50 protein-coding genes, 2 tRNA genes and 2 pseudogenes (1 of these 54 running past the window's edge) are annotated in these 57671 nt (G+C 66.6%); 28 read left to right on the forward strand and 26 right to left on the reverse strand.

The window, feature by feature from the left end:
* Positions 1 to 137: 137 nt before the first annotated feature.
* The 5 genes from G1H10_RS30320 to G1H10_RS30340 all read right to left on the reverse strand — a co-directional run bounded on the left by G1H10_RS30320 (position 138) and on the right by G1H10_RS30340 (position 6584).
* Positions 138 to 1670 (reverse strand): AMIN-like domain-containing (lipo)protein, encoded by a 1533-nt coding sequence (locus tag G1H10_RS30320; RefSeq protein ID WP_163745023.1) that lies wholly within the window; start codon positions 1668 to 1670, stop codon positions 138 to 140.
* A 99-nt stretch (positions 1671 to 1769) separates the two neighbouring features.
* A complete protein-coding gene (locus G1H10_RS30325) occupies positions 1770 to 3272 on the reverse strand; it encodes an amidohydrolase (protein WP_163745024.1) in 1503 nt (500 codons plus the stop codon).
* A gap of 77 nt (positions 3273 to 3349) precedes the next feature.
* Positions 3350 to 3553: a hypothetical protein gene (locus G1H10_RS30330; protein WP_163745025.1), complete on the reverse strand. Its 204-nt coding sequence runs from the start codon at positions 3551 to 3553 to the stop codon at positions 3350 to 3352.
* Positions 3554 to 3583: 30 nt separating this feature from the next.
* The gene (locus G1H10_RS30335; RefSeq protein WP_163745026.1) at positions 3584 to 4180 is read right to left on the reverse strand and encodes a hypothetical protein; all 597 of its coding nucleotides are present in this window, start codon (positions 4178 to 4180) and stop codon (positions 3584 to 3586) included.
* Positions 4181 to 4256: 76 nt separating this feature from the next.
* Positions 4257 to 6584 (reverse strand): rhamnogalacturonan lyase family protein, encoded by a 2328-nt coding sequence (locus G1H10_RS30340; RefSeq protein WP_163745027.1) that lies wholly within the window; start codon positions 6582 to 6584, stop codon positions 4257 to 4259.
* 250 nt (positions 6585 to 6834) lie between these two features.
* On the opposite strand from G1H10_RS30340, the gene G1H10_RS30345 reads away from it, so the two are divergent.
* Both G1H10_RS30345 and G1H10_RS30350 read left to right on the forward strand, forming a co-directional pair.
* Positions 6835 to 7353, forward strand: a complete 519-nt coding sequence (locus tag G1H10_RS30345; RefSeq protein ID WP_163745028.1) for a sigma-70 family RNA polymerase sigma factor — start codon at positions 6835 to 6837, stop codon at positions 7351 to 7353.
* Complete coding sequence (locus G1H10_RS30350) at positions 7350 to 8456, forward strand: hypothetical protein (RefSeq protein ID WP_163745029.1); 1107 nt, start codon at positions 7350 to 7352, stop codon at positions 8454 to 8456. Before G1H10_RS30345 ends, G1H10_RS30350 begins: the two co-directional genes overlap by 4 nt.
* Before the next feature lie 66 nt (positions 8457 to 8522).
* Here G1H10_RS30350 and G1H10_RS30355 read toward each other — a convergent pair whose 3' ends face one another.
* The 6 genes from G1H10_RS30355 to G1H10_RS30380 form a co-directional block, all read right to left on the reverse strand.
* A complete protein-coding gene (locus tag G1H10_RS30355) occupies positions 8523 to 10907 on the reverse strand; it encodes an ATP-binding cassette domain-containing protein (RefSeq protein ID WP_163745030.1) in 2385 nt (794 codons plus the stop codon).
* Positions 10908 to 11080: 173 nt separating this feature from the next.
* On the reverse strand, positions 11081 to 11491 hold the full coding sequence (locus G1H10_RS30360) for a VOC family protein (protein WP_163745031.1): 411 nt from the start codon (positions 11489 to 11491) through the stop codon (positions 11081 to 11083).
* A gap of 5 nt (positions 11492 to 11496) precedes the next feature.
* On the reverse strand, positions 11497 to 11946 hold the full coding sequence (locus G1H10_RS30365) for a helix-turn-helix transcriptional regulator (protein ID WP_163745032.1): 450 nt from the start codon (positions 11944 to 11946) through the stop codon (positions 11497 to 11499).
* Between the two features lie 92 nt (positions 11947 to 12038).
* Positions 12039 to 12581, reverse strand: coding sequence for a CGNR zinc finger domain-containing protein (locus G1H10_RS34855; protein ID WP_163745033.1), 543 nt, complete (start codon positions 12579 to 12581; stop codon positions 12039 to 12041).
* Positions 12582 to 12857: 276 nt separating this feature from the next.
* Positions 12858 to 13685, reverse strand: a complete 828-nt coding sequence (locus tag G1H10_RS30375) for an LLM class F420-dependent oxidoreductase (protein ID WP_163745034.1) — start codon at positions 13683 to 13685, stop codon at positions 12858 to 12860.
* Positions 13686 to 13774: 89 nt separating this feature from the next.
* Complete coding sequence (locus G1H10_RS30380; RefSeq protein WP_163745035.1) at positions 13775 to 14218, reverse strand: YdeI/OmpD-associated family protein; 444 nt, start codon at positions 14216 to 14218, stop codon at positions 13775 to 13777.
* Positions 14219 to 14359: 141 nt separating this feature from the next.
* On the opposite strand from G1H10_RS30380, the gene G1H10_RS30385 reads away from it, so the two are divergent.
* The gene (locus G1H10_RS30385; RefSeq protein ID WP_163745036.1) at positions 14360 to 15238 is read left to right on the forward strand and encodes a hypothetical protein; all 879 of its coding nucleotides are present in this window, start codon (positions 14360 to 14362) and stop codon (positions 15236 to 15238) included.
* 175 nt (positions 15239 to 15413) lie between these two features.
* On the opposite strand, the gene G1H10_RS30390 is transcribed toward G1H10_RS30385, so the two are convergent.
* The 3 genes from G1H10_RS30390 to G1H10_RS30400 all read right to left on the reverse strand — a co-directional run bounded on the left by G1H10_RS30390 (position 15414) and on the right by G1H10_RS30400 (position 16900).
* Positions 15414 to 15929: a pyridoxamine 5'-phosphate oxidase family protein gene (locus tag G1H10_RS30390; RefSeq protein ID WP_163745037.1), complete on the reverse strand. Its 516-nt coding sequence runs from the start codon at positions 15927 to 15929 to the stop codon at positions 15414 to 15416.
* Positions 15930 to 16121: 192 nt separating this feature from the next.
* Complete coding sequence (locus G1H10_RS30395) at positions 16122 to 16493, reverse strand: hypothetical protein (protein WP_163745038.1); 372 nt, start codon at positions 16491 to 16493, stop codon at positions 16122 to 16124.
* 38 nt (positions 16494 to 16531) lie between these two features.
* Positions 16532 to 16900: a hypothetical protein gene (locus G1H10_RS30400; protein ID WP_163745039.1), complete on the reverse strand. Its 369-nt coding sequence runs from the start codon at positions 16898 to 16900 to the stop codon at positions 16532 to 16534.
* Positions 16901 to 16955: 55 nt separating this feature from the next.
* On the opposite strand from G1H10_RS30400, the gene G1H10_RS30405 reads away from it, so the two are divergent.
* The 7 genes from G1H10_RS30405 to G1H10_RS30435 all read left to right on the forward strand — a co-directional run bounded on the left by G1H10_RS30405 (position 16956) and on the right by G1H10_RS30435 (position 23685).
* A complete protein-coding gene (locus G1H10_RS30405; RefSeq protein ID WP_163745040.1) occupies positions 16956 to 17387 on the forward strand; it encodes a GNAT family N-acetyltransferase in 432 nt (143 codons plus the stop codon).
* Positions 17388 to 17777: 390 nt separating this feature from the next.
* Positions 17778 to 18137, forward strand: a complete 360-nt coding sequence (locus G1H10_RS30410; RefSeq protein WP_163745041.1) for an MmcQ/YjbR family DNA-binding protein — start codon at positions 17778 to 17780, stop codon at positions 18135 to 18137.
* Between the two features lie 490 nt (positions 18138 to 18627).
* A complete protein-coding gene (locus tag G1H10_RS30415) occupies positions 18628 to 18978 on the forward strand; it encodes a YciI family protein (protein ID WP_163745042.1) in 351 nt (116 codons plus the stop codon).
* Positions 18962 to 20191, forward strand: a complete 1230-nt coding sequence (locus G1H10_RS30420) for an RNA polymerase sigma factor (RefSeq protein WP_163745043.1) — start codon at positions 18962 to 18964, stop codon at positions 20189 to 20191. Before G1H10_RS30415 ends, G1H10_RS30420 begins: the two co-directional genes overlap by 17 nt.
* Positions 20192 to 20270: 79 nt before the next feature.
* Positions 20271 to 21668, forward strand: coding sequence for an MFS transporter (locus tag G1H10_RS30425; protein ID WP_163745044.1), 1398 nt, complete (start codon positions 20271 to 20273; stop codon positions 21666 to 21668).
* 48 nt (positions 21669 to 21716) lie between these two features.
* Positions 21717 to 22436, forward strand: coding sequence for a DUF899 family protein (locus tag G1H10_RS30430; protein ID WP_163745045.1), 720 nt, complete (start codon positions 21717 to 21719; stop codon positions 22434 to 22436).
* Positions 22437 to 22782: 346 nt separating this feature from the next.
* The gene (locus tag G1H10_RS30435) at positions 22783 to 23685 is read left to right on the forward strand and encodes an arginase family protein (RefSeq protein ID WP_163745068.1); all 903 of its coding nucleotides are present in this window, start codon (positions 22783 to 22785) and stop codon (positions 23683 to 23685) included.
* Between the two features lie 78 nt (positions 23686 to 23763).
* Here G1H10_RS30435 and G1H10_RS30440 read toward each other — a convergent pair whose 3' ends face one another.
* Both G1H10_RS30440 and G1H10_RS30445 read right to left on the reverse strand, forming a co-directional pair.
* The gene (locus tag G1H10_RS30440) at positions 23764 to 27588 is read right to left on the reverse strand and encodes a ricin-type beta-trefoil lectin domain protein (RefSeq protein ID WP_163745046.1); all 3825 of its coding nucleotides are present in this window, start codon (positions 27586 to 27588) and stop codon (positions 23764 to 23766) included.
* 455 nt (positions 27589 to 28043) lie between these two features.
* A complete protein-coding gene (locus G1H10_RS30445) occupies positions 28044 to 28721 on the reverse strand; it encodes a FadR/GntR family transcriptional regulator (RefSeq protein ID WP_376778679.1) in 678 nt (225 codons plus the stop codon).
* A 242-nt stretch (positions 28722 to 28963) separates the two neighbouring features.
* Between G1H10_RS30445 and G1H10_RS30450 the strand changes: the two genes are divergently transcribed.
* The 6 genes and pseudogenes from G1H10_RS30450 to G1H10_RS35210 all read left to right on the forward strand — a co-directional run.
* A complete protein-coding gene (locus G1H10_RS30450; protein WP_163745048.1) occupies positions 28964 to 30247 on the forward strand; it encodes an ABC transporter substrate-binding protein in 1284 nt (427 codons plus the stop codon).
* A gap of 4 nt (positions 30248 to 30251) precedes the next feature.
* Complete coding sequence (locus G1H10_RS30455; protein ID WP_216853815.1) at positions 30252 to 31187, forward strand: carbohydrate ABC transporter permease; 936 nt, start codon at positions 30252 to 30254, stop codon at positions 31185 to 31187.
* Positions 31187 to 32014 (forward strand): carbohydrate ABC transporter permease, encoded by an 828-nt coding sequence (locus G1H10_RS30460; protein WP_163745049.1) that lies wholly within the window; start codon positions 31187 to 31189, stop codon positions 32012 to 32014. The genes G1H10_RS30455 and G1H10_RS30460 overlap by 1 nt, the downstream gene beginning before the upstream one ends.
* A gap of 1 nt (position 32015) precedes the next feature.
* Positions 32016 to 33251, forward strand: coding sequence for a mandelate racemase/muconate lactonizing enzyme family protein (locus G1H10_RS30465; RefSeq protein WP_163745050.1), 1236 nt, complete (start codon positions 32016 to 32018; stop codon positions 33249 to 33251).
* Between the two features lie 89 nt (positions 33252 to 33340).
* On the forward strand, positions 33341 to 34339 hold the full coding sequence (locus tag G1H10_RS30470) for a transglutaminase domain-containing protein (RefSeq protein ID WP_216853816.1): 999 nt from the start codon (positions 33341 to 33343) through the stop codon (positions 34337 to 34339).
* A gap of 206 nt (positions 34340 to 34545) precedes the next feature.
* A pseudogene (locus G1H10_RS35210) lies at positions 34546 to 34900 on the forward strand (SCO6880 family protein); the annotation flags it as partial.
* 77 nt (positions 34901 to 34977) lie between these two features.
* Here G1H10_RS35210 and G1H10_RS30475 read toward each other — a convergent pair.
* Positions 34978 to 35508, reverse strand: a complete 531-nt coding sequence (locus G1H10_RS30475) for a hypothetical protein (RefSeq protein WP_163745051.1) — start codon at positions 35506 to 35508, stop codon at positions 34978 to 34980.
* Positions 35509 to 35883: 375 nt separating this feature from the next.
* Between G1H10_RS30475 and G1H10_RS30480 the strand changes: the two genes are divergently transcribed.
* Positions 35884 to 36147, forward strand: coding sequence for a site-specific integrase (locus G1H10_RS30480; RefSeq protein ID WP_216853817.1), 264 nt, complete (start codon positions 35884 to 35886; stop codon positions 36145 to 36147).
* 117 nt (positions 36148 to 36264) lie between these two features.
* Here G1H10_RS30480 and G1H10_RS30485 read toward each other — a convergent pair.
* The 5 genes from G1H10_RS30485 to G1H10_RS30505 form a co-directional block, all read right to left on the reverse strand.
* Positions 36265 to 36340, reverse strand: a tRNA-Glu gene (locus G1H10_RS30485).
* A 98-nt stretch (positions 36341 to 36438) separates the two neighbouring features.
* Positions 36439 to 36510: transfer RNA gene (locus G1H10_RS30490), tRNA-Gln, on the reverse strand.
* Positions 36511 to 36619: 109 nt separating this feature from the next.
* A complete protein-coding gene (gene gltX, locus G1H10_RS30495) occupies positions 36620 to 38203 on the reverse strand; it encodes a glutamate--tRNA ligase (RefSeq protein WP_312856665.1) in 1584 nt (527 codons plus the stop codon).
* 233 nt (positions 38204 to 38436) lie between these two features.
* Positions 38437 to 39219, reverse strand: coding sequence for a fumarylacetoacetate hydrolase family protein (locus tag G1H10_RS30500; RefSeq protein ID WP_163745052.1), 783 nt, complete (start codon positions 39217 to 39219; stop codon positions 38437 to 38439).
* A 21-nt stretch (positions 39220 to 39240) separates the two neighbouring features.
* Complete coding sequence (locus tag G1H10_RS30505) at positions 39241 to 39762, reverse strand: hypothetical protein (protein ID WP_163745053.1); 522 nt, start codon at positions 39760 to 39762, stop codon at positions 39241 to 39243.
* Between the two features lie 41 nt (positions 39763 to 39803).
* Here G1H10_RS30505 and G1H10_RS30510 point away from each other — a divergent pair, with 41 nt between their 5' ends.
* From G1H10_RS30510 to G1H10_RS35220, 3 genes and pseudogenes are all read left to right on the forward strand, one after another.
* A complete protein-coding gene (locus tag G1H10_RS30510; RefSeq protein ID WP_312856666.1) occupies positions 39804 to 40715 on the forward strand; it encodes a 3-methyladenine DNA glycosylase in 912 nt (303 codons plus the stop codon).
* A gap of 72 nt (positions 40716 to 40787) precedes the next feature.
* On the forward strand, positions 40788 to 41231 hold the full coding sequence (locus G1H10_RS35290; protein ID WP_216853818.1) for a helix-turn-helix domain-containing protein: 444 nt from the start codon (positions 40788 to 40790) through the stop codon (positions 41229 to 41231).
* A 54-nt stretch (positions 41232 to 41285) separates the two neighbouring features.
* Positions 41286 to 41405 (forward strand): annotated as a pseudogene (locus G1H10_RS35220) (hypothetical protein); the annotation flags it as partial.
* 47 nt (positions 41406 to 41452) lie between these two features.
* On the opposite strand, the gene G1H10_RS30525 reads toward G1H10_RS35220, so the two are convergent.
* Complete coding sequence (locus G1H10_RS30525) at positions 41453 to 42802, reverse strand: cytochrome P450 (protein ID WP_216853819.1); 1350 nt, start codon at positions 42800 to 42802, stop codon at positions 41453 to 41455.
* Positions 42803 to 43064: 262 nt separating this feature from the next.
* Between G1H10_RS30525 and G1H10_RS30530 the strand changes: the two genes are divergently transcribed.
* From G1H10_RS30530 to G1H10_RS30555, 6 genes are all read left to right on the forward strand, one after another.
* On the forward strand, positions 43065 to 44324 hold the full coding sequence (locus G1H10_RS30530; RefSeq protein WP_163745055.1) for an MFS transporter: 1260 nt from the start codon (positions 43065 to 43067) through the stop codon (positions 44322 to 44324).
* A gap of 192 nt (positions 44325 to 44516) precedes the next feature.
* Positions 44517 to 45608, forward strand: coding sequence for a LacI family DNA-binding transcriptional regulator (locus G1H10_RS30535; RefSeq protein WP_163745056.1), 1092 nt, complete (start codon positions 44517 to 44519; stop codon positions 45606 to 45608).
* A 153-nt stretch (positions 45609 to 45761) separates the two neighbouring features.
* Positions 45762 to 47036 (forward strand): sugar ABC transporter substrate-binding protein, encoded by a 1275-nt coding sequence (locus G1H10_RS30540; RefSeq protein WP_174264806.1) that lies wholly within the window; start codon positions 45762 to 45764, stop codon positions 47034 to 47036.
* Complete coding sequence (locus G1H10_RS30545; RefSeq protein WP_163745058.1) at positions 47036 to 48007, forward strand: carbohydrate ABC transporter permease; 972 nt, start codon at positions 47036 to 47038, stop codon at positions 48005 to 48007. The genes G1H10_RS30540 and G1H10_RS30545 overlap by 1 nt, the downstream gene beginning before the upstream one ends.
* A 135-nt stretch (positions 48008 to 48142) precedes the next feature.
* Positions 48143 to 48982 (forward strand): carbohydrate ABC transporter permease, encoded by an 840-nt coding sequence (locus G1H10_RS34860; protein ID WP_376778680.1) that lies wholly within the window; start codon positions 48143 to 48145, stop codon positions 48980 to 48982.
* A 26-nt stretch (positions 48983 to 49008) separates the two neighbouring features.
* Complete coding sequence (locus G1H10_RS30555; protein ID WP_163745059.1) at positions 49009 to 50520, forward strand: glycoside hydrolase family 43 protein; 1512 nt, start codon at positions 49009 to 49011, stop codon at positions 50518 to 50520.
* Positions 50521 to 50558: 38 nt separating this feature from the next.
* On the opposite strand, the gene lplAB is transcribed toward G1H10_RS30555, so the two are convergent.
* From lplAB to G1H10_RS30570, 3 genes are all read right to left on the reverse strand, one after another.
* On the reverse strand, positions 50559 to 51605 hold the full coding sequence (gene lplAB, locus G1H10_RS34865; protein ID WP_163745076.1) for a lipoate-protein ligase LplAB: 1047 nt from the start codon (positions 51603 to 51605) through the stop codon (positions 50559 to 50561).
* A gap of 59 nt (positions 51606 to 51664) precedes the next feature.
* The gene (locus tag G1H10_RS30565) at positions 51665 to 52726 is read right to left on the reverse strand and encodes an NAD(P)H-dependent flavin oxidoreductase (RefSeq protein WP_163745060.1); all 1062 of its coding nucleotides are present in this window, start codon (positions 52724 to 52726) and stop codon (positions 51665 to 51667) included.
* Positions 52727 to 52816: 90 nt separating this feature from the next.
* Positions 52817 to 55909, reverse strand: coding sequence for a discoidin domain-containing protein (locus tag G1H10_RS30570; RefSeq protein ID WP_163745061.1), 3093 nt, complete (start codon positions 55907 to 55909; stop codon positions 52817 to 52819).
* A 255-nt stretch (positions 55910 to 56164) separates the two neighbouring features.
* Here G1H10_RS30570 and G1H10_RS30575 point away from each other — a divergent pair, with 255 nt between their 5' ends.
* Positions 56165 to 57193 (forward strand): LacI family DNA-binding transcriptional regulator, encoded by a 1029-nt coding sequence (locus G1H10_RS30575; protein WP_163745062.1) that lies wholly within the window; start codon positions 56165 to 56167, stop codon positions 57191 to 57193.
* Between the two features lie 342 nt (positions 57194 to 57535).
* Positions 57536 to 57671: the start of a glycoside hydrolase family 13 protein gene (locus G1H10_RS30580; protein WP_163745063.1), read on the forward strand. It continues 1610 nt past the right edge of the window; only the first 136 of its 1746 coding nucleotides appear in the window; it begins with the start codon at positions 57536 to 57538; the stop codon falls past the right edge of the window.

Raw genomic sequence — 57671 nt, forward strand, 5'->3', positions numbered from 1 at the left:
CCGGTTCAAGCAATGGCGCGGGATCGCCACCAGATACGACAAGTACGCCCGCACCTACCACGGCGGCGTCCTCCTGGCCGCCACCATCATCCTCGCCCGGCCATGAATTAGGAGACACGCCCTAGGCGCGGGGTGGGCTACTCCGGGTGCCGGACGTCGACGATCAGGTCGTCGCCGAACTCCTGGACCCGCATCGGGAACTCTCCCCGAACGCCGATGGCCCAGGTGAGGACACCCTCGAAGTCGCCTACCCGGACAATCTCTGTGATCGCCGAGGTGCCTGTACCCGGTAGCCGGTCCGGTCCGGTGTAGGTCTGCTCGGCGTCACCGGTGCGCTCGCGCCCGGACGCATGCTCCATCCGCACCAGGATGGTCGCGTCGCCGCTGACGTCGACGACACGGCCCGATCCAGGCTCCTCGACCGGACCGTCGACGTACGACACCTCGTATCCCGGCACCTCGTCGCCGCGGAACCGGAACGCGACCCGGTCATATCCGGCGTGCAGCCCGCTGTCCACCGCCGTCAGCAATTTGACGTCGTCCGTCGGGGCAGCGCTCTCCGGAGCGGTGTTCACCTCTGGTAGCACCGAGGTGGGTTCGCCCCGGGCGTCCAGCACGGTCACCATCCGCCCGTCGGACGTGTAGCCGATGACGTGTTCAGTCTCGGACTGCCCGATCGGCATCGCCCATCCACGCACGTCAGCAGAGGCGACCTCGGTTGGGCGGAAGCCAGCCGTGCCCGCCCCTTCGGTACCGGCGAGGATGCGCGCCAGCCCGGGCGCGGCGAAGCCGCCGATCGCTCCGTTCCCGCCCGGTACGTCGAGTCGACCCACCGAGAGCCGACGGTCCGCGTCGGGGGCCCAACAGGCGGGATCGCCTTCGTCGCCGTTGGCCCGGGCCACCAGGCACAGCTCCGACCCGGAACGTACAGCGATCACGGCAAAGGGCTGTTCCTGGCTGTCATAGCGGGCAACGACCGTGCGCTCGCCGTTCGCGTCGTTGTCCCCGCCGTCTTGTCCATCGGTCTCACCGTCGCCGTCCGGCGACGCCGGCTCGGCGTTAGTAGGTGCAGGTTCCGCGAAGTCCAGATGCTCGATCATCCGGTCGAGCACCTGTGTCGTCGATTCGAAGTCCTGATCCGGACGTTCATGGGTGGAGGCGATCAGTGCACCGTCGGCTTGGTAGATCACCCACACGTACGCCAGGGTGCCCTCGTCCAGCAGCCCTTCGCCGGTCGCCTCGTGCAGGACGGCTACTGCTTCCCGGTCGGCGACGGTGGCGGAGTCGCGCGAGCGAACCCGTCCGAAGGACTCGGACGACGACGCGTCCTCGAAGGTCACGTCACTGCGGTTGAACACGATTGCAGCGTCCGGTTCGGTCCCCTCCTCCGGCGTGACCGGCTCCGGATCGAAGAGGGAGCATGCCGCGACCACGTCGCCGGGGTTCGTGTGCCAGTCGTCCGGGTAGGCGACCGAGTACCCGGCTTCGCCGTTGACGCAATCCTGCAGCGCACGCGTCGGCCCGGGACTCGATGTCGGCGACGAGTCGCTGCTGGCCGTGTCCGTCGGCCCGGGCGAAGCGGTCTCGTCCGGGGTCGGTTCCGGAGTGTCCCCGGCATCATCGTCCGCGTCGCCGCAGGCTGCGACCGCGAGCACCGCGACCGCGCTCATCGCTCCGACTCTCCGCAGACCGCGTAACCGATGATCCTGCATACAGCCCCGGTATCCGGACCCTGGGTGCGCGAAACGGGTACCGGCTCAGGCCGCGGCTCATGAGTTCCGGCGGATTGAGAAGTCACACCAGGTGAAACGACCGGCCAGCAGCGTCGCCGTGACCGGCATCCGGCGGAGTTCGTCCGGCGAACACGCGAACGGGTCGCGATCGACGACGACGAGATCCGCAGGATCCCCGACGACGACACCGGAGCGACCGCGGCTGCTGGCGGCGAGAGCGACGCCGATCGGCAGCCGTTGCTCGGGGTGCCACGGCGCCCGGTTGTCCCGGCTTCGGCTCGTTGCCGAGGCGATGGCCTGCCAGGGATCGAGCGGCGCCACCGGAGCGTCGGATCCAAGACGCAATGTCGCGCCGGCCGCGTGCAGCGACGCGAACGGGAACGCTCGCCCGGTACGCCCGTGCCAGTAGCGCTCGGCGATGTCCCGGTCGTCCATCGCGTGTTCTGGTTGCACGCTGGCGACCAGCCCGAGCGTCGCGAACCGGGCGACGTCGTCCTCGCGCAGCAACTGGGCGTGCTCGATGGCGCCGGTCATACCCAGGTCTTCGAACGTATCGAGCACCTCGGTGTTGGCCCGGTCTCCGATTGCGTGCACCGCGGCGCCGATGCCGTTGGCGCCCGCGCGCTGCAGAAGCGCGCGCAGTTCCTCGACCGGAACGCTGGACACTCCGCAGGCGTGCGGCGCGGCCGGGTCCAGGCCGGGATACGGGTCCCAGCACAGCGCCGTGCGGGTGTTCAGCGAACCGTCGACGACCACCTTGAGCGGACCCATGGTCACCAGCCCGGACGGTTCGAGGTCCATCCCGGTGCGCAGCCCTGCTGCGATCGCGTCATCCAACCGGTCCGGCCACACCGATGCCTCGACCCGCAGCGTCCGTACACCTGCGCTGACCCGTGCCGGCCACTCGGTCGCATTGTCCGCGTTCTCGAAATCCACAATCCCGACGACGCCCCGACGCGCAGCCGCTTCGGCAGCCTCGCGGTATGCGTCCACGGGCATTGTGCTGCGCATCCGGACACGGTCGAGGGCGTCGATCCACTCCGTCTCGCGCACCAACCCGGACGGCGGCGGCTCGACCTCCAGCAGCTCGGCTGCGCGCGTGTTCAACCATGCGCAGTGCAGATCGCTGCCGATGAGCACCACCGGCACGGACGGTGCCACGGCGTCGAGGTCGGGCAACGACGGTGTGTCCGGCCAGAGCGCGTCCCGGAACCCGTAGCCGGTCAGCGATTCACCTTCGGCGAGCGACGACTCGGCGAGTGCCGACCGGACGAGGCCGAGTGCTTCGGCGGCGCTGCGCGCACCGGAGAGGTCGAAACGTCGACGCTGCTCGACCCATTGTGTGAAGTGGACGTGGCAGTCCCACAGCCCGGGTCCGACGAAGCGCCCGTCGAGCCGGATCTCGTCCCGGCCGGTTCCGTCGAGCGTGCCCGCAGGACCGATCTCCGCGATGCGACCGCCACTCAGCAGCACATCGCGCGTGCCGTCGGCGCCGAACGGGCGGGCATCCCGGAGGACGAGATCAGGCGTGTCGCACATGGTGCTCCCTTCGGGTCAAGGCCGCCACCAGCGTAGTCGGCGGTCGACCGTGGTTGGCTGGTGAGGCGTGCAGTTGATCAGGATGACCCGCCGCTGGCGATGCCGCGCCTGGCCCGCTCCCCACGCAAACCCCTCCCCTGGTTGATCGCCTGTTGCGAGGCGTCGACGTCGACCTGCTCACCCACCTGCGCCGCGAACACCGCTGCCATGAGCTTCTCCAGCACCGCGAACAGGTCGACACGTTCCGCATCGTCCACCGCACAGACAGCCCTCGAGCCCATCCGACTCTTCTGACGCTGAATCGGTTCCTCTCAGCATTCGCGCTCCACATGAAGCTCGATCGGCCCCAAGACTTCGCGCGATCGGCCTCCGTCGTCGGCATATGCGATCCGGACCCGGTCTATCGACGCGACCGCATCGTCCAGCTTGAACACGGTGGCGAGCACCCACTCCTCCCCCGGTTCGATGGTCTCGCCCACCGCGGGCCGCCGCGCGTCCCACGCCTGCGATTCTTCGGCATCCCGGGGCGGGCGGCCTGATCCGTTGGCGGGTTGAAGTGTGGTCGTGCCGTCCTGACCGGGAGTGGGAATCTCCAGAAGGGCCGCCTCGACTAGCTCCATTCCCACCGGATTGACGGCCGTGACCGCGCTGATCGTCACGGACCGTTCCCCAGTGTTGGTGATGATCTCGTTGTTCAGCGTCACCCACGGGCTCCTCGTGAGGGCGTCACAGACACCAAGCACCGCTCCCGGTTCGTCGAGTTCTTCTATGTCCTCGGCCACCGCACCGGTGCCTCCACCGAACACCAGCTCGCCCCTGTCGCCCGAGCAACCCAAGACAGCCAGAACGATCAGCATAGGCGCCCAGACCACCAGTCGGCGGGTCATCTCGAGGTTCGGCCTCGGCACGCGCGGGACTCCGCGATTCCCCTCCAGCGTCACTGCTGAAGCATAGCCATGCCGACTCCGGCGCACACTGAAAGCGTTACCTCCTCGCCCCGGTGGCAGGCTCGAGAGCCGGGCTGCCCGCGTACGAGATATCCGGGTGAGGCGGCGTCGTCATGCCGTCGCCGAGGAAGTAGTCGACGTGGTGGGACTGCATGTACCCCTTGAGCGTCATGGCGTTGCGATACGCAGGGTTGTGCGCGAGCGTGTACAGGCGGGTGTCGGTCGGGTGATCCGTCGTGAAGATGATCAACTCGTTGTAGTCGCCGTTGGCGTACACTGCCTCTTCCCGCCAGTCTCCGAGGATGTCGCCGACGAGGGCCGGGTTATTGCGCGGACCATTCACTGCTCCGTAATGCCAGACGCTCAGCAGCCGCGGCAGCGCATTGGTCGGGGTCGGGTTGTTCCAGTCCCACTTCTCGAACTTGCCGTCGTTGAGCAGCTCCATCAGGATGTCACCGTCCCACCACAGGCCCAGTTGCGGCCACGGCTGCAGCGAGGTGTCCGGTTCGGTGAGCTGGTTCGATGGCGCGTTGTAGAGACCGTCGAAGGACCAGACCTCCATGCCCGGGAACCTCGGGTCGATGTCACCGGCCATCCCCCGCCCCACGTCGGGTGATCCGGATCCGGCATGCTGCCAGATCATGGCACCGTCGCTCGGGTCGTAGTAGTACTCGCGCAGACCGCTCGGATTGTTCTGCTGGACCGCGAATCCTTCGAGGCCCGGCCGGCTCGGATCCATGTCGGCGATGTGGAATCGGTCGCCGTGCACGATGCCCTGCGGGCCCAATGAGTAGCGCAGGCTGCCGTCGCCGTCGAGCACGAATCCGATCTCGGCGACCTCGTCCGTGCCGTCACCGTCCACGTCGATGATGCGGGTGTTGTGCCCGTCCGGCGCATCCTGGTTGCCGCGCAGCCACTTCCACTCCATGCTGACGTCGCTGCCGTCGAAGTTCCAGGCGGTCATCATGAGGTTGAAGCCGCCGTTGCCGACCCGGTTCTTCATATAGGCCACCAGACTCGGCGTCGACCCGTCCAGATAACCCACGCCGAACCGGGCGTACATCGGGCCGTCCGACAGGTAGTCCGTGGGCACCTGAGCAGAGTCGCGCATCGCGCCCGTCTGCCCGTCGAGAATGGCGACGAACTGGTGGTTGTCATCGGGGTGGCTGAATGTGGTTCCGTCTCCGAACGTGACACCGTTGGCGATGCGCAGCGCGACCTCGGCCCGCCCGTCGCTGTCGAAGTCGTAGACAGTCACGCCGTCGTTGTGACCGACGTCGATGGTGGACGAGCCGCCCTCGATGTTGTTCCGGTCCGTGCTGTTCGGCCCCATGTCGACCTCCCAGAGGAGTTGTCCGTCTCTGGTGTAGGCCTCGATCTTCTGGTGCGGGGAGGCGTGCCGATCCACCACGAACTCATACTCGCCGTCGCCGGTGAGGTCACCAACCCACGCGTAGTCGATGCGGGCGCCGTGACGCAGCGGGACCCGGACCACGGGCTCGGTGTCGTTGTTGGCGGGCAACGTGAACGCCCCGCTCGGCGGCTGCTCCGCCCCGTCGACCACGGGACGCACCCGGTAGGTGTTCGACCGGCTCAGGTCCGCGGTCGAGTCGACGAAGTTGGTGCCCCCGGTCAGGACGCTGGAGTTCAAGCGTACTTCGGCTCCCCCGCCGGTGGACCGGTACACGTTGAAGCCGATGCCGTCCGGGTCCAGCCCCAGCAACCGCCAGCTCACCAGCACCTCGGTGCTGCTGGAGCGCACCGCTACTACCCCACGATCAAGGTTCTCCATCGGCCCGGCATCTGGCTCTGGCTGTGACGATCCGTCGTCGACCTCGATCAGCTGCCACTGCTGGTTCGCGCCGCCGGTGTCGTCGTACTGGGAGATCCGAGCGCCGTCGGCGGTGGACCGCTCCCACACATCCAGCACCTTTCCGCTGTGCCGGTTGACGAGTTTCACGTATCCGCCGTCCGTATCGAGGGCCTCGAACTGCTGGTTCGGCCCGCCGTTGCCAGCCCACTGGACGACCTGTGCACCGTTTTCGGTCGATCTCTCGAAGACGTCGATGACCTTGCCACTGTGCCGGGCCATCAACCGGTAATGGCCGTCGCCGACATCGATGAACCTGAACTGCTGGTTGGGCGCGTCGTGGCGGGTTTGCTGGACGATCTCGGCCCCGTCCTCGACGGAGGCATCCGCGACCTCGATGGCCTTGCCACTGTGCCGGGACTCCAGCACGTACCAGGCGCCGGTGTCGATATCCGCCGCGTGAGCGGCGGACGACACGACGACCACCATCGCAGCCACCATTGCGAACGCCCCGGCGACCAACGCCGCGATCGAGGCTCTCGACCATCTCGTCATCATGACCTCCCTGGCATGGACAGCAAGCGCTTTCCGGCAACGTGCTGCATCATTGGTTCACGGTCAACGGATCCGGACAAATGCGTGCACACTACTGCGCATGACCGTCGCCCAGCCGTCAGCTGGGTCTGCCTAGACTGCGACCCATACTGCGACGTGTGCGCCGACGAGGTACCTGATCGAAGGGCCAAACGCGTGATCTTGTGCCAGTCCCCTAAAGGATCCAGGGGGTGCTGTGCGTCTTGAGGGCATGGGCGACGAGAGATCAGACGGCGGTCACGACGGATTCGACGACTGGTACGTACAAGCCTTCCCGCAAGTGCGCGGCGCGTTGGCGCTGGCGATCGGGGACGCCGACCTCGCCGAGGAAGCCGCGGCAGAGGCGTTCACGCGAGCGCTGGTGAGCTGGCGCAAGGTCCATGCACTGGACTCACCGACGGGCTGGGTCTACGCGACCGCGCTCAATCATGTCCGGTCGACGCTGCGGCGGCTACGGCTGGAACGGCGACATCAGCAGCGCCTACGTGCCGGGCCGAGGTCGTACCAACCGCCGCCGGAACCGGAGCCGGCGCTATGGCGCGCCGTCGCGGAGTTGCCGCCGCGGACACGCGAGGCAGTCGCGCTGAGATACGTCGCCGACCTTTCCGAAGCCCAAGTAGCAGCCGTCATGGGAGTCAGTGCTGGAACGGTAGCCGCGACGCTGCATCAGGCGCGCCGGCGGCTCGCGCAGATCCTGGCTGACGACGTCGACAAGGAGCGGACACGATGAGCACGATCGGTGACGAGAAACTGGCAGAGCTGCGGTCGATGGTGGAGACACGCCCCGCTCCTCCGCCCGCAGAAATCCATGCACGCGCGGCGACGCTTCGCCGGGTACGACGTCGCCGCCGGATCGGCGTAGCGACGACGATCGGGGTTGCCGGACTGGTGACGGCCTCGATCGCGGCCTTCTCGCCATCCATTGACCAAGACGGCGAAACGATCCCCTGGGTGCTCGGTGCGCCGCCAGCGAGCGCCGCCAGCACCAACTGCCACTACTTCGGCGGACCTAGCGACCTCCTCGAGCCCACCGACGTCCGTGCCGACCTGGTGTACCTGCCGCCGGACGGCACGGTCGACGCCCCGCTGCAGACGGTCTCGGCGACCGAAACACAGGTCGAGTGCCCGTTGTCGGACCTGGACGCCGTCGGTTTGCGGCGCGATGCAGAGGGCAACGTCGAAGCGGCTATCTCGGTGTACGGACCGACGCTCGGCCGGTACGAGCCGGTGGATGGTCGCTCCCAGGAAGTATCGATGCGCGAAGGTAGTGGCTACCTGCTGACTTGGGACGAGTCCGCATCGCAACTGGCACTCAACTGGTCCGAGGACGGCTCGTGGTGGGCGGCCCAGGCAGTCGGTCTGGACGCGGATGAGCTATTGGACGTGATGGAGGCGATCCGCATCGACCACGATCAGGTCGTCGCGTCGTCGTTCCTGGACGGTTTCGAGGTGGTCGTTCCGCAATCCCTGGTCGGGAAGGACGTGCACGAGTGGAGCGTGAGCTACGGCCGTCCAGACGAAGAGCCGCTGCTCAACCTCATCGTGTCGAGCGCGACAAGTTCCCCGGCTGAGGCCAGGGTGGTCTCGGTACCCGGCGCCATCCCGGCCGAAGTCGTGGCCGATGACCCGTCGGTCTCGGGGTTCGGGGTCTTCGAGCCGTCCGTGGCCGGTGCCAGCTCCCTGAGCTGGGATACACCCGACGGGCGCCGCTTCGAGCTGCAATTCACCGGCGACACGGGCCTTGGGGAAGCGCTGGACATCGCCGAGTCTCTCGGTCGCATCTCGACGAGCGACAAGCACATCACCGACGCATGGCTACACCCCGAGTACTGAAGGTGGCGTGTGCGCGTCGGGATGGGCTCGTCGTCGCCTCACCACCCGTCCGGTCCGACGCTCCGCTCAGCTCTTGACGTACTCGGCCAGATGCTCGCCGGTGAGGGTAGAACGGGCGGCGACCAGGTCGGCCGGGGTGCCCTCGAAGACGATCCGCCCACCATCGTGACCGGCACCGGGACCGAGGTCGATGATCCAGTCCGCGTGTGCCATGACCGCCTGGTGGTGCTCGATGACTATCACTGATTTGCCCGATTCGACGAGTTTGTCGAGCAGGCCGAGCAACTGCTCCACGTCGGCGAGGTGCAGGCCCGTCGTCGGCTCGTCGAGGACGTAGATACCGCCCTTTTCACCCATGTGTGTCGCCAGCTTCAGCCGCTGCCGCTCGCCACCGGACAACGTGGTCAGCGGCTGGCCGAGGTGCAGGTATCCCAACCCCACGTCGTCCATGTGCTGCAGGATCTTGTGGGCGGCCGGTGTGCGTGCGTCGCCGGCACCGAAGAACTCCTCGGCCTCGGCCACCGACATCGCGAGCACCTCGCTGATGTCCTTTCCGCCGAGCGTGTACTCCAGCACCTCTGCCCCGAACCGCTTGCCGCCACAGTCCTCACACGGTGTCTCCACGGTCTCCATGAAACCGAGCTCGGTGACGATGACACCGGCACCGTTGCACGTCGGGCAAGCCCCTTCGGAGTTGGCGCTGAACAGCGCCGGCTTCACGCCGTTGGCCTTCGCGAACGCCTTGCGGATCGGTTCGAGCAGCCCGGTGTACGTCGCCGGGTTGCTGCGTCGCGAACCCTTGATAGCGCTCTGGTCGACCGTCACGACGCCCTCCCGCCCCGACACGGAGCCTTCGATCAGGGAGCTCTTGCCCGATCCGGCCACACCCGTCACCACGACCAGCACCCCGAGCGGGATGTCGACGTCGACGTTCTGCAGGTTGTGCGCATCGGCGCCGCGCACCTCCAAGGCGCCGACCGGCTCGCGCACCGTGTCCTTGAGCGCGGCGCGATCGTCAAGATGGCGGCCGGTGACCGTGCCGCTTGCCCGCAATCCTTCGATCGTGCCCTCGAACACCACGTCCCCACCCGCGGAGCCCGCGCCGGGGCCCAGGTCGACGACGTGGTCGGCGATCGCGATCGCCTCCGGCTTGTGCTCGACGACCAGCACGGTGTTGCCCTTGTCGCGCAGCTGCACGAGCAGGTCGTTCATCCGCTGGATGTCGTGCGGATGCAGCCCGATGGTCGGCTCGTCGAAGACATAGGTGACGTCGGTCAGCGACGAGCCGAGGTGCCGGAGCATCTTGATGCGCTGCGCTTCGCCGCCGGAGAGTGTGCCCGAGGGGCGATCCAGGCTGAGGTAGCCGAGGCCGAGCTGCACGAACGAGTCGAGGTTCGCACGCAGCGCCGACAGCAACGGAGCAACCGAGGGTTCATCGATGCCGCGTATCCACTCGGCGAGGTCGGTGATCTGCATCGCGCAGACGTCGGCGATGTTCTTGCCGTCGATCTTCGACGACCGGGCTCCCTCGTTCAGCCGGGTGCCGCCGCATTCCGGGCAGGCGGTGAACGTCGCCACCCGCTCGACGAAGGCCCGGATATGCGGCTGCAGCGATTCGATGTCTCTGGACAACATCGACTTCTGGATCTTCGGGATCAGTCCCTCGTAGGTGACGTTGATGCCCTTGGCCTTGATCTTGGTCTGCTCCTTGTAGAGGAAATCGTGCAGTTCTTGCTCGGTGTAGTCGCGGATCGGCTTGTCCGGGTCCAGGAACCCCGACTCGGTGAACGTCTGCACCATCCAGCCGTCGGCTTTGTAGCCGGGGACGGTGATGGCTCCCTCGGAGAGCGACTTGGACTCGTCGAAGACCTGGGTGAGATCGACGTCGGAGACTGAGCCTCGGCCTTCACAGTTCGGGCACATGCCGCCGTGATAGACGGCGTCGCGGACGACGGTCTTCTCGCCCGTGGACGAGGTCATCACCCCGCTCGCCTTCCGCGCCGGGACGTTGAAGGAGAACGCGATGGCAGGCCCGATGTGCGGCGTCCCCAGCCTGCTGAACAGTACCCGCAGGATCGCGTTGGCGTCGGTGACGGTACCGACGGTGGACCGGGGGTTCGCGCCCATCCGCTCCTGATCGACGATGATCGCGGTGGTGAGCCCCTCGAGCAGGTCGACATCGGGCCGGGCGAGGTTCGGCATGAAGCCCTGCAGGAAGGCGCTGTAGGTCTCGTTGATCAGCCGCTGCGATTCGGCGGCGATGGTGTCGAACACGAGCGAGCTCTTGCCCGAACCGGAGACGCCGGTGAACACGGTCAGCCGGCGCTTCGGGATCTCGACGCTCACGTTCTTCAGGTTGTTCTCGCGCACGCCGTGCACGCGGATCATGTCGTGACTGTCGGCAATGTGCGGCGCAGCCGGCTGCGCGTCCACGTTGGTGGTCAAGCTCATCGTCTCTCCATCTGATACCCGGGTGCCTTCGCCGTGTGGTCTCGGCGTCGCCTGCCTCGATCTAACCATTCTCGAGGTCATGCACGGACCCGCGCACGCAGCTGATCCCGAGATGCGCGATCTCGGGGTCAGCCGTGCGTGGCTTCGCCGGCATACGGCGCGGGTTGAACGGATCAGGTCAGTTGCTGAATGCGCACCGTGTTGCCGGCGGGGTCGCGGAAGGCGCAATCGCGGGCGCCCCACGGCTGGTCGGTGGGCTCTTGCATGACTTCGGCGCCGCTGGCCTGAACCCGATCGAAGACTCCGTCGACATCGTGGGTGGCCAGCATGATGGCGGCGTACGTCCCCTTGGCCATCATCTCGGTGATGGTGCGCCGTTCCTCGTCGGTGATGCCGGGGTCGGCTGCCGGCGGCGTCAGCACGATGTTCATCTCCGGCCGGCCCGGAGGCCCGACGGTGATCCAGCGCATCCCGTCGTATCCGACGTCCTTGCGGACCTCGAAACCGAGAGCGTCGCAGTAGAACGCCATGGCGGCGTCCGGGTCGTCATGCGGCAGGAAGCTCGCGTTGATGATGATGTCCATGGCAGTCACGCTAGTTGCGGGTGGGTGACCGGCGCTTCTCGATTCCTGATCGGTCTGGTCACCTGCTTCGCCACGCATGGCGGCATACCCGCGGTCACACGCGTCACCTGCTGCCGATAGGTGCTGGGTGGCACGCCGACCAGCTCGGTGAACCGGGTGCTGAAGGTTCCCAGCGACGAGCAGCCGACCGTGAAACAGACCTCGGTGACGCTGAGATCGCCGCGTCGCAGCAGCGCCATCGCACGCTCGATGCGCCGCGTCATCAGGTAACTGTAGGGCGACTCCCCGTAGGCCCGTCGGAACATGCGGCTCAGGTGTCCGGCCGACATGTTCACACCGCGTGCCAGCGCCTCGACGTCCAACGGCTGCGCGTATTCGCGATCGATACGGTCGCGGACCCGGCGCAGCAGGACGAGGTCACGGAGGTGCTGAGCAGCAGCAGGATTGCCGGTCACGTATCACATGCTGCCACGGCCCGACGGAAGTTGCCTAGCGCACCCGTGCCCGCGCCTGCGCATTCGCCCGCCCCTACGCCCGGAGCCCGACCCTACGCCCGCGCCCGCGCTCGGGCCCGGTGTCGCCGAACCGCTGCCCTGTTTGCGCATCGGACGGAGCAGTACTGCTGACGTCCGTTACGGGTGATGTCAACGACGACGGCCGTGCACGGATCCCCGTGAGCCTGTCCTGCAGCGCATCGTCTGAGGCGATGCATGCCCCGGGTGGTGAGATGGAGTGCCGTGCCCACGCTGATGATCGCGAGGAGCACGTCCGGCAGCGACTGATGTTCATCGCGATAGTGCAAGTGCCAGCCTTCCTCGTGGTGATTCGTCAGCCGCGGGTACGCGGCGGCAGCGGCCATGTGAGCGTTCAGGAGTGAGGCCCGCTCCTCCGGGTCTGCGGCGTCGACGACGGTCAGCCAGTCGTCGATCACCCGCCGGGTGCGCGGGTGATCGTCTGGTGCTTCGGGGAACTCCATGGTCATGCCGAACCGGCGCATCCGTGCGTCGATCCCGCGGCGATCCGCGGGCCAGTCGTTGGCCAGTGACGCGGCGAGTAGCACCGCATACTCGCCGTAAGGGTTGAGATGCACAACGCCATTACATCACGCTGGGCACATGACATCTCCCGAAGTTCACGATCAGGACGCCCGGACTCAGCCACCTGGACTCCACGAGCACGGGTGGCTGGTGGAGTCGAGCCACGCGACCTCGGAGGGGCGCGTGCTGTACGTACGCTGTGACCGGTGTGGAACCCTGCGTGTCGATCTCCAGCACCACATGCACCTTCCGCCCGTCGCGCTCAGCGTGGATGTACGTTCGGCGCGGCACGGCCATGAGCCGACCGGCGGACTCCGGCATTGTGGGGTCTAGGTCAGCAGGACCTCGGTGATGGCACGGTATCCCGACATCGGGTCCTCCCCAAGCGCCTGGACACATACGTGGTCGGCTCCGGAGTCCAGATGCGCGGTGATGCTGCCCGCCACCGCGTCCGGCTCGCCGTGCGGGGCGAGCGCGTCGATCAGCCGGTCGCTGCCGCCGCCCGCCACGTCGTCGTCGGTGTAGCCCAGGCGCCGAAGGTTGGTCACATAGTTGGTGAGCCGCAGGTACGGGTTGCTCACGGCCCGCCGGCCCAGTGCCCGGGCCCGGGCGGCGTCGGTATCGACCACCACCTTCTGCTCGGGTGCGAGCAGGGCCTCGGCCCCCATGAGCTCACGCGCCTGCCTCGTATGCTCCGGCGTGGTCAGATACGGGTGCGCCCCGGCGGTGCGCTGCCCCGCCAGCCGCAGCATCTTCGGCCCCAGAGCGGCCAACGCCCGGCCGGAGGCGGGAACGCCGTGCCGGTCGAGCTCGTCCAGGTAGGCGACCACCGTGTCGTACGGACGTCGGTACGCGCCGGTCGCCTCGGGATGGCCGATCCCCACGCCGAGCAGGAAACGACCCGGGTGCCGAGCCACGATGCGGTGATAGGACTGTGCTGCGGCGCCGGCGTCGACAGCCCAGATGTTCACGATCCCCGTCGCCACCACGATGTTCTCCGTGGCGTCCAGAAGCTCCTCAGCGAGCCGGAGATCCCCGGGCGGAGAACCGCCGATCCAGATCGCACCGTACCCGAGCCGCTCGATCTCGACGGCGAAGTCGCTGTCCAGAACACCCGCCCGCTGCCATATCCCGATAACACCAAGATCGACACTCATGCCACACCATAACCACGTCGACGACGGCAGTAATTCCATCGTCCGCGAACCGACGCCGAACCGCCAGATCCGGAATCGACGCCGGTGTCTCACGAACTCAGTGCGGCCAGCACCTTCTGCACTCGGCGGTTGCGTGTCTCTTCGGTTTTGGCATCCAGGATGGACTCAGCATGCTGACGCTGCTTGCTGTACGACAGGGCAGCCCAGGCCTCGGATGCCGACGGGTTGTCGGCGAGGACTTCGGCCAGGGCCTCAGGCACCTCGACTGTGCGTGGGGCATCGTCCACCTCAAGAGTCACCTCGACCTCGTCACCAGCGCCACGGCCGGTCGCCGCCCGGGTAGCGGCGTTGAACGAGATCAGGAATCTCCCGCCCATCGAACTGATGGTGTTGCGGTAGCTGTACTCGCCGTCGATCGTCACGACCACCGGCACCCGCTTTCCGCGCCCGAATCCGAGCACGACGTCTTCCGGCACGACGATGCCGACGTTATTACCGCCGCTCGCCCACAGGGTCGTCCTGAACGTAGCCATGAACGTCTCCTCAGTCAGATCAGTGTGTAAGAGGTGGACTCGGGCAGAAGGCGATTCTCATCGCGGCGGAGAGGGTGACATTCCTGTGCAGGTGGCTGAACCCTACGCTCGGCCGATCGCGGCCGTGGCACTCTGGATGCCATGACCGCGACGACCGACGTACGGAGGTGGCTGCGGACATCTCGCGACCCCGCGATCCGCCACCTGGCGGGCGACGCATCCGCTGACGTCTTGGCCAGCCCGCGGGTCCAGACTCTGTTGCGGTTTCCCGACACACATCCCTACACGAAATGGTGGGGAACGCATTGGCGGCTGGTCGCGTTGGCCGACTTGGCAACACCGCCCGGTACCGGCGGGTTGGACGACGGTGTCGAACGGGAGCTGTCGTGGCTCACGTCTCCTGCCCACCGACGCGGCATCCGCACGATCGCTGGCTTGACCCGCCGCTGTGCCTCACAGGAAGGCAACGCGGTGTACGCGCTGTCGCTGCTCGGCTTTGCCGGTGAACCGGCGACGCGAACCCTGGTGGACGCGCTCCTGGAATGGCAATGGCCAGATGGAGGCTGGAACTGTGATGTCCGGGAGGACGCGCGACGATCGTCGTTCCATGAGACCGTCACACCCGCGATCGGCCTGGCCGTGTTCGCCGAAACGACCGGATGCGAAGATGCCCGGGCGGCTGCGCGCGACTCGGCGCAGCTATTGCTGGAGCACCGGCTGTTCCGCTCGACCAGGACCGACGAAGTGATCCATCCCTCCTGGATCAAGCTGCACTACCCGGCGTACTGGCACTACGACATCCTGCAGGGACTCCGCCTCCTCGAACTCCTCGGCATGCTAGGCGACCCGCGCGCCACCGAAGCACTCGATGTAGTCGAACGATCGCGCCGGACAGATGGCCGGTTCAGCGGCCCCGCGTGGTGGTCCCACCGGCAACCCGACGCGGTCGACTGGGGACGCGGCCGCGACAACGAGATGCTGAACCTCCGGGCGCAGTTGCTGCTTGTCGCCGACCGCTAAGACTTCGCTGCCGCCCCGCCGCCATCGATCTGCTGACGATTTAGCGTCGTCTTGTGGAGGCCTTCAACGTGCCATGCTCGGCGTCGCTGGACCACGCGGTCGTCAAGACCGAACTTCGCCCGGCCCGCCAACGGTTCATGCGGCAGCCTCTCGCCATCTCTGCGACTGGTCTTGATCATGGACGCAGCCAAGTTTGGCGCGGCTTGTAGCCGCTGCGGCGTAGCCAGTGCTCGGTGTACAGAATCCGGTCCGGCGTAATGATCGTGAGCGGGTCGGTGGGTGGCTCGTCTAGGGACCGTCCCCGTTCGACGTGATCGCATTGCCAGCGGAAGGCCTCCCAATAGCCTTCCGCCTCGGGATCGTCTCGCTCGAGAGTACGTGCTGTGCCGAATAGCTGCGCACCGCGACTGCTGGCTTGGCCGACCAGTGGGGCGAAGATCCCCGCCGAGACTCTGGGATCACGACGCAGGTTCCGCGATTTGGGTGAGTCGTTCCAGCTGGTGTAGAAGATTTCGAACCCGAGGCTGGAGTAGCGAACGGGTGTGGCTGCCGGCGCTCCGTTCGGGTCCACGGTGGCGATGACTGCCATATTCTGGCTGGAGAGCAGGTTGAGGATTCGTTCTTCGAGGTGTTCGCGGTCGAGTTCCCCGTCGGGGGTGGGGCCTGCAAGCCAGGTGTTAGTCAGCGGCATCGCCCCAGGATCTCAGCCGCGCGGAGCTGGTCGCCGCACCAGTCTGGCAGCGCCGCGTCATCGTTGACCTGTGCCGGTCGGGCGGAAGGCGGCTGGAGAGCGGTTCAGCCCTCAGCGGCGGTGAGGGCGCGACCACGCTCCGCCGATCCGCCACACGGCGGTTGTCCGACACCGCCGGCACCAGCCTGACCGCTATGTGGCGTACAGGTCGTCGCGCTCCACGTTCAGATAGACCGTGCCGTTGTCGACGCGCTCGATCTGATCACCTGCGACGTACACATCGACAGGCGACATTGTGCGCGACGCTTTCAAGTAGCCCAGCCGACGGAGCCGTTCCGCCAGTTGGGGCGGCATGTCTGAACCTCCGGTGAAAGCTCGGCCCAATTCCTGCACCATGTCCGTGCGTTCATCCATGAGCTGCCCGGCGCTGGTGTCGGCACCCAGATCACCCATCTTGAGATCCTCGACCGAGCCAAGTTCCTGCCCGCTACGGTCGAGCACGCGCATGCCCTCGCGGACCTCCGCCATCGGGCCCGAGCGGCCGCTCTCCGATGTCCCGGCCATCGTGCGCCTCCCCCGTGCTGAATCGTGTATCGGTGCGTCTACCGGCACAGATACCCTCCGCCGACGGACGGAAACGCCACCCGCGCGGGGCGCCGACGACACTCGTGGTGTGGTGACGTTGGTGGCCTACTCCGCCGCCGCAAGGCGGAGCGCCATGTACTGCCGGCCGAGTAGCTGGATGGTGAACGTGCCCGGTAGACGTCGATCCGCTGCATGCTCGCGTGTGTGATCCATGGCTTCGAGTAGTCGTAGAAGTCCAAGCAGTTGTGGATCGAGATCAGGTGACCGGCGTGATCGTTCTCGACGACGACAGCGGGCAGGCACTCCCAGTCCTCGATGCCCTTCTCGACTGAGTACGGATGCGATGCATCATCGTCCTTGGCGATCCGCGGGGTCCACGCTGTCATGTGCGACGCTGTCGCCATGGGTGATGTTGTGGTCCGAGGGAGCACGCCGCAGGATGTGCGGGAGCTGGCGAGGCTGAAAACCGAGAGGGCGCAATTGGACCGCGAGCCACCGCGGGACGTTCAGGTCGCATTTGCGAAGCACCTCGACGACTGGATTGCCGCTCAGGGCGACGCATTGTTGTGCCGGGTTGCAGACATCGGCGGAACACTCGTCGGGATGGCCTGGATGGTTGTCTACGAGCGCGTCCCCGACCTGCACGATCGGCACAGGCTGACTGGAGACATCCAGAGCGTCTTCGTGACGGCGAAACATCGTGGGCTCGGCATCGGCGCTGCTCTCATCCAGGCGCTCTGCCAGCAGGCCGACGCACGTGGGGTGCGTCGTGTCACGGTGAGCGCCAACGATCTGGCCCTCCCGCTGTACCGGTCAGCTGGTTTCAGCCCGTCGCCACACCTCCTCGAACGCCATCATCCAGGCCGGTTGTGATCAGCTGCCCCACGGCAGCGGAGGGCTGCACGGAGCGGCGGCTGACTCCTCGAAACTCGCCGGCCCACCTGGAGACGGCGAGCTGGCCGCATCCGACAGCTCGAAACTCCGCGTAACGGGCTTCGCCCAGGGCCGCGGCGTCCGGCGGCGCACACCAGGAAGTGAGGTCTCCACCTGGGAGAACACGCGATCGTGCGGACAATTCCTATCGACCGACCAGCCCACCGGCGAACGGCAGCCCCGATGAATCCGTGTCGCGGTCGCGGTCTACCTGTGCAACGTGGCTGCGGAAGGGATAGCGATGGCCTGGACCCAGCAGGGCGAGCTACGGGCACCGGACAGAGTACGGGCAGATGGCCCGTACTGCCCGATCATCATGGGGTTCCGAGCATGGCGGTGATCGAAGACGTTCTGCCGCTGGGTACCGAACTGGAACGCTCTTACCGGGCGTACGTGCGCGGCGCGTTGAAGTTCCGCGTCGGTCAGATCGTCTATGTGGCGTTCACCCTCGACGAGAGCGTGATGGGTTTCGCGTTCCCCAAGGAGGAGCGCGCAGCCCTGGTCTCAAGCGAGCCGCACAAGTTCCAGATGCCGTCACCATCAGAGATGCGCTTCAACTGGGTCCATGCCCACCTTGCCGCGCTGGACCCGACCGAGGCCCGTGAACTCGTCGTCGACGCTTGGCGCATGGTCGTCCCCAAGAAGCTCTCCCGCGCCTACGACCTCGCCCATCCCAACGGCCCGGGCTGATCCCCCGTCGACGTGGGGAGACCGACCGGCCCAGAGGGGTCAGCGGCACTGAGTCAACCTCGCGGCGCAAGCGCCATATGAATCGTGCCCGAGACGAAGTGGGGGCAGACTCCGACCTGCCGCCCGGCACGCGCCCAGACCTACCTCGACGCACTCCGCGGACGATGATCAGCACGGATCCCCCGCCCGGGACCCGTGGGTACGATCGTCCAAGCGCCTGATCACCACCGCTCAACGACTCCTAGGCGGCCGCTCGCCTACCGCGGCCATGCTGCAGATGTCGCCCGACCGCACGCTGGCCGACATCGAGCGGCGCGGCCTGGTCGAACAGCTTCGCCCCATCACCCAGTCTTCCTGGGAAGAAGACGGCATACTCCACCAGCGACCAGGTCCTCTGTGAAGCGCCGGCGCCGAACGTTGCGGACTTAGACGCCCCGGCCGTCGGCGCAGGGAATCGGGGAGATTTCCCGGCGGTGCAATACTCTCCTCCATGAGGTATGCCTTGTTGATCTGCAATGACGAGACGATCTCGCCGAGTCACGAGGAAATGAACGCGGATCCGGTGAACCAAGCCTGGAGTGCGGATCTGGAGCGGCGTCAGGCAGAGCTTTACGGCGCGCGGTTGCGGCCGGTCGCCGAGGCGACGACGGTGAGGGTCCGCAATGGCGAGACGCTGATCTCCGATGGGCCGTTCGCCGAGACCAAGGACTTCGTCGGCGGTGTGGTGTTCGTCGACTGCGCCGATCTTGACGAGGCGATCGCGATCGCCAAGGGGCACCCGTATGCCCTGCACGGCAGCGTCGAGATCCGTCCAGTCTGGGAAGATGACCAACCCCGATAATCCCGACGATGTGGCACGGGCCGTCGATGCGGCGTATCGGGAGGAATGGGGTCAGGTCGTTGCGACGCTGATCGGATTGACCCGCGACTGGGACCTCGCCGAGGACTGCGCGCAAGACGCGTTCGCGGCAGCGCTGACAACCTGGCCGAGGGACGGGATACCGAGCCGGCCGGGTGCGTGGCTCACGGCCACGGCGCGCAATCGGGCCACTGATCGGCTGCGGCGGGATAAGGCGGGTCAGGCGAAGTTGCGGCAGCTGGCCGTGTTGGCCCGTGACGAGCCGCAGGAGCCGAACCTGGAAGAGATTCCGGACGAGCGGCTGCGGTTGATCTTCACCTGCTGTCATCCGGCGCTGCCGTTCGAGGCACGGATCGCGCTCACGCTGCGCACCCTCTCGGGTTTGACTACTCCGGAGATCGCGAAGGCATTCCTCACCACCGAAACGACGATGGCGCAACGTCTAGTGCGGGCGAAGCGCAAGATCACTAATGCCGGCATTCCGTACCGGGTTCCATCGGCCGATCTGCTTCCCGAGCGGCTGAACACCGTCCTGGCCGTCCTGTATTTGATCTTCAATGCCGGGTACGACGAACACGACGAGGCCCGGGCGCTGACCACCGAAGCGATCCACCTCGCCCGAGTCCTGGTCCGACTGATGCCGAATGAAGCCGAACCGCGTGGGCTGCTGGCCTTGATGCTGCTGAACGAGGCCAGACGGGCAACCCGTACCGACAATGGCGTGCTGGTCAGCCTCGAAGATCAAGATCGCACTAAGTGGGATCGATCCTTGATCGACGAAGGCGTCGCCGTCCTCGACCAGGCAATGGCTATGGGGAGGAGCGGGCCCTACCAGGTACAGGCCGCGATCGCCGCCTGCCACGCGACGGCACGCGACGCCAAGGGCACCGACTGGGAGCAGATCGCGACCCTCTACTCCGAGCTGGGCCGCCTGGCGCCGTCGCCGGTGGTCGAGCTCAACCGTGCCGTGGCCGTTGCGATGGCCTACGGCATCCCGTCCGGTCTCGCCCTGGTGAATGAGCTGGCCGAGTCCGGCCGGCTGGATGGCTACTACCTGCTGCCGGCGACTCGGGCCGACCTGCTCCGCCGGGCTGGTCGGCTGGCAGAGGCCAAGGGCGCCTATGAGGAGGCGCTCCGACTTGCCCCGACCGAGCCGGAACGACGCTATCTGACCCGCCGGCTGCAGCGTCTTTGAGAATTTTCGCGAGTGATGTCGATCCCTTCTCGTCCTGTTCGTCGGTGGGTCAAAACCCGACGAGACAAGGGAACGACCAATGTCACACGCACTAGCTGAAACCCAGACCCGCACCGTCGCCGCGCCGAGCCGGCGAATCACGAGAAACCTGGTGCTGGCCATGGCCTGTGCAGCCATAGCCATGGTCAGCATCGACATCGCCATCGTGAATGTGGCGTTGCCTTCTATTCAGGCAGAGTTCGGCGTCGGTCACGGCATGCTGCAGTGGGTCGTCGTCGCGTATAGCCTGCTACTCGGTGGATTCCTGCTCTTCGGCGGAAGGTTAGCCGACAGGCTGGGCCAACGGCGCGTCTTCATCATCGGACTAGCCACCTTTACTGGGGCGTCGTTTCTGGCCGGAGTGGCACAGCAAGCCGACGTGTTGATCGCGGCCCGCACTGTTCAAGGCTTCGGCGCCGCGCTGATCGCTCCGACCGCCCTCTCATTGATCGCCGTCACGTTCACCGAGGGACCCGAGCGGGAGCGCGCTCTCGGCATCTTCGGTGCCGTCGGCGGAATCGCCGCGTCGGCCGGGGTGGTCGCCAGCGGGCTACTGACAGCCGGGCCTGGCTGGCGCTGGGCCTTTTACATCAACGTTCCCACCGGACTGATGTTGATCTTGCTCGGGGCGGCTTTCGCCCCCGGTCGGACCGGCGATCGGAAGACCAGACTCGATATCGCCGGAGCGATCACCGTGACCGGCAGCCTGCTGTTGTTCATCTACGCGCTGCACCACGCCGCCGGCCACAGCTGGCTTTCCGGGTCGACGCTGGCGCTCTTTGCCGCCGCAGCCATACTGATGGTGGCGTTCGTACGGATCGAGGCCCGCGCCAAGGCCCCGCTCGTACCGGCCGCAACACTGCGCAACCGGTCCCTCATCAGCTCCAACCTGACCGCGTTCCTGGCGAGCTGTGCATTCCTCGCGTTCATCTTCATCGGCTCGCTGCTGATGCAGCAGGCGTTGGGCTACTCACCGATCGACACGGGCCTAGCGTGGCTGGCGACCACGGCCACCATCTTTCCGGTCGCCATCATCGGAGGTCGGCTTGTTGCCAAGGTCGGTCTCCGCCGACTGCTGATCACGGGACTCGTCCTCTTCGCCGCCGCCGCCCTGTGGCTGGCTCGGGTCCCGAGCGACGGGAGCTACGTGACCGACGTGCTGCCGGCGTTTGTGCTAGCCGGAATCGGCTTCGGACTTGTTGAACCCGCTCTCCAGATCGGCGCATTGACCGGGGTAGCCGAGGAGGACACGGGCCTGGCCTCCGGCCTGATCGAGACCATGCGCGAAGTTGGGGGCGCCGCCGGAGTCGCCGGGGTATCCACCGTGCTGGTGGCAGGGTCCGGAATCGGCGGATTCCACACGGCCTTCCTAATCATGGCCGCCCTCCTGGTCCTCGGCATGATCAGCGCAAGCCTGGGACACACTCGCCGCGCATGACACTCAACGATCCGCATAATCACTCCCCACTACCGACAGGAGAACACCATGAACATCGTCGATCGGGCGACCTTCGAGGCCGAACTTGATCAACTACGAGCCCGGGAGAAGGCCCACACCAGGGAGGGAGATGCAATCGCCGCGGCGCGCCGTCGCCTGCCCGTGGTCGAGGTCGATGCGAGCCTGACGCTGGTCGGGCCGGACGGGCCGACCACACTGCTCGCGGCGTTCGAGGGACGCAGCCAGCTCATCGCCTTCTACTTCATGTGGCACCATGCATCGTCGGCCGCCGACGTATGCGAGGGCTGCACGTTCTACACCGGTCAGGTCCGCGAGTTATCCATCCTGCACTCTCGCGACGCGACGTTCGCGGTGTTGTGTCAGGGCCCGTACGCCGAAAGCCGCCGGTATCGCGACTTCATGGGCTGGGACATGCCGTGGTATTCGGCGCAGGAGTCCGCGGCGGAGCTGCTGGCCGGACGCCAGGTCGGCATGTTCTACCTGGTCTGCTATGTCCGGAAGGGCGAGCGCGTCTTCGAGACCTACTCCACCAGCGGACGGGGCGTGGAGGCGATGGACAACAGCTACGGCCTACTGGACCTCTCCCGTTTCGGCCGGCAAGAGCCATGGGAGAACTCACCGGACGGCTCGCCGCAGGAGTGGGGGAACGAGTCCGGCAACCCGCACCCGTACCGGGTGGGCGGGCGGCCGATCGCACAATGGACACGGCTCTCGGCCGGTCACATGGACCCGCTGACCCAGGACTGAACCCTCTCAGATCATTCGGACGCGAGAGTGCACGTCGGTCCCCATGATCTACGCCGTTGCGCCGGTCAACGAGGACAGCCCGCCAGCCGCGTGGTGACGGCTCGTCGCCGCCGGTGATCAGCGACGTCGTGAAGCTCCAGTCGTCGCACGGGACGAACAAGAAGCTGGATTCCCGTCGTCCCGTCGTGCGAGCTGCCATCGCTGTCGGCGCAGGGCGGTAACGTCGCCCCGACATGACGGCACGTCGTCCTTCGTCCGTTTGCCAGGATCAGAACGGGTCGTGCCCATGGGCCGGCACGGAAGAGGAACGAGATGAGTTTCGGGTGCGGGAGAGGCAGGGTTGGCCATGGTAGATCGGGAACGGACGCTGGCATTGCTGGACGCGCCGTCCAACCTGGGGCTGCGGCCGCCGGCTGAAGGGCTGGTACCCGGGTGCTACAAGGCTCCTGGTGTGCTGCGCGACGCCGGGCTGCTGGACCGGCTCGGAGCGGTCGAGGCCGGCGTGGTGACCGCGGGCCGGTACCGCCCGGACTGGACGCCGGGTGTGGTCCGCAACGAGGCGGCGATCGCCGCGCACTCGCGGCGTCTGGCCAACCGGGTCCAAGCCCTGCTTCACCGACACAACCTTCCCGTGGTGCTCGGTGGCGACTGCAGCATTCTGGTGGGCATCGGCCTGGCGCTGCGACGGGTGGGACGGTTCGGCCTGGTCTCGCTGGACGGCCTCGACTACCGGCATCCGGGGAACATGCCGGATCGGGTCGGGGCCATGGGCGGGGAGAGCCTCGCTGTGGTCACCGGTCTCGGCGGGGCGCTGGCCGAGCTGGACGGTCTACGCCCCTACCTGCGGTCGGCGGACACGGTCGCGATGGGTATCCGCCCGGACGACGAGTGCGCGGACGAGGCGGCGGGCAACGGCCTTCACCTCGTCGACGCGATCGAGGTGTCGAATGACCCGGCCGCCGCGGCCGCGCGAGCACTCGACGTGGTGGAACGCGCCGACCTGGACGGATTCTGGATCCACGTCGACGCTGACGTGCTGGATCCGGAGCTGATGCCGGCGGTCGACGCCCCAGACCCGGGCGGGCTGACGTTCGACCAGCTCACCACGGTGCTGCGGGTCCTGCTCGGATCGCCGGGCGTCGTCGGTATCGACCTGACGATCTACGACCCGGACCTCGATCCGGACCTGAGCGGCGGGCGACGGCTGGCGGATCTGCTCGCAGACGTCCTGGCAGGGACGGGCCAATGAGGTCGACCTCGTGACGCAATCCGGCACCACGCGTGGGGGATCGACCGATGGCCGATCCCCCACGTCACCGGATCAGACTCAGCCGCAGTGTGCGGCGTCGTACGGCATCTCCTCCGTGCGGGTGTCTCCAGTCGTCACGCCCGTGACCGTCACGGTCGCGACCCCTGCCGACACGGCACTCTCTTCGGTCATGAACCGCGCCGACTTCGAGCGCCCCGGATTCACGTCGTCCCATGACTTCTCACCGTAGGCGGTCGAGACATGCACGGCGACCTGCTCATCGTCGTCGTTCGTGACGGACGTGCGCAGCATGACCTTCGGTCCCACGCATTCCGTCCATGCCTCGACGGTGAACTCCGGCTGGGCGATCAGGTCGAAGGTGAAGCTCTCCGTCTCCGACGTTCGACCGGAAAGATCCGTCGCCGCGTAGCGCACTTCGTACTCACCTCCGGCGAGCGCGATGGTGGCCTCGTGGCTGGCGGTGGCCGCTCCGTCGGCGACGTCGGTGTGCGTGCTCTGCACCAGTTCACCGTCCTGGTAGATGTCCGCGGAAATGCTCTTCAGGCCGACATCGTCGGACGCGTCGACGTTCACGGTCACCTCATTGGCGGAAACGTCACCGGCCGGAGACGTGAGCGACACCGTCGGCGCCTCCATGTCACCATCGAACATCCACCGCTGGTTGGCGTCGCCGGAGCACCACCAGAGTGCGATGCGGGTGCCGTTCGACGTTGCCGCTTCCCACGCATCCATGCAGACGCCCGTTACCGCGCTGCGGATCGATCCGTCCGGTTGAATCTCCCATTTCTGCGTCTCGGCGCCGGTGCAGTCCTGCGTCACGATTGCGGTTCCGGTTCCGGTGCCGCCGCCCTGTGTGCCGAGGCACGTGCTGCCATCGAAGACGGTCAGCTCACCGTCGGCTGTGACCGTGATGCGCTGGTTCGCCTCCCCGTGGCAGTCGAAGAGGATCGCTTGCGTCCCCACATCAGTGGAGTCACCCGGAACCGTAAGGCAGCGCTCCGAGGCAACACCGATGACCTTCGCGTAGCGGATCTCCGCCTCCGTGATCTCGAAGGAGACTGTGACCGGCTCCGATGCGTCGTTGCCCGTCACGGTTGCCGTATACGACCCGATCACAAGATCGGTCGCCTCGATGGCCGCCTCGGCGCCGGCGTCCACGGTCGCGGTGGAGCTGAAAACGGCCTCGCCTGCGCCGTCGGCTACCTCCACCGAATACGTGACCTCATCCGGCGTGGGGTTCCCGATCGTCAAGGCGGCGACGCCCGTGCCGTTGCCGGGAGTGGAAGCACGCTCCTCAGTGACGGTGACAACCGGGGAGGCCGGTCGCTCGGCATGGATGCGAATGGTGATCGTCGTGGTCACCGCGTTTGCCGCAGACTGCGCCTGGATGTCGGCCGTGAAGGTTCCCGCCGTCGTCGGAGTTCCCGAAATGGTGCCATCCTCGGCGAGCGTCAGCCCGTCCGGCAGAGCTCCGTCGATCACGTCGAAGGTGGGCGAACCCGTCGCCTTGAGCTCGTAGGAATAGGGCACGTCCACGACACCGGCCGGCACGTCGACGTCCGTGAACTCGGCCAGGGTGCGGCGCACCAGATCGGTCGAGGCAGCCGACACCTCACCGCTCTCGGTGACGACGAAGAGGTGATACGTGCCCGCTTCCGACGGCAGCTCGATACTGGTCGCGTCCCCCGGCGCCGCTGTCATGGTGTCGCCGGAAGCGAAATCGGTCGTGCCTTCAGGCGCGAGCCAGATGGTCGCCGACGCATCACCCGTGCCACGGATCGGGATCGAGGTTGCCGAGCCGTCAGCTTCCACGCTGGCAGGCAGCACATGGTCGGGCGACATCGTCGCCTCCGCCCCCAGAAGGTCGCGATAGGCGGGCTCGAGACCGGAATTCGCCGTGACCGCGTACGCCGCGAGGGGCCAGACCGCGTCCTCGTACACCATGATGGGCTCGATGTGGCTGTCCGGCGGGTCGTTGGCGTACTTGTTCCACACCGTCGCCCACGTGTTCGTGATCGTCAGATTGTGCTTGGATCCCCAGTCTTCGGAGTTGATCGTGTATGTCACGCCGTCGGAGATGTCGAGTACGTTACTGTCGAACGTGATGTAGGCGGACGCCTCGTCGGCGTGCAACCCGTACGTGTGGCCGGCCCGCACGCCGTCGATGTAGTTGTGCGAGATGATGGTGTCCGGCTGTGCGCCGAGAGTATAGACAGGACCGGTATCGTTCCGGTCGTTCACCGTGTCGATGAACTCGTTGTATCGGATGCTGTTGTTCCTCGCGACGGTGGTGGGGTTTCCCGGTTCGATCGAGCCGGGGGACCCGTTGAAGTTCCACCAGCCCCAGCCCATCGAGATGCCGGCCCACGACGTCTTCTCGATCACGTTGTGCTCGAAGGTCATCGTGTCGACGAAGAAGGCGCCGACCGCTGGGGAGCCAAGGAACAGCTTCGCGCTGTCGTACACGTAGTTGTTGGTGATCTGGATGTTCGTCGGAGCGCCCTCGACATCCGCGGGAAACTTCTCCTTGTTGTCTTCTGCCGCGTCGCCGATGTACACGTGCTGCGGGTGGCCGACGTTGATCGCTGTGCCGCCGATGTCTCTCGTCACGTTTCCGGTGAGCTGGGAGTCGACCACGTCATTGATGAGCGATATGCCGTCAGCTCCGGTGTGCTCGACCCGGTTGCGTTCAAGGGAGATGTTCGCTGCGCTGGTCACCTCGATGGCGGCGGGCTGCAGGTCGACGTTCCGGTAGTGGTAGACATGGAAGTTGCCGTGCACATAGGCGGAGTTGATGATGTTCGCCTGCTGCGCCTGCTTGAACGAGGCACCGTCGACTTCGGCGAGGTCCCAGTCGGTGTGCCGCACGGTGATGCCCTCGAAGCTGAGGTCGTGAACGCGGTCGGTCGTCGAGGTCCCTGCGACGCTCAGGACGGTCTCGACGTTGCCCGGAGCGAAGACGGAGGCCGTGGCCATATCCTCGGACTCGGCCTTGTAGTAGTACACGGTCTTGGCGTCGCGGTCGTAGTAGAACTCGCCGGGCTCATCGAGAAACTCGTAGGCGTTCATGAGCTTGTGGCTGCCGCGGACCTGGAAGTTGCCGTTGAAGGCGCCGGCCGCGATCGCGGCGCCCGGCTGCTGAAACAGCAGCACGCGGCTTGTCCCGTCCTCACTGGTGGTGACATCGCGCACACCCACGATCGCCGTGGTCCAGGTGGTGGCCGTCTGGATCTCCATATCCTCGGCGTTGCCGCTGATCTCCGGCACATCGCTCAGCGCGTACCTCGCGCCGTCGCACTCGGTGCCCGACTCCCATGCCCACGGTGCCTGCCCCGCTGTGATCGTGTACTCGCCGTAGCATCCCTGTGACGACACGTTCTTGTATGCCATCACCGCACGCTGATCGTTGACGTAAAGGGCGCGGAGCTTGTCCGCCCGATCCAGCGGCGCCGACCAGATGTCTCCGTCGTGCTGCGTCCAGCCGGAGATCTCGGCGCCTGCCTCGAGCACCGGCGTCTCGTTCTCGAACGCCGAGTAGATCACCCGATGACCGTTCGAGCCCGAATCCTCGGGACCGAACTCGACCGTAGAGTCGACAGGGTACGAGCCGCCACGCAGGTAGACGTGGATGTCACCGGACATGTCCGCGTTGACCTCGCGCACCGCGTCTCTCGCGCGATCAAGCGTCCGAAATGGGGCCTCCAGCGTGCCCGCGTTCGAGTCGTCACCGTCGGGAGCGACATAGAACGCGTTTTCGGCGGGTGCCGCCGAAGCCGGCGTCGGAATGCCGACGAGCGCGACCACGAGTGCGACCACCGTTGCCACCAGAGCGGTACAGGCTCGAAGCCCATACCGATCCGGCGCCTCTGCTGTTTTGATCATGGTTTGCTCTTCTCCTTCGGTGTTCGGGACGGCCTTGTAGCCGTCTCGTACGTTGACCACCAGCGGATCCGATTCGGCGCCGGACTGGCTATCACGGACCAGAGACGCGTCCCGAGCCGACCGTCGCCAATCCCGCGATCAGCGCGGCCGGCCACAGTGCTCGCCGCTTCACTCTGCTCACCGTTCAGAAAGTGGCCGGTTCGCCGGGTCGCCAGATTGTGGCAAAACATAACTCGTATGACGTATGCCGTCAATGGGCGGGAAACCATCACATGCCTGATTACGGTGCCCTGGACGCAGGGTGACCGGCGGAGATGTGACGGCATCGCGCCGCGGACTTATAGCGGTCCCGCTATGCCCGAGTGGTCAGCCGGACCGGACGACGCGGCGCTCCGCGACGGCGGGCCTATGACGATCTCGGTGTTGACGCTCGGCGCGCCTGACAACCGGCAGGCTCAACGCTTCAACCGGTCGGGATCACCCTGTCCGCTGCGGCGCACAAGCCATGCCTCCGTGATGTGGCTGAACATCGCTTCCGCGGCACCGTCGGGATCGTGCGCCGCGATGCGCTCGTATATGCGACGGTGGCCTTGGTTGGACGCGACGCAGAGGGCCCGTTCGGTCCTGCCGACGTAGCGGGCAGTGCTGTTGGCTTGCCGCTCGAGAGCGCGTATGACCGCTCGGGCCAGGCGGTTGCCAGACGCCTGCATGACGGTGTCGTGGAAGGCGAGGTCGTGCTCGCCATAGGTCACGGGGTCGCCGACGAGTTCGTCCATCCGGTCGACGAGTGTGCGCAACTGGTCGACGATCTCCGGGGTGGCCAGCCGTGCTGCGACGTGCGCCATGTCGGACTCGAGCAAGCGGCGCGTCACCACCAGATCATCGAGGATCGCGAGGCTCTCATCCTCGGCGATGGTCGCCGCGAGGACGAGTTCGTCCAGCATGTTCCAGGACGTCGACGGTTGGACCACGGTCCCCGCCCCCTGGCGGATCTTCACCAGACCCTTCTCCTGGAGAATCTTGACGGCTTCGCGGATCACGGTTCGACTGACCGAGAATGCCTCGCAGAGGGCGGGCTCCGGCGGCAGTAACTCTCCCGGCGGAAGCTGGCCGCGGACGATCCGCTGCACCATCTCAGCGGTGACCGCTTTGGCAAGGTTGGTCGGTCGCTGTGCCCAAGCGAACGGGGCCTCAGCGTTCGTGGTCGGTAGTTGCGATGCCGTCATGTTCCCTCCGCTGACGCCGCGGGAAAGCGGTGCCACAGGTCTACGCAGATTATAGTCACACTATTGACGTAATACGTCATACGAGTTACGTTTTCCGGCAATGTGCTGATAGTCAGTCATCCACCTGGCCCCTCGGGAAGTGAGCAGCAATGAAGCAGCGAGCATTGTGGTCCGCCGTCGTGGTAAGCGGCTTGGCGCTGGCTGGATGTGGTGCCGCCTCGGATTCCGGATCCACCTCCGGCGACGCGGAAGGCGGCGATGGCGAAGGCCGGCTTGTGGTCTGGGACTGGAAGTCGGGGGACGAGTCCGCAGCCACCTACATTGAACAAGCCAAGGCTGACTTCGCGGAGAAGCACCCGAACGTCGAGGTGGAGTTCGTGGCCCAGCCGTTCGACCAGTACTACACCCTGCTGGGTGGGGCGATCCAGACCGGCTCGGGCCCCGACGTCATCCTCTTCAACGGAGGAGGGCAGATCCGCGACCGGGCCGATTCACTTGTCCCGCTCGACGACTATCTCGCCGAGGATCAAGATCGCCTCGCGGGGTGGGATGCGTTCACCGAGGACGGCCAGATCTATGCCGCGCCGGTGACGCTGCAGGGCCACCCGATCTACTACAACAGGGCACTCTACGAGCAAGCCGGCCTCGATCCCGACAACCCCGCGGCCACCTGGGACGAGTTCGTCAGCAACTGTGAGTCGATCACCGACGCGACCGGCGCCACATGCTTCGCTCTGGGCAACCAGGAGGGCATCGGCATCGAGTTCTTCCTCTCCGCGCTAGGCTCCGCCGTTCTCAGCCCGCAGGAGTACGACGACTGGATCGCAGGGGATCGGGACTGGAGCTCTCCCAACGTCAAGCGGATCTTCGAGCTGTGGACAGAAGTCGACGACGCCGGGCTGAACAGCGAGGCGCCCAACTCCACCGCGATGTTCAACGACTCATTCGCCATCTTCCAGTCTGGAGAAGCCTCCCACGTGATCGGGCTGATGTCGGACGTCGGTCACTGGAAGGACTTCAGCGAGTTCCTCGGCGCGGAGAACGTCGGTGTCATGCAAGCCCCGGTCGTCGAGCAAGGTGCGGCGCCGAATCTTCCGTACGACGGCGGCATCGGGTACGCGGTCGCCGAATGGACCAGCGATCCGGAGCTGGCCGCAGACCTCGTCCGGTCGTTGACATCCACTGCCGCGCTGGAGGCGTTCTTCGCCGACGCCGGGGCGATCGCAGCGGACACGACCATCGACGCATCGAGCGCCGGTCCGTCGGTCGCCACCATCATCGCTGAACTCGAGAATGGCCGGCCCGCCCTGCACGTGGCCCTGTCGTCGGAAACGCTGGAGTTGATGGGGCGGCTGTCGCAGCAGCTGTTGAGCGGCTCGGCCACCGTTGACGAGGCAGTGGAGCAGCTGGCCGCCAGCGATCAGGCGGGCTGACAGCGTGCCGATCGGAAGCTCGACCTTGTCGGTCCGCCCGGACACAGCCAGGCGGACCGGCAACGGTAAACCCCGGCGGGCGCGCGCAGAGCGATTCGCGCCCTACATCCTGGTTGCTCCAGCCGTCCTGATCATCGTGGCGCTGCGGCTGTACCCGCTGGTTCGCGGCGTGAACTTCTCCTTCACCGGCGACGGCGTGCTCAACGGGCAGCTCGTGGGTCTGGACAACTACATGACGCTGTTCGACGACCCACTGTTCCGGCAGGCCATGCGGAACGTGGCGTTGCTGGTGCTGCTGCTGCCGGTGGCGGTCGCCATTCCGGGCCTGCTGGCTACGTTCATCTATCTGCGCGTCCCAGGACACCGGTTGTACCGGGTCGTCTACTTCTTTCCGGCCGTGCTGTCACCGGTGATCGTCGGTGCGATCTTCAACCTCCTGCTGGCATACGGCGGCCCCTTCAACACCTTGCTCGGGGCAATCGGCCTCGGCCCGGTCGACTGGCTCGGCGATCGACGAGTCGCCATGTTCACCGTCGTCGGTGTCCATGTGTGGGCGACCTTCGGCATGGCGCTGGTCGTGTTCCTCGCCGGATTCGCGACATTGAACTCGTCGCTCCTCGACGCCGCGCGGGTGGACGGGGCGTCACTTGCCCAGGAGATCTGGCATGTCATCATCCCAGGGCTGGCTCGCACGATTCAGTTCGTCTTCGTCACGACGATGATCGGGATGCTCACCGCGATGTTCGGTCTGCTCTTCGTGATGACCAACGGCGGTCCGGAAGGGTCGACCTACCTGCCTGAGTACTACATCTGGATTCAGCAGGGACAGATGAACCGCCCGGCGTTGGCCTCGGCCGCGTCCGCGGTGCTGTTCGTGGTCATGCTCGTGGTGGGGCTGCTGCAGATCAGCGTGCTGCGGCGGTCGGGCAGGGAGGACTGATGAGCGGCGTGCGGGCAGGCAGATGGCTGATCGCCGTCCCTATGGCGATACTCGCGCTGGCGACGATCTACCCGCTGGTGTTCACCACGAACGTCGCCATGAAGACGCGGCACGAGTACATCCTCGACCGGTTCTCTCCGGCCGGCGCACTTCGGTGGGAGAACGTCGCCTCCGCATGGGGCAACGCCGGAATGGCCGGCTACTTCGTCAACTCGCTCATCGTGGTGAGCTGCGCGGTGGCACTGCTGCTCCTGTTCGGATCCATGGCAGGCTTCGCGTTGAGCAAGCTCCGCTTTCGCGGCTCGCGCCTCTTGTTCCTTGGCATTCTCGCGGCGCTGTTCATCCCGTTCCAGGTCATCATGGTGCCGCTCGCCCGGACGATGGCCGACGCCGGGCTGATCGACACCTATCCAGGCCTGGTCCTGGCATACGTGGCGCAGTTCCTCCCATTCACGATCTTCCTGATGACGAGCTTCTACGCCGGCATCCCGGACGAGATCATCGACGCGGCCAGGATCGACGGCAACACGCTCTACGGGGTCTACCGGCGGATCATGCTTCCGATGGGCACGCCGGCGCTGCTGTCCGTGGGCATCCTCAACACGCTGTTCTGCTGGAACGACGTGCTCATATCGCTGGTGATGATGCCATCGGCGGAGAACCGCACGCTGATGGTCGGGGTCACCGCACTACGGGGCCAGTACTCAGACGACATCCCGACGTTCGCAGCCGGCGTTCTGATCGCGGCGCTGCCCGTGCTGCTCATCTACCTGTTTTTCCAGAGACAGATCGCTGATGGCATCACCGCCGGTTCCACGAAGGGCTGACATGAAGATCACTGGGTTTCGCACCCTGACCACGGTTCAGGAGTGGGGCCGTCCAGTCGGTGATGTCAACGGCGTCATCAGCGATGGGGTGGTCACGGTGCCGATCGTCGTGGTCGACACCGACGAAGGAATCTCCGGTAGCGGCCTGGGACCATCCGTTGAAGCCGAATCGATCTTCGCCGCGATCGACGGCGAGGACCCGCGCGGCGTCTCCGCGCTCTACGATCGCATGCTTCGCCAGACGTTCAAGGTCGGTCACGCGGGTGCCGTGTTCGGGACCATCGGGGCCTTCGACACCGCGCTGTGGGACATCAAAGCTCAAGCCGCCGGGGAGCCACTCTGGAGGCTCCTCGGCGGTCGCGAAAGAGCTGTCCCCGCGTACGCGTCGGGCATCGACATCGGACTCACCGACAGTGAGCTCGTATCGGCCTACGAGGCTTACGCCGAGCACGGACTCAAAGCGGCCAAGCTCAAGGGCGGCCTCGACGTGGAGGAGGATCTGCGCCGGCTGACCTTGGTGCGAGACGTGCTGGGCGAGGCCCACGGCCTGCGGCCCGGCCTGATGCTCGACGCGAACGAGTCGTGGACGCGCAAGCAGGCGGTTCGTCATGTCTGCGAGTTAGAACGAACCCTGGATCTGACGTGGGTGGAGGAGCCGGTTCGACGCTGGGATGCCGAAGGTCTGGCCATTGTAGGCCGGGGTATCCGGGCTTCCGTGGCGAGTGGTGAGAACCTCACCGGTCTCGAACAATACCGTCCGCTGCTCGCCGCGGGGGCGATCGACATTGTCCAGGCAGCCGCAGTCTGGGGAGTGACCCATTTCTTGCGGGTGTCAGCCCTCGCTCACGCTCATGACCTGCCGGTCAGCCCGATCGGGAGCATTCCGGTCGGCCTGCTGCACGCCGCGACATCGGTGCCCAACCACCTCGCCAGCGAGCTCCAAGACTTGCGGCCGCCGGTTGGGGTGTCCGTCGACCTGCATGTGGAGGACGGCATGTTCGTCCTCGGGGACTCCGCGGGTTTAGGCATCACGATCGACGAGGACGACATCGCTGCCGCAGCACGCCGGGCAGGCGCCCCGGCCAACAGCGGCCCACACGTCCGCCCGGAGCGTGCCGGGAAGCGACTGCTGGCCGTCACCGACGGCGATACCGTACCGCGACCGCACCCTGGCCCGTCTCTGCCAGACCTTGCCGCCACACGCCCTGATGAGACGTCCTCCACGCCCTATTGGTGACCATTCCAGTAGCCCGGTCACCCGAAGGGTGGAGCGCGTACCCCCGGTTTGCCTCACGTGCGAACGCTCCTCGCAGCCGAGGTCCCACTGTGATCTACGCGAAGTGCGTCGATGGCGACGCAGCCCGCAAATCGCACCAGGTGCACCTGTCGACCACGCCGCCAAATGCGACGATTCAGCCCATGGCACAGACACATGTGTGGGACTGGACAACACACTCGTCGTATACAGATCCGAGCCGGCATGCTGGCTTGCTCGAAGCCGTCCCGGCGGACATTTCCGGGCTTTCGGCCGTCGCCCGCAACGTGATCATCCACTACCGGGCGTCCGAAGCGGATTTGCCGATGGCGACTCGAGACGACATCAATCTGCGCTGGCTCTCGGCCCTTCTCGACGCCGACCAGGCCCGCCACGGCATGCCACTGCCCGAACCCCGCGCCGAAGTCGCGCGGGTGCAGGGATGTTGCCGCGACCACACGCTGTTCTGTGTCGCTGCGCTCCGCCAGCTTGGCATTCCGGCGCGCTCGCTCGTCGGCTTCTCGAACTATTCCGGCGACGACTACAACAATGATCATGTGATCGTGCAGACGTACGACGGCGTTTCAGATCGATGGATCCGGTTCGATCCGGAGATCGAGACACCGCCCGACCGGCTTCCCGATCCACACGACATCGAGTCCGGGAAGAACGCACCGTTCCAGACAGCCGCCGAAGTCTGGCAAGGCTATCGCTCCGGAGGGCTCGATCCTTCACTCTTCGGCACAGGCCCCGGCTCGTCGATCGGCGGCGCATGGTTCATCCGGAACTATGTCCTGCTGCAACTGGCCCATCGCTACAGCGACGAACTGCTGCTCTGGGACGCGTGGGGCGGGATGAGCCTGCCCGGCGACGTCGAAGACCCAGAGGTAGCCAGGCTGGTCGATGAGGTGGCCGAGCAGCTCGTAGCAGCCGAGGCCGGCGACTCTACCGTCGACGACGCGTTGCTGGCTCGCTACCGCGATGACGAGCGTCTACACCCCGGTACGCGCATCACCCAACACTCCCCCTTCGGAGATCCACCTGTAACAGTCAACCTCCGTACGCGATGACCTGCTCGGGCGGTAAGGCCAAGCTATTCCGGCAGTTCGGATATCCGTCTCCGCCGGTAAGTGTCGGACGACCTACGTCGGCATCCACGGAACTGGTTCGCCCCGTTGATGTCGGTGCCCTAGCTTCCTCGGTCCGCTACGGTTTTCAGCGTGTAGAAACCTAACAACCGAGTGTGCGGCTGATGGAGCAGGCGGATGCGCAACCGCTCTCGTCGGGGATCAGGCGCTCGTTGTCGCTGCTATTCCATCCAATGCGCGCCGATCAGGCTCGCCGCGACATCCGCCGGGCCAAGGTCGATCTCCGACGCTGCCCAGCGAGCCAGAACAGGGCAGATCGAGGACGCTCAACAGCCGCCGAACTCAGAAGCCGACCTAACCGCCCGGCACGGGTTGCTAGGTTGCACCGGGCTGCTCGCGGTGACAGCGTCCAGCCCGGACGAGCTCGAAGCGGCCATCGCTGAGGTCGAGCAGAATGCGCTGCAAGCCTCCTGCGAAACCCGACGGCTGCGCGGCCAACAGTCGCAAGATTCAACGCCGCCGCCGCTTTGCCGAATGGTGTAGGTATCAGCTGATCACGCAAGCCACCTTCGCTCCGGAGAAGCGCAACTGCGCGATCCGTGTCGGGTGAAGGCGCCGCTCTATTCTTCACATCCAATCTCGTCCATCAAGAGTCGTGCGAGCTCACGCGACTCCTCAATGTCCCCGCCTCCGAAGGTGACTTCCTCGGTTACGCCGGGCATGCTAATGACCTCGTACACGTCACCATGACAGCTGAATCGAACCATCTGTTCGCCCTCGACGGGACCCATCTCCATGCGGACGACCTCGGCGCGCACTCCGTCGATCATGATCTCGTCGATCAACTCTGCATCCCATGCGCTGACCTGACGTTCGTAGCCGTGGACGAAAGCCCGGCCACCGTGCCAGCCGCCATGGATCTGAGCTGACTTGTACTCGTCTTGTGCCCGACCCGGTTGGTCCACACCGATGGCTTCCAACTGGCCGATGAGCCGCGCCTCGAATGGATCTAGCGAATCCGGCGATGTCGGACCCGAACTTGGGCGCTCGACTGCTGCGCTTGGAGGCGCCGGATGGTCGGCCTGAGTCGCAGATTCGTCTCCCGATCCGCTCTCAGCCGTCGGAGCCACGTCGCCGTCACCGCAGCTCACCACGGCTCCTGTGCAGAGGCATCCGGCAAGAACAGTCGTCAGCACAGCGCGTTTGGTTCGCTTCATAACAAGGGAACGCCGAGGCAGCGAGGATGGTTTACGCTGGACGACAACCACTTACTCCCTCGACGCTTGAAGTGGCATGCAGCGCGGCCTCAGCGAGATGCGCGATGAATGCGCTCGATGTCCGTCAGAGCATCGCAATACTGCTGCTCATGCTTGGACACAGCTTCGCCATGCGTAGCGCGAAGCGCTTCCGCGGCCTCTACACAGACTCACCGCAATGTTTGCCGGCACCTCGGCCGCTCCGGCACCACGGCCGACGGACGACTGTTCGTCGGCGAACGCAACACCGACCACCTACCAGCCTTCACCATGTTCCGCGTCTGGGCCAAGGCCAGGAAGACCGTGTTCGGTACGGGAGCCGAACATTCGCCGCTGGCTGCTCGCCCCTACGATCTGCGTCACGCGGGGGTATCGACATGGCTCAACGCCGGCGTCGATGCCGCCCAGGTCGCGGAATGGGCAGGACACTCTATTGAAGTCCTGTTGAGGATCTACGCCAAGTGCATCGACGGCGACACAGCCCGCAACCGCGCCATGATCGACCAAGCTCTCAGACGATCCACCGGAGACTGAAAACTTGCGCGCGTATTAGGCAGAAACAGTCGTGGGCAACCGGTCTCTCCCGGTGACGGCCGGACACAACAAGATCGCCCCTCACTCGCGTCTCCGCAGGTGAGGGGCGATCTACAGTGGTAGCCCCGACGGGATTCGAACCCGCGCTACCGCCTTGAGAGGGCGGCGTGCTAGGCCACTACACAACGGGGCCATGCAGTCCGACGACACCCTGTGTCGCCCTCCGGAACTCTACCCGAGTTCCAGCAGCCCGCCAAATCGATCGATGAAGATCATTCGACGTGCTCTGCGCTGGGGTACCAGGACTCGAACCTAGACTAACTGAACCAGAATCAGTCGTGCTGCCGATTACACCATACCCCAGTGCATCGGACGGGATCGCCGCCCGATCGCCCGGTAAGAATAGCCGCTCAACCACGCAGCTTCCAAACCGGCACGACGCGACCTAGATCACGTCTCGTCGCTTCTCGGTCTACTTCTCATTCCGCTGATCGTTCGGGCCGCCGCTCGCCTCGTCGGCCACCGCTTCCGTCCGCGGCAACGCACGCTGCAGACGCGCGAGCGTCTTCTCCCGCCCGAGCAGCTCCAGCGACTCGAACAGCGGCGGCGACACCCGACGTCCGGTCACCGCGACGCGCACCGGGCCGAACGCCAGCCGCGGCTTGAGCTCCAGGCCGTCCACCAGGGCCACGCGCAGCGCCTCCTCGATCGACTCCGTCGTCCACTCCTGCAACGGCTCCAGCGCACCAACGGCGGCTTCGAGGACCGGTTTCGCGTCCGGCTTCAGGACCTTCGCGGCGTCGGCCTCATCGAGCGTGAACGCGTCGTCCTCGACGAACAGGAAGCCGAGCATGCCGACGCACTCGTCCAGCACCCCCATCCGCTCCTGCACCAGCGGCGTCGCGGCGCGCAGCAACTCCACCGACTCGGGCGTCGGCGGATGAGCCAACAAGCCTGCCTCCTGCAGGTGCTGGACCATCCGCTCGGCCAGATCGTTCGGGTCCAGGCGCCGCACCCAGATGCCGTTGATCGCCTCGGCCTTCTTCAGGTCGAAGCGCGCCGCGTTCGAGTTGACCCTTGTGATATCGAACGCCTCGGCCATCTCCTCGATCGAGAAGACCTCCTGATCCTCGCCGATCGACCAGCCCAGCAGCGCCAGGTAGTTCAGCAGCCCTTCACGCAGGAAACCCCGGTCGAGGTACATCTGCAGCGACGACTGCGGATCGCGCTTGGACAGCTTCTTGCCACCCTCGGCGGTCACCAGCGGTAGGTGCCCGAACCGCGGCATCGGCCCGGACGCGATGCCCAGCTCGCGCAGCGCCTCGTGCAGCACGATCTGCCGCGGCGTCGACGAGAGCAGATCCTCACCGCGCAGCACATGCGTGATCCCCATCAACGCGTCGTCGACGGGGTTCACCAGCGTGTACAGCGGATGCCCGTTCGCCCGTACCAGCACGTAGTCGAACAGGTTGTACTGGTCGACGCTGATCTCGCCGCGGATCAGGTCAGTGAAGGTGACGGTCTCATCGGGTGTGCGCATCCGCAGCACCGACTCCCGCCCTTCCGCCTCGTACGCGGCGATCTGCTCCTCGCTCAAGTCCCGGCAGTGCCCGTCGTAGCCGCTGGGCTTGCCCGCCGCACGGGCCGCCTCACGCCGCTCCTCCAGCTCTGCCGTCGTGCAGTAACACCGGTATGCTCTGCCGGCCTCGCGCAGCTGGGTGGCGACGTCGGCATAGATCTCCCGCCGCTCGGACTGCCGGTACGGGCCGTGGTCGCCGCCGACCTCCGGGCCCTCGTCCCAGTCCAGCCCCAGCCAGCGCAGCGTCGCCAGCAGCGCCTCGTACGACTCCTCGGTGTCCCGCTCCGCGTCGGTGTCCTCGATCCGGAAGACGAACGTCCCCCCGAAGTGCCGTGCGAACGCCCAGTTGTAGAGCGCGGAACGGACCAGCCCGACGTGCGGGTTTCCGGTCGGCGACGGGCAGAACCGGACGCGCACGTCCTTGGCGGCCAGATCACCCAGCACAAAGGCATCGGAAGAATCGACGCCGTCTGTCACAGAAATCACCTTCGCATATCAATCGACCACAACATCAAACGACGGGCACGCCACCTAGCCGCCGCGCTCGCAGCCTCGGCACCCCGAGCGACAGGAACTTGGCACCCTAGGAAGGGTACCGCCGCGACCACGGCCTGACAGAATAGTCTCGTTCGCCGCCCGTACAAGATCATGAACAGAAACCGTGCCATATGAACGGTATGTGTTCATGATCATGGGCTGAGGCTGCGGGGTCAGTCGTCCGCAACGACCCGGTTGCTGAGCACACCGATTCCGCCGATGGAGACGACCACATGGTCCCCGGCCTGCACCGGTCCGACACCCGCCGGCGTGCCCGTGAGGATCACGTCGCCGGGGAGCAGCGTGAATGCGTGGCTGATGTACGACACCAGCGACGGCACGTCGAACACCATCTGCGACGTCCGCCCCGACTGCCGCTGCTCGCCGTTGACCGTGCACCGCACCGTCAACTCGGACGGATCCAGATCGGTCTCGATCCAGGGGCCCAGCGGGCAGGACGAGTCGAAGCCCTTCGCGCGGGCCCATTGGTTGTCGCTCCGCTGCACGTCCCGCGCCGTCACGTCGTTGGCGCAGGTGTATCCGAGGATCACATCCGCGACGCGTTCCTTCGGCAGGTCCTTGGCGATCCGCCCGATGACGACGGCCAACTCCGCCTCGTGGTGCACGTCGTTGGAGAAGCTCGGCAGCACGATCGGGTCGTCCGGGCCGATCACCGACGTGTTCGGCTTGAGGAAGAGCAGCGGCTGCTCCGGGACGTCGTTGCCGAGCTCCGACGCGTGCTCCACATAGTTGCGCCCGACCCCGATCACCTTGCTGCGGGGGATCACCGGCGCCAGTAATCGCACGTCGTCCAGCGCGAGCTTCTCTCCGGTCAGCTGTACAGGCTTGTAGAGCGGGTCGCCTTCCAACACGGCCAGTACGGTCTGACCGTCCGTGTCCTCACCGACCGCGCCGAAACGAGGATCGTCACCCGTCGTGAACCTTGCGATACGCACCCATGGAGGTTATCTCGCCGATCATGCCCGCGGACGAACCGGGCCGCTTCGGCCGGGCGGATTCCGGCGCCGTCGCAACGCGGATACCACATCTGAGTCCATCCGGGCGGCGACGGCAAGCCCGGCCACACCGACGACGACGATCGCCACGAGCAGACCCACGACGGCCGCCGTGTCGGACACCCGCTCCCCGATCAGCCAGCCCATCGCGACGGTCCAGACGCACACGATCCAGATCATCGACTGCGAGCAGATCTCCTGCCGCGTGGTCGCGTGCCGCGGTGTTCCGACGACGACGGCATAGCACGCGGCGACGACGGCGGCAGCCACCACGGTCATGCCGATCATCACACCGGTCATCCCGGCCACCCTGTGCCCGAGCAGCGCGGAGCCGACGACGGTCCCTGTGACGATGAGCGCCTTCGCGATCCAGACGACGATGACCAGCCCGACGACGGCAAGGATCGCACGCAGCACGGACGACGACTCGTCACTCCCCCGTGCGCCCGTCCGTTCGTGGTCGTCGCGGCCCCGGACCTCCATGGCTTCATGCTAGTGCCCGACCGTCTCCTACGCTGGTGAACGTGCGATACCTCGACGAGCCGACGTGGCGTGCGCGCATGGCGGCGCACGAGCGACGCGTCGACGAGCTCGTCGCCGGCCACCTCGCCCGCCAGGAGCTCGGCCGCAAACATCCGGTCGAGGACTTCCTCTTCACCTACTACTCGTTCCGGCCGGCGCACCTGCGGCGCTGGCACCCGGGCGTCGGCGTTGTGCTGGGCGGCGATCCGCCCCACGCCGACTGGCGCGGATACCGGCGGGTGCCGGACGACGACGCGTCGGACGTCTCGGGAAATGACTCCAGAGATGGAGACTGCTCCTCCGGCGTCGCCGTCGACCCCGCGTTCGTCGAGCGACGGGCCTCCACCATCTCCTGGGTACACGGACTGCTCTCCGCGACGGCGTCCCGCCCGGCGTTCACCGGTTGCTTCGGACTGCACGAGTGGGCGATGGTGTACCGGACCACGCCTGGTGAGCCACGGCACGAGAGCTGGCCGCTGAGGCTCGGCCACGCCGGCACCGACGACGTGGTCGAGTCGCACCAGATCCGGTGCTCGCATTTCGACGCGTTCCGGTTCTTCACCGACGACGCACGGCCGCGCAACGCCGTGCAGCCGACGCGGCAGCGTCAGGTCGAGCTGGAGCAGCCCGGCTGTCTGCATGCCAACATGGACCTCTACAAATGGGCGTACAAACTGGCGCCGATCGTCCCCAGTGAGCTGGTCCTGGATGCGTTCATGCTGGCCAGGGAGATCCGCGAGCTGGACATGCGAGCGTCTCCGTACGATCTGCGGGACCTCGGCTACGAGCCGATCCCGATCGAGACCCGCGAGGGCAAGGCACTCTACGCCGCCGCCCAACGGGCCTTCGCCGAACGTGCCACCGACCTTCGCCGCCGCCTGCTGGATGCCACCACCTCGCTCGTCAACACCTGAATCCAGCGCCCGTGACCACAGGTCGAGGTCATCGATCCCCACCTCGGAGTATCAAAAGATACAATTTCGAAGGTGAACAAGATCCGGGAGGCAAGGGAACGTGCCGGGCTCACGCAGGCCGAGCTTGCGGAGACCTCGGGTGTGGCGCGTCCCAATATCGCGGCGTACGAATCTGGCCTCCGTAGGCCGTCGCCTGCCATGTCACGGCGTCTCATTGAAGCTGCCAGGCCGAAGCCGCACACGTCCCTGGATGCGCACCGAGACGAGGTTCGCCGATTGGCCGACGAGTTCGGGCTGGAGAATCCACGAGTCTTCGGGTCCGTCGCACGTGGCGATGACCGTCCCGGAAGCGACCTTGACCTGTTGGTGAGCGTACCGAAGGGCAAAGGGCTGTTCGCACTACTCGGGTTCGCACGGGCTGTCGAGGCCTTGCTCGGTGTGCGCGTCGACGTCGTCTCCGAGGGCGGGCTCGGGGACGGACACGCCCGCATCCGGCACGAAGCGGTGCCGGTGTGAGTTCCTGCGACGCGGCGTTCGCGGTGCAGGCTGCGATAGCAGAGGGACCAGCTCACACATGCCTACGACGTGACCGACTACGAGATCGTGTGGGACACCCTCCAGAGTGACTTTCCCGACGTCCATCGATGTCTGCGCGAAATGCTGGGATATAGCGACGCTCCCGCGGTCTGATGGCGGTTCCGCTGCGCCGATCCCGGGTTCTGCTAGGCCGCATCCCATCACGTACGCACGCTGAGTATCACGTGGCAGCCATGCGCGGGCACCAGTGTCACGTTGCGCAGGCGCTGCCGTTCAGGTTCGTTTTGCTGTGGCCGGACGTCGTAGCGACGGAGCACGGCACGCAGTATCTCGGTTGCCTCCATCAGAGAGAAACCGGCACCCAGGCAGCGACGCGTGCCGCCGCCGAAGGGTATCCAGTTCGCCGAGGGCACTGTGTCGTCGCCCAGGAAGCGTTCGGGCCGGAAGACGTGCGGATCGGGATAGAGCGTCGGATCCGCGTGGACCAGCCCGATGGCAGGCATGACCGTGGTGCCGCGCGGCAACCGGTAATCCGCAACCTCGTACGGCGCGGTCAACCGCCGGCCCACCTGGTAGATGACCGGGCGCAGCCGCAACGACTCCTTCGCCACCGCTTCCAGGTACGCCTCGCCGGCCTCGTCGTCGCTGTCGTCGGCGGCCGCCTGGGCCCGGCGCAGTACCACGGGATTGCGCGCCAGTTCATGGAACGCCCAGGCCAGGGCCGTCGCCGTCGTCTCGTGACCGGCCAGCAGCAGCGTCACCAGCTGATCGCGCAGCTCCGCGTCCGACCACGTCCCGGTCCGCAGCAGCTGGGACAGCACGTCGGTGCGACTCTCCAGATCCGTCCGGCGGCGCGCGGCGATCTCGTCGAAGAGGATGGTGTCGACCTCACGCTGGATGCGCCGGTAGCGCCGCCACGGCGGGTACCCCATCAGCCGCGGATAGAAGGCGGCCAGCATGATGACCGGGTTGACCTCGACGACGGCACCGACGAGCGGCCGCAACCGGGCCAATCGATCTGAGTCCGTCACGCCGAACACCACCTGCAGAATCACCTCGAGGGTGAGCGCACGCATGCGCTCATGCATCCGGACCGGCTGCTCGGTGGGCATGGCGGCGGCCACAGCGTCGGCGATCCGCGCGACCATCCCCTGATAGCCGCGCAGCGCCCGCCCATGGAACGCCGGCATCAGCTGTTTCCGCAGCCGCAGGTGATCGTCCTCGTCGAGCACCATCAGCGAGTTCTCACCCATGACGGCGGCCATGATGGTGTTGCCTTCGCCGGTGTGCACCACGTCGGTCGGCGCGGAGAATACCGCTCGGATGTCGTCCGGTCGGCTGAGCACGACGACGACGCGCCCGCGCGGTATGAGCCGCAGGCAGAACACGTCCCCGTACCGGGCACGCAACGCCGGCAGCCACTGCGCGCGCCGTACCGCGAAGGCGGCGGTCTGCGCAGCCATCGGCCAGCGCGGACCTGGCGGCAGCTCACGCGCGGCCCGTCGATCAAGCGTGCGCGAGTCGAGCAACGGAGTCGGTTCACTCGTCACGGCGGCCTCCCCATGGCAGGCGACTCAGTACCCACGATGCCGCGACCCGTCTCGCCGTACCAGCGGTCTGCCAACGGGGTCCGAAAACCGCCAGCGAATGCGCCAGCACCGATCGAAGATGAGAGCGGCTCTGAACCGGTCTGTTCGCTGACTCGGTGTGTTCGGTGACGCCGGGCCGCACTCACGTGCATGCCCACATCACGACACGGCCACTCCACGACACGACTACACCACGACACGACTACACCGCGAGAGGACCCGGGTGCGCCGATACAAGCATGCCCTGAAGACAACCGATTTCCGCCGACTGTGGTTGGGCGCCACGGTCTCCACGTGGGGCGACAGCATGACGTGGATCGCTCTGACGTGGATCGTGATATCGGGCCCCGGCGGCGCCGGCCGCCTCGGCATACTCGCAGTGTGCTACACAGCTCCGGTTGCGCTGGGCGGACTTGCAGCGGGCGTGGTGTTGGACAGATTCGACAAACGTACAGTGTTGATCACCGACAGTCTTCTACGCGCCGCAGTAGTATCGTCGATCCCGATTGCACTCGCCCTCGGCGCCATGCCCAGTTGGCTCCCCTTCGTGGTTGCGGGGACTCACGGGCTGCTGAAGATGGTGCCGTTGGCGGGTTTTCCCGCCGCAATCCCGCAACTCGTCACCGATGATGACCTCGACGCCGCCAACGCCCTGGAGAATCTCAGCTACGGTGTCGCCAGCGCCATCGGTCCCGCGTGCGCAGGCGTACTTGTCGCTCACATTGGCGCGGCCAACGTGTTGCTTATCGACAGTGCCTCCTTCCTCGTTTTCGCGGCAACCGCCGCCGTCGTTCGCCGGCCGATGCGACCGAGGCTCGCCAATGGTCCGGCGGATGGTCCGGCGGCCGGTGAGCCGGGCGCCGGCGCGCGGCGGCGGAAACCATCGCTCCGGCTGCTCTACAGGGATCGCATCATTGTCGCCACCACGGTGTCCTTCATGGCGTTCAACATCGCCGAAGGCATGCTGCTGGTCACCGCGCCGTGGCTCGCCGACAACCATCTCCCCGACGGTCCCGCCGCGCTCGGCCTACTGATGTCTGCCATGGCGGTCGGCGAACTCGTCGGTGCCGTTGCCGCTGGCCTATGCGCGCCGCGCCGATCGCACGTGCGCGCGATCGGCATCGTTCAAGGCGTCGCCGCGCTGGCGTTCCTGACGCTGCTCGCCTCCCCGCGCCAGGTCCTCGTGGCGGCGGGATTCTTCGCGATCGGCCTGCTCAGCGCGCCCATGACCGTGTGGGCTCAGTCGCTGCGGATGCGTCGCATTCCGCCGGCACTTCATGGCCGCGCCTTTGCCGGCCTGCGCACTCTGATGCAGGCCACCCCCGCGATCGGATCCGCCCTCGTCACTCCGCTGCTTGTCGGCGACCGGCTCGCCATCGCCACCGTCATCATGGTCGCCGTCGGGAGCATTCCAGCGCTCTACCTCATCTTCACTCGGGCCGACGCGGCCCAAGCCGAATCACGGACGTCGGTCGCACACTGATCGACCCGCCGTCCGGCTCGCCGAGTGGGGCGGTCGAGCACAACTCGGACATCGACCAGGCGCCGCTCTAGACTGATCGGGTCCACCACCGGCAGATGCCGGAGCGTCGGCGCAGCAGTCCGGCCTCGCCGGTGAGCAGGCGTTCAGTTCACGTCGACGCGGCGTACGCGTCGAGCGGTCGAGGGAGAGCACGTGCAACGTCGAGCCACTGTCTACGACGTCGCGGCGCAGGCTGGGGTCTCCATCGCCACGGTCTCCTTCGTGTTCACCCAACCGGAACGTGTGAAGCAGACCACCCGGGACGCGGTGCTGGCCGCGGCGGGTGCGCTCGGATACGTCCCCAGCGCCAGCGCACGCGGCCTCGCGAAGGGGCGGACCGGGGCGATCGGGCTCTACTCGTACGACTACCTGCTGGAGCCCTCGGCGTCCGACGTCCCGAGCTCCTCCTCGCCCGTCGCGTTCGCCGACGCGCACCCGCGGCTGTTCCCGCTCTACGCGGACGAGGTTCAGCGAGGGGTGCAGCTCGAATGCCGGCAACGTGGATATGCCGTCATGCTCGGAGCCGGGCGCACACCCGGCCATATGCCCTCGGTGATCGATGTCGCCGGCCGGGTCGACGGCCTCATCGCCTTCGCCGGATCGGCGCCGCCCGACGCCATCATCCAGGTGTCGAAGCGGATCCCCGTCGTCGAACTCGGCGGCGAATCGCGCGGAGAAGGCATCCGCACCGTCTTCGTCGACAACCGCACCGGCATGCGCCTGCTCACCGAACACCTCGTGCGGGACCACGGTCTTCGCCGCATCGTCTACCTGGGCGGACTCGGAACCCCAGAGTTCGTCGCCCGGTACGAAGGTTTTCGCGAGGCGTTGTCGGAGGCCGGGCTGCCGGTCCCCGCGCCCGTGCCGAGCCATCCCGGCGACGATCCGACGACGATCGCCGCGGTGACGCACTACGTCGGCACCCGGACGCTCCCCGACGTCTTCGTCTGCTCCACCGACCAGGAAGCGCTGGTGGCCATCGACGCGCTCACCGCGGCCGGTCTCGACGTCCCCGCCGACGTCGCGGTGACGGGGTTCGACGGCATCCTGGCGGGCCGCCTGTCGCACCCCTACCTGACGACGGTCCGGCAACCGATGGAGGAGATCGGCCGGACTGCGGTGCGCATTCTCATCGACGCCATGGACCAGCCCGGCGAGGGCGCCACGGAGCACGATCCGCTGTCGTCGGCGTTCGTGCTGGGCGAGAGCTGCGGGTGCCGGCCGGCCCAACACCACGTCGGCTGACCCATCATCGTCTCGGCGCAAAGGCCTTGCGTGTGCCGTTGTTATGCGCTTAGATTCCGACCATGCTCGCGCGCACTCGGCCGACTGAGGCGGCACCGGCGTGCGACGTCGACTGCGCACCGCAGTCGCACCCACGAGACGACAGGAGCAATGATGGTCCGACGAATCGCGACAGTCGCGGCGATGGTCCCGCTGCTCGCCTTGGCCGCCTGCGGGCGCTCCGACGAGGACTCGTCCTCGCAGACCGCTGACGAGCTGTCAGCCGGTCCCGCAACCGGCACGATCAGCATCTGGGCTCAAGGCACCGAAGGAGAGGCGCTTCCCGAGTTCCTCGAGGAGTTCGAGGCGGAGAATCCCGATGTGAGCGTTAACGTCACGGCGATTCCCTGGGACTCGGCCCAGAACAAGTACCAGACGGCCATCGCCGGCGGAACGACACCGGACATCGGCATGCTGGGCACCGACTGGATGCCCACGTTCGGCGACGCGCTGCGCCCCACCCCGGACGAGATCGACATGTCCGGGATGTTCCCGGCGAACGTGGAATCGACCAACCTCGACGGGACGCACTACGGCGTGCCGTGGTACGTCGAGACGCGTGTCATCTTCTACCGCACCGACCTGATGGAGCAGGCAGGGTTCGACACCTTCCCCACCACCTGGGACGGCTTCAAGGAGCTGGCCCGGGCGATGCAGGAGGAGACGGGCGCGGAGTACGGAGTGAATCTGCCGGCCGGCGGCTGGAACGCGTTCCTCGGTCTGTTGCCGTTCGCCTGGTCGAACGGTGCCGAGATCACGAACGCGGACCAGACCGAGTGGACGTTCGACTCCCCCGAGATCGTCGAGGCACTCGAATACGTCAACGGCTTCTTCACCGAAGGCATCGCCGACGCGACCCCCGACGACGAGCCGGGTGCCGCCGCAGCAGCCTTCGTGGACGGCAGGATCCCCATGATGATCACCGGACCCTGGGAGATCGGGCAGCTGACCGAGGCCGGCGGCGACGGGTTCGCAGACAAGTTCGCGGTCGCACCCATCCCGGCGTCGGAAGGATCCACGTCGACCTCGTTCACAGCGGGCGCCAACCTCGTCGTCTTCGAAAACTCGGAGAACCCGGACGCGGCGTGGAAGCTCGTCGAATGGCTGACCCGCCCGGAGACACAGGTCGCCTGGTTCGAGGCCACCACCGACCTCCCGTCCCAGGAGAGCGCCTGGACCGACAAGGCGTTGGCGGACGATCCCAAGGTGTCGGTCTTCGGCGAGCAGCTGCAGAGCGTGAAGACCGCGCCACCGCTGGAGACCTGGCCGCAGGTCTCCGACGCTGCGGACTCGCTGGTGGAGCAGATCGTCGCCAGCGGCAAGGACCCTGCGCAGGCCATGGCGGAGCTGCAGTCCACAGCCGAGTCGCTAGGAACCGGATCCGACTGATGAGCACAGCCACCGGAGTGGCGGCCGCCGACGCGAATCGTCGCGCCGGCGGCCGCAGGCGCGGGCACAGTCGCGGGAACAGTCGCGGGCCGGTCGGCACGCGGCGCCGGGCGACGCTGGTCGCCTACCTGTTCGCGTTACCGTTCGTGCTGACGTTCAGCATCTTCATGCTGTTCCCACTGGTGTCGTCGCTGGCCCTGTCGTTCACCGACTTCACGAACCGGGACATCTCCAGCCCATTGGCGGTCGCCTTCGTCGGCGTCGACCAGTACGCGGCACTGTTCGGCAACGATCAGTTCGTCCGCTCGATGCTCAACACGTTCTACTTTGTCGGCGTCGGCATACCGCTGACGATGATCGTCGCGCTCGCGCTCGCCGTCGCACTCAACAGCGGGATATCCCGTTTCCGCACTGCGTTCCGTCTCGGGTTCTTCGCGCCCGTCGTCACCAGCATCGTCGCGGTGGCCGTCGTCTGGCGGTTCATTCTGCAGCCCGACGGCCTGCTCAACACCGTCATCGGCTGGGCGGGGATCTCGGGCCCCGACTGGCTCAACGATCCGGCGTGGGCGATGCCGGCCATGATCCTGATGGCCGTCTGGCGGAACATGGGCACGCTCATGATCATCTTTTTGGCCGGCCTTCAACACGTCCCCCAGGACGTCCTGGAAGCGGCCCAAGTGGACGGAGCCTCGAGCCGGCAGCGCTTCTTCCGGGTCACCCTGCCGATCCTGCGCCCGACACTCCTCATCGGGGCCGTGCTGCTGTCGGTCGGCTATCTGCAGTTCTTCGAGGAGCCGTTCGTCATGACCGGAGGCGGTCCGCTCGACTCGACCTTGTCCATCAGCTACTTCACCTACAACCAGTTCGGCTTCGGCAACTACGGCCTGGCGTCCGCGGCTAGCTACATCCTGTTCGTCGCGATCGCGCTGCTGAGCATCGTCCAGTTCCGAGCCTTCCGATCGAAGGACTAGGCCGTGGCTGCTTCCCAGATCCGCGATACACGCGACGAACACCGCCCCGAAGACGGGCGGGACGAACCCAGCGGGCTGGGTTCGTCCGACGGCCCGACCGTACCCGACGGGCGAGGCCCACACGCCGCACGGAACATCCGGCGGCACGGGTCGCACCGGCCGTCTACCGGGCGCATACTGACCTACGCCCTCCTCATCGTGGCGCTTGTGGCGACATTCATGCCCTTCGCCTGGATGGTCCTCGGCTCGGTCAAGACACAGAGCGAGTTGCTCCGTCGGCCGCCGACCTGGTGGCCGGAATCGCCGACACCGGACAACTTCGCCGCGTGGTTCGTCGACCTCCAGATCGACCGTTTCTTCCTCAACAGCACCGTCGTGGCTGTGTTCACGGTCCTCGGCAACCTGCTGTTCTGCTCGATGGTCGGCTACGCGCTGGCCAAGATCGAGTTCGTCGGGAAGCGCGCACTGTTCGTGCTGGTCATGGTGACACTCATGGTGCCGGGCGTGGTCACGTTCGTGCCGCTGTTCGTCGTGGTCAGCAAGCTCGGCATGGTCAGCACCTACCCGGCGCTGATCCTGCCGTTCCTGGCCAGCCCGCTCGGGGTTTTCCTGATGCGCCAGTTCATCATGGGCATACCTGACACGCTGATCGAGGCGGCTCGCATCGACGGCGCGGGCGAGATCCGTATCTTCGCCGGGATCGTGATGCCCCTGTGCGGAGCACCGCTCGCCACGCTGGCGATCCTGACCTTCCTCAGCTCCTGGAACAACTTCCTCTGGCCGCTCGTCGTCGCTCAGAACGAAGACATGTACACCCTGCCCGTCGCGCTCTCGCTGTATTCCACCGGCCAGAACGCGACGAACTACGGGATCCTGCTCGCCGGCTCGGTGCTGGTCATCACCCCAGTGCTGGTGCTGTTCGTGGCGCTGCAGCGCTACTTCGTCCAAGGAATCGCCATGACAGGAATCAAGTGACCGCTACTTCCGAAGGAACCCATCCCATGCCGGCAGCGACTCACGCGGTCTCTGCTGATGTCCATCCGGTATCCGCTGAGACACATCCCGTCATCGCCGGTTTCCACCCTGATCCGAGCATCTGCCGGGCGGGTCACGACTACTACCTCGCGACGTCGTCGTTCGAATACTTCCCGGGTGTGCCACTGTTCCACAGCCGCGATCTCGTCAGCTGGGAGCTGATCGGCAACATCCTCGACCGGCCAAGCCAGTTTCCGCCCGGCGCCGGCGACAGCAGGGGCATCTACGCACCTACGCTGCGGCATCACGACGGCCGGTTCTGGCTCATCACGACGGACGTGTCACGCGGCCGGGGGCACATCATCGTGACGGCCGAGAACCCGCGCGGCCCGTGGTCGGATCCGGTATACGTCGACGGCTCGTCCGGCATCGACCCGGACATCGCCTGGGACGACACCGGGACCTGCTACCTGACCTGGTGCTCGAACGACCCCGCGACCACAGGCCTCGCCCAGGCCGCCGTCGACCCCGAGAAGGGAATCCTGCTGGAAGAACCCCGCCTCGTCTGGACGGGCACCGGCCTGGCATGGCCGGAGGCGCCTCATCTGTACGCCGTGAACGGCTGGTGGTATCTGGTCATCGCCGAGGGCGGCACCGAGCGGGGGCATTGCGTATCGGTGGCCCGGTCGCGCAGCGTGACCGGGCCGTTCGAGGGCGCTGAGCACAATCCCGTCTTCAGCCACCGCAGCACCCGGCATCCCGTGCAGAACGTCGGTCACGCGGATCTGGTGCAGCGTCCGGACGGTGAGTGGGCAGCCGTCTACCTCGGCACGCGACCACGCGGCACGACGCCGCACTTTCACGTCAACGGACGGGAGACCTTCCTCTCCGGCGTCGACTGGGTGGATGGATGGCCCGCGTTCGACGAATCCCGGTTCGAGCTGCCCGCGCCGGACCACTCCTTCGTCGAGCACTTCCCCGCTGCGCGTCTGCATCCACGCTGGGTCTCGCCCAGCGCCGTCCCGGAGGCGATCACCGCGCCCGACCACGGTCAGGGCATCTGTCTGCGAGCCGCTTCGGACGGCGACGACGAGCCGGGCATGCTCGCCTTCCGTGTGCTCGACCACGTATGGTCGGCCACGGCCCGGGTGCGGCTGGACGCCGGCTCGTTCCGCCTGGCGCTGCGGCTGGACAGCCGACATTGGTGCGCGATCGACGCGACCCCGGACACGATCCGTGCCGTGTTGTGCATCGGTGGGCTGGAGACCCAGCTGGCCACGGCCAAACCCGACGACGGAGACAGTCCCGACGACGGCACGGTCACGCTGAGCATCGAGGCACGTCGGCCGTCGTCCGAAGGACCCGATGACGTGGCGCTCGGCTTCGAGTCGAGGGAGGGGTACCGCACGCTGGCGACGTTCGACGGCAGATACCTCTCCACCGAGGTCGCCGGCGGGTTCACCGGGCGCGTCATCGGACTGCAGGCGCTCCGCGGCACACCCACGGTGCAGAAGGTCACGTACACGAGCGGACCCTGACACCGGCGAGGGCGAACTATCGAAGGTGGCGGCTGAGGTCAGGGGACGCGGTGCAGCCACTCCTCGGTGCCGAACTTGGTCGCCACCCGGTCCCGGGCCAGCGCCAGCGTCCGCTCGTCCAGTGCCTCCTGGGCGAGCCCGTATCGGGACCGGAACGTGCTCACCATGCGGTCGATGACGTCCGCCCGGGCCAGGCCGGTCTGGCTGCGCAGCGGATCGACCCGTTTGACCGCGCTCTTGGTGCCCTTGTCGGACAGCTTCTCCCGCCCGATGCGCAACACTTCCAGCATCTTCGCCGCGTCGATGTCGTACGCCATGGTGGTGTGGTGCAGCACGACGCCGCCGGCCAGCCGTTTCTGCGCCGCGCCGGCGATCTTCCCGGCCGGCGAGGTGATGTCGTTGATCGGCTGGTAGGTCGCCTCGATCCCGAGCTCGTTCAGCGCACCCACCACCCAGTCGTCGAGGAAAGCGTAGGAATCGATGAACGACAGCCCGGACACCAACGACTCCGGCACGTACAGCGAGTACGTGATGGTGTTGCCCGGCTCGACGAACATCGCGCCGCCGCCGCTGATCCGGCGCACCACGCTCACGTCGTGCTTGGCGGCACCGTCCAGGTCGACCTCGTTGCGCACCGACTGGAAGCTGCCGATGATGACGGCGTTCGACGCCCACTCCCACACCCGCAGCGTCGGCGGCCGCTCCCCCGCACCCACCTGTTCGGCCAGCACCTCGTCCAGCGCCATCTGGGTGGCGGGATCGCGTGGCTCGTCGTGCAGGAAATGCCACTCGTGATCGGTCCAGGTGGTCGCACCGGTCACCGCACGACGCACCGCGACGGCTACCGCGTCGGCCGAGAAGCCCAGCGTCACCGCACCGTCCAGCACCGCCTGCACCCTGGCCGAGAGTTGCGCCGCCGGCGCGGCGACCGAGACACCGGCCAGCGCCGTGTTGATCCGCTCCAGCGCGTCGTCGGGCTCGAGAAAGAAGTCACCGCTGATGGTGGCCTTCTCGATGACGTCCCCGTTCAGCACGAGGTCAGCCACCACGAGTTTGCCGCCCGGCACCTTGTATTCACCATGCACATCCGATCCAACCGCCGCCCGGGCGGCACTGTTCCAGCGCGCGCTGTGATCTACAGCGCTCACCGCCCGGAGGCGAAGGCTCGGGCCAAATCACGGGTCAGTTCGCCGGCCGCCATCTCACGGGTACAGGGTGCGTTCTGCCCGGCCCACAGCGGCGAGAAATCGGCGCTGCCGTTCCGTTCCGCCACCGCTCGCAACGGCGCCACGGCCGCCGTCGCCAGCGGGAACTCCGGGGTGTCGGTACGTAGCGGCCCGAGCTCGCGGATGGCTCGGTTCACGATCCCTCGTGCGGGTCGCCCGGTGAACACATTGGCGAGCGCCGTGTGCCGTGCGTCGTCGCCGGCCAGCGCCTGCCGATGAAGGTCGCCGATGGTCGACTCGGGACAGCGCAGGTAGGCCGTGCCGACCTGAACGCCCGCCGCGCCCAGCGCCAACGCGGCAGCCACGCCCGCCGCATCCGCGATCCCACCGGCGGCGATCACGGGCACCTGCACGGCACGGACGATCTGCGGCACCAGCGCCATCGTTCCGACCTGCGTGGTGACGTCGTCGGACAGGAACATGCCACGGTGCCCTCCGGCCTCGAGCCCCTGGGCGATGATCGCGTCCACGCCGCGTTCCTCCAGCCACCGCGCCTCCTCGACAGTGGTCGCCGAGGCGAGCACCCGTGCCCCGGTCGCCTTGACCCGCGCCAGCAGATCCGTCGACGGCAGCCCGAAGTGAAAGCTGACGATTTCAGGCTGGGCTTCGGCGACGACGTCCGCGGCAGCATGATCGAAGGGTGCGCGGACCGGTCCGGGAACGGTCTGTTCGGGGTCGATTCCCAGCTCGTCGTAGTACGGTGCCAGAACCGCCCGCCAGTGCGCCTCGCGCTCGACATCCGGGATCGGCATGGCGTGGCAGAAGAAGTTGAGGTTGACCGGACCGTCGCTCCGGGAGCGGAACGCCTCCACTTCGGCTCGGATCCCGGGCGGCGTGAGCATCGCACAGGGCAGCGAGCCGAGACCGCCCGCGTTGGAGACTGCCGCCGCCAGCTCGGAATCCTGCGCACCTGCCATGGGCGCCTGAATGATCGGCAGCTCGATCCCGAGCACGTCCGAGAGCGGCCTGTCTGTCTCCACTCCAACACCATAATGGCCCTCTCATGATCATCAACGGCTAGCCGCGTTATCGCCGGTCTAGCCGTTGATGATCATGGGGAGGGGATGGAGCTATTCGTTGATGATGAGCTCGAACGTGGACGTCGTGTTCTTGATGTCCTGATGGTTGTTGCTCATCTGCAGGTTGGTGAAGACAGCAGAGCCCACCGCCGGCCCCTGCCCCTGCTCGGGCATCTCGTTCACCCAGATGCCGAATCCGGACTTGGCGTCGAACGCATCACCGCTCTTCTGCGCCCCGGTGATGGTGACGTCGGTGAACACCGTGTCCGTGACCGGATTCAGCGGCTGACCGCCCTGATAGCCGGTCTGGAACATGATCCCGGAGTACGTCGGGTCGATGATGTCCAGGTTGTTCACCCGGATGCCCTGGAACTCCTTCGACGCCGAGAAGATCCACATCCCCGGGAACGTCTGGTTGCCCCAGAAGTGCCCGCCGGCCCGTACGATCGAGATGTCCTCGAACCGGGTGGGCGGATCGGCGCCGAACCCGTCCATCGGAATGCCGAAGTCCAGCGAGCTGATGGTGATGCCCGAATACACCAGCGTGTCCGCGACGTAGATGTTGCGGAACGTGTTGCCGTACCCGCCGTAGACGGCCACGCCGGCCGCGCGCCAGGTCAGGATGGAGGTCAGGTTCTCGTAGACGTTCCCGGTCTGGTCGCCGCCGCCTGCGTCGGTCGCCGCGAACAGCGCGAAGCTGTCATCCCCGGACGCCCGCGACTCGATATTGCTGACCAGGTTGTTCGAGCTGCCGTTGGTCATGTTGAGCGCGTCGGCGAACAGGTTGCGGGTGCGCGAGTTGGTGATGGTCATGTTGTCGGTGTTGGAACCCCAGTACATGCACACCATGTGTTCGACCCAGATGTCGTCGATGGTGATGTCCGAGACGTTCTGGAAGTCGAACACCTTACCCGGACCGTCGATGCGACTCGTGTAGTTGCCGAAGTAGGCGAACCCGGAGAACGTCGAACCGTTCACCGACGGGTCGACCCGGAAGCCCACGTCCGTGTTGTTCTGCGACGCCGGCGCGTGGAAGCGGGTGAACCACGGCCCGGCTCCGATGATCTCCACCGGTCTGCCGTATACCTGGAACTTCTGCGCCGTCTGGTAGTCGCCGGGCGGGAGGTAGACGCCCAGCAGCTCACCCGACGTGTCCATCCGGAACCGGTCCAGCGCGCTCTGCACGTCCTGATGGCCGAATCCGTCCGGCTCGATGTACCGGCTCGGGTCCGGGTTGGCGATGACCTCGGCCTGCTCCAGGCTGATGAAGTCGATCGCGTACCAGGACGCCCCGTTGCCGGCGTCCTTCTGCAGCCGGATGGTACTGCCGGCCGGGACGGCCCGATCCAGCATCACGTTCGCCTCGTCGTAGATGTGCCGCGGCGGACCCGCCGACGGAGAGTTCACCGGGCTGGCCTCGTCGCCGTAAAGCCAGGCGAACTTCGAGGTCAGCGTGATCGGCATGAGGAACTCGCCGTCCACATACACGTTCAGCGTCTCGGTGATCCCGCCACCGCCGGGCGCGTCCGGAATGGAGAACCGGGTGACCAGGGTGTTGGTGCTGGCCCGCGTGGTGAACTCGACGTACTCGCCGGTGCCGTCCAGGGTCACCGCGCGCCGGCCGGACGCCTCACCGGCGGGGTCGCCGATGGTCCGGTTCGGCCCCACCACCTGTGCTCCTCCACCGACGACGCCGTCCTCCGCCTCGTACATGTCGTACGGCATGCTGGCGCCACGGCCGTCACCGCCCACGAACAGGGATCGCGAAGTGGTGTTGTTGCCCTGCTTCTCCTCCAGCTCGTTCGCGTCCGGCTCCAGTTCGACCTCCACCGAGTATCTCCCGTCGGTCGCGGTCCAGGTTCCGAGCTCGATCGGGTCGGTGGTCGCGCCGGCCGCGATGCTGCCGGAATGGCTCCCGGACAGGGTCCGGACGGGTTCGCCGGTCGCGCCGTCGGTCACGGTCAGGCCGATACCATGCGCGCCCTCGGCCGTCGCGATGTTGCCCTGGTTGCGGATCGCCACCGAGAACGTCACGTCGTCACCGGCACGCGGCGTGCTGGGCGACCAGGTGACGGCAGACGCGACCAGATCCGACGTCTCCTCCTCCGGCACCGGCGTGCCATAGACCTCGAATTCAGCCACCTGTCCGTTGGGCGCGCCGCTGTTCGCGGTGAACTGCAGGCGCAACTCCGCCACGGTTGCGGAGACCGGAATGGTCACGGCGTTGCCGGTGGCAGGGTCGAACGCGTAGGTGTCCGACTCGACGACGGTGCTGAACGACGACGCACCCTGCTCGCGACCGAGCACCTGCAACGTCTGGGTGCGCGCGGCCCACACGTCGTCCGGGTTCAACTTCAGCACGACGGCGGTCACGTCCGCGTCCATGCCGAGATCGACGGTCAGCGTGCTCGGGTACGCACCCGGAGCGCCCTCCCAGTAGGTGGTGCGGTCGCCGTCGTTGGCGTTCGATGCGACGTAGGTGTGCACCGTCGACGACGCGCTGATCGGCTGCCCAGCGGCCAGTTCGGTGCCGTCGGGTGGATCCGGATCAGGGTCGGGATCGGGGTCGGGGTCCGGGTCGGGGCCGCCCCCGCCGGGGCCGTAAACCTCCAGTTCGGAGAGCTGGCCCGCCGGCCAGACCGTATTGCCGGTGAATCGGACCCGCACGTAGCGGGCTTCGGTCGACTCGAACGAGAGCTCCACGGAGTTCTGTCCGCCCGGGTCGAAGACGTGGTCGGCGGAGCCCACGATGGTGGAGAAGGACGAGCCGTCGGTGCTGCCCTGGATCTCCAGGGTCTGGGTCCGGGTCTCCCAGCCCGACGCCGGGAGTTTCAGCACCACCGTGTCGACGTCCGTCGAAGCGCCGAGGTCGACCTGGATCCACTGCGGGAACGCGTGGTTGGCGCTCTCCCAGTAGGTGCTCTGGTCGCCGTCGGCGGCGTTGGCGGCGACGTAGACATCGGTGTGGCTGCTCGCCGTCATCGGCCTGCCTGCGGCCAGGTTGGCCTGATCGGCTGCCGTTCCCGGCACGACCAGGGCGGCGACGAGGACGAGGAGTGCGGACAGGGCAGTGCCGAGTATGCGTCCGAGGACACGTGAACGACGGCGCGGATGGGCAGGGTCGGGCGGTCTCGACAGCGACATGACAGGTACCCTCCGGGACGGACGGGGAACTGGTGCAGGATTCTGCCGGCGTCTTGCGGGCCGTGATGCCCGCACTTGGTGATGATCTGTACAGATCTTGCGTAATGTTGCCGAGATATTACAGACGCCTTTGGGAGGAGTCAATGCTCCATGGCGACGGCCCGGATAAAGGGCCACCTAGTCGGCGTCATGTATAGGTTCCACCGACCCGCCGGCCTGAAAGAACTTGCGTAGAGATGCCGTATGGTTGCAGTCATGGCAGGACGACTGACTGAGGTTGCAGCGAAGGTAGGCGTCAGCGAGGCAACGGTGAGCCGGGTACTCAACGGCCGGCCGGGTGTCTCCGAGGCGACCCGCGACGCCGTGCTCACCGCACTGGACGTGCTGGGATATGAGCGGCCGACCAAATTGCGCGGCGAACGCGCCCGGCTGGTCGGACTGGTCCTGCCGGAACTGCAGAACCCCATCTTCCCCGCCTTCGCCGACGTAGTCAGCAGTCTGCTGGCCAAACAGGGGCTGACGCCCGTGCTCTGCACGCAGACCGTCGGCGGAGGCGTGACCGAGGCCGACTATATCGAGCTGCTGTTCCAGCAACACGTCTCCGGTGTCCTGTTCGCCGGTGGCCTCTACAGCGGCAAGGAGGGCGAACACGGTCACTACGAGCGGCTGGTGGAACGCAAGCTTCCGACCGTCATGGTGAACGCGGGCGTGGAGGGACTGCCGTTTCCGCGAGTCTCCTGCGACGATGCGGCCGCTGCCGAGCTCGCCGTCCGACATCTGCTCTCCCTCGGCCACACCAGGATCGGCCTGGTCCTGGGACCGCACGACCATGTACCGTCGCTGCGCCGGCTCGATGCGGCGCACGCCGCCATGGCGGCCGCGGGCCTGGAACTCGAGGAGGAGCTGATCGAGAACGCGATGCACTCGCTCGAGGGCGGACAGGCCGCGACCAGCAGGTTGATCAGGCGCGGTGCCACCGGAGTGCTGTGCGCGAGCGATCCCATGGCGCTCGGCGCCGTCCGCGCGGCCAAACGCGCCGGTCTGACGGTGCCCGCGGACTTCTCGGTCGTGGGCTATGACGACTCGGCGTTCATGAACTGCACCGAGCCGCCGCTCACCACGGTCCGGCAACCCATCGATGCCATGGGCAAGGCGGCCGTCGACATCCTGGTCGGACTCGTCGACGGCAACACCGTCGAACCGGACGAGCTGCTCTTCGCTCCGGAACTGGTGGTCCGGAACTCGACCGGCCCTGTCCCCGCCAGGCGGCCCCGCACCACCTAGGACGTCGCAAGAACTCTGGTCATCGTCAAGGGCCGCGGTTGATTCGGCAGCAGTAGCACTCCCGGGACTCCCCTTCCAAGAGCTGACCCCTTCCCTGGCTTCCCTTTCCGATCGGGGCACGACACGGTGCACCGGCCCGCGCCGCCTGCCCGGAACTGCCTGGCCCCACGCGCCCACCCGACAGGGCTCGGCCGACCTGCGCCCGCCGGCCCATCACGCGAAGCGCGCCCACTCGCCGGCGTCATCCGCGTTACCCCCGACCTAGACATCGGGCAAATCAAGTTCCTGCAAGATTCTGTCTAACTCTTGCGCAATCATGTCGTCCTCATTAACGTGACCGCCATGACTCAGCAACCTCCCGTCGACACTCAGCCAGCCGGCTGGTGGCGGTCAGCCGCCATCTACCAGGTCTACGTCCGCAGCTTCGCCGACGGGAACGGCGACGGCACCGGTGATCTCGCCGGCGTCCGCTCGCGTC

The organism is Phytoactinopolyspora halotolerans, from assembly GCF_010550675.1.
In the GTDB taxonomy this organism is placed as follows: domain Bacteria; phylum Actinomycetota; class Actinomycetes; order Jiangellales; family Jiangellaceae; genus Phytoactinopolyspora; species Phytoactinopolyspora halotolerans.

Excerpts from the sequence above, each read along its gene's own strand:
- G1H10_RS30320 (WP_163745023.1), bottom strand. The coding sequence starts at position 1,670 with ATGAGCGCGGTCGCGGTGCTCGCGGTCGCAGCCTGCGGCGACGCGGAC.
- G1H10_RS30325 (WP_163745024.1), bottom strand. The coding sequence starts at position 3,272 with ATGTGCGACACGCCTGATCTCGTCCTCCGGGATGCCCGCCCGTTCGGC.
- G1H10_RS30330 (WP_163745025.1), bottom strand. The coding sequence starts at position 3,553 with ATGGGCTCGAGGGCTGTCTGTGCGGTGGACGATGCGGAACGTGTCGAC.
- G1H10_RS30340 (WP_163745027.1), bottom strand. The coding sequence starts at position 6,584 with ATGACGAGATGGTCGAGAGCCTCGATCGCGGCGTTGGTCGCCGGGGCG.
- G1H10_RS30345 (WP_163745028.1), top strand. The coding sequence starts at position 6,835 with ATGGGCGACGAGAGATCAGACGGCGGTCACGACGGATTCGACGACTGG.
- G1H10_RS30350 (WP_163745029.1), top strand. The coding sequence starts at position 7,350 with ATGAGCACGATCGGTGACGAGAAACTGGCAGAGCTGCGGTCGATGGTG.
- G1H10_RS30355 (WP_163745030.1), bottom strand. The coding sequence starts at position 10,907 with ATGAGCTTGACCACCAACGTGGACGCGCAGCCGGCTGCGCCGCACATT.
- G1H10_RS30360 (WP_163745031.1), bottom strand. The coding sequence starts at position 11,491 with ATGGACATCATCATCAACGCGAGCTTCCTGCCGCATGACGACCCGGAC.
- G1H10_RS30375 (WP_163745034.1), bottom strand. The coding sequence starts at position 13,685 with ATGAGTGTCGATCTTGGTGTTATCGGGATATGGCAGCGGGCGGGTGTT.
- G1H10_RS30380 (WP_163745035.1), bottom strand. The coding sequence starts at position 14,218 with ATGGCTACGTTCAGGACGACCCTGTGGGCGAGCGGCGGTAATAACGTC.
- G1H10_RS30385 (WP_163745036.1), top strand. The coding sequence starts at position 14,360 with ATGACCGCGACGACCGACGTACGGAGGTGGCTGCGGACATCTCGCGAC.
- G1H10_RS30390 (WP_163745037.1), bottom strand. The coding sequence starts at position 15,929 with ATGCCGCTGACTAACACCTGGCTTGCAGGCCCCACCCCCGACGGGGAA.
- G1H10_RS30395 (WP_163745038.1), bottom strand. The coding sequence starts at position 16,493 with ATGGCCGGGACATCGGAGAGCGGCCGCTCGGGCCCGATGGCGGAGGTC.
- G1H10_RS30400 (WP_163745039.1), bottom strand. The coding sequence starts at position 16,900 with ATGACAGCGTGGACCCCGCGGATCGCCAAGGACGATGATGCATCGCAT.
- G1H10_RS30410 (WP_163745041.1), top strand. The coding sequence starts at position 17,778 with ATGGCGGTGATCGAAGACGTTCTGCCGCTGGGTACCGAACTGGAACGC.
- G1H10_RS30415 (WP_163745042.1), top strand. The coding sequence starts at position 18,628 with ATGAGGTATGCCTTGTTGATCTGCAATGACGAGACGATCTCGCCGAGT.
- G1H10_RS30420 (WP_163745043.1), top strand. The coding sequence starts at position 18,962 with ATGACCAACCCCGATAATCCCGACGATGTGGCACGGGCCGTCGATGCG.
- G1H10_RS30425 (WP_163745044.1), top strand. The coding sequence starts at position 20,271 with ATGTCACACGCACTAGCTGAAACCCAGACCCGCACCGTCGCCGCGCCG.
- G1H10_RS30430 (WP_163745045.1), top strand. The coding sequence starts at position 21,717 with ATGAACATCGTCGATCGGGCGACCTTCGAGGCCGAACTTGATCAACTA.
- G1H10_RS30435 (WP_163745068.1), top strand. The coding sequence starts at position 22,783 with ATGGTAGATCGGGAACGGACGCTGGCATTGCTGGACGCGCCGTCCAAC.
- G1H10_RS30440 (WP_163745046.1), bottom strand. The coding sequence starts at position 27,588 with ATGATCAAAACAGCAGAGGCGCCGGATCGGTATGGGCTTCGAGCCTGT.
- G1H10_RS30445 (WP_376778679.1), bottom strand. The coding sequence starts at position 28,721 with ATGGTGCAGCGGATCGTCCGCGGCCAGCTTCCGCCGGGAGAGTTACTG.
- G1H10_RS30450 (WP_163745048.1), top strand. The coding sequence starts at position 28,964 with ATGAAGCAGCGAGCATTGTGGTCCGCCGTCGTGGTAAGCGGCTTGGCG.
- G1H10_RS30460 (WP_163745049.1), top strand. The coding sequence starts at position 31,187 with ATGAGCGGCGTGCGGGCAGGCAGATGGCTGATCGCCGTCCCTATGGCG.
- G1H10_RS30465 (WP_163745050.1), top strand. The coding sequence starts at position 32,016 with ATGAAGATCACTGGGTTTCGCACCCTGACCACGGTTCAGGAGTGGGGC.
- G1H10_RS30480 (WP_216853817.1), top strand. The coding sequence starts at position 35,884 with ATGTTCCGCGTCTGGGCCAAGGCCAGGAAGACCGTGTTCGGTACGGGA.
- G1H10_RS30505 (WP_163745053.1), bottom strand. The coding sequence starts at position 39,762 with ATGGAGGTCCGGGGCCGCGACGACCACGAACGGACGGGCGCACGGGGG.
- G1H10_RS30540 (WP_174264806.1), top strand. The coding sequence starts at position 45,762 with ATGGTCCGACGAATCGCGACAGTCGCGGCGATGGTCCCGCTGCTCGCC.
- G1H10_RS30545 (WP_163745058.1), top strand. The coding sequence starts at position 47,036 with ATGAGCACAGCCACCGGAGTGGCGGCCGCCGACGCGAATCGTCGCGCC.
- G1H10_RS30555 (WP_163745059.1), top strand. The coding sequence starts at position 49,009 with ATGCCGGCAGCGACTCACGCGGTCTCTGCTGATGTCCATCCGGTATCC.
- G1H10_RS30570 (WP_163745061.1), bottom strand. The coding sequence starts at position 55,909 with ATGTCGCTGTCGAGACCGCCCGACCCTGCCCATCCGCGCCGTCGTTCA.
- G1H10_RS30575 (WP_163745062.1), top strand. The coding sequence starts at position 56,165 with ATGGCAGGACGACTGACTGAGGTTGCAGCGAAGGTAGGCGTCAGCGAG.